Here is a 56708-nt window from a genome sequence, read left to right on the forward strand (position 1 = left end):
ACTCCCCGCAAGCCGGAACTCGATTCCCAGTCCAACTCCCGGGGAGCAGTTCAGTCCCTCAGGGTTCCCCTCACGTACCACTACCCGGCTTCCGCTCCCGGGTCCGGGGCCTACGGCGACGTGCGCTCAGCGGCCGGGAACCCGCGCCGTCGCGCGAGCAGGACGACCGCCAGCACCGGCGCCATCAGCACCAGCACGGTCCACGGGAACGAACCGCTGCCGGCGACGTCGAGCAGCACCCCACCGACGACGCCGCCGGCCGCCATCGCCGCGTTCCACAGCGTCACGAGCATCGCTTGGACCGTGTCCGCGGACTCGCCGCCCGCGTCCCCGGCCGCGGTCTGCAGCAAGGTCGGCACCCCGCCCCAGCCGAGACCCCACAGCGCGGCGGCGGCGTAAACCAGCGCGGGTTCGGTCGCGAGCAGCGCCGCGGCGACCGCGACCAGCAGCGCGCTGAGGACCGTCAGCAACCGCAGCCGCCGGTGGATCTGCGCGCCGACGATCCAGATGCTCGCGATCGAAGCGAGGCCGAACGTCAGCAGGACCAGGTCGGTGTCGCCGCCCATGCCGAGGCCGGTGAGGAAGGTGGCGAGGTAGGCGTACAGCACGGTGTGCGCCAGCACGAACATCAGCGTGACGAACAGGACCGCCGCGACCCCGGGGATGCGCAGCGCGGGAAGCATTTTCGGACGCGCTCCCTCGGCCTGACCAGGGAAGTCGGGCACCGCCGCGCCGATCCAGGCCAGCAGCACCAGGGTGAGCACGGTCATGGCGAGGAACGCGGTACGCCAGCCGGTGAGCTGGCCGACGAACGTCCCGGCAGGCACGCCGAGGCACAGCGCGACCGGGATGCCGGCCATGGCGATCGCGATGGCACGACCCTGAAGAGCGGGCGCGACCAGGCGTCGGGCGTAACCGGCCAGCAGCGCCCACGCGAGACCAGCCGCGACGCCTGCGACGAACCGCGCGACCATCGTCAGGCTGTACTCCGACGACACGGCCGTGACGGTGTTGGCCACGGCGAATCCGCCCATCGCGGCCAGGAGCAACCGTTTGCGTCGCCAACCGGCGGTGATGGTGGACAGCGGGATCGCGGTCAGCACGGTGCCCAGCGCATAGACGGTGACGGTCTGGCCGGTCGCCGATTCGCTGACGTCGAGCGAGCCGCTCATCGCGGGCAGCAGCCCGGCGGGCAGAGTTTCGGTGAGGCTGGTGATGAACACCGCGGTGGCGAGGGACAGCAGCGCGAAAAGCGGAAGCCGCTGAGTCGGCGCGACGGCGGCTGAGGTGGGGCTCATGCGCCCACTGTGCGGACCGGGCCTTCGGGAATGCTTACGATCGACTGACGGTGACCTGCTGGCGCGACGGGAGCAAGGCGATGCGGTTCGGGGTGCTCGGCCCGCTCGCGGTGTGGGACGAGACAGGCGCGCTGGTCACCGTGCCGGAGGCGAAAGTGCGGACGCTCCTCGCGGCCCTGCTGGCCCACGACGGCGGCCCGGTCACCGCGGACCGGCTCGTCCAGGACCTCTGGGGTGACCGTCCGCCCGGCAAACCGGCCGGCGCGCTGCAGGCCAAGGTGTCGCAGCTGCGCCGGATCGTCGGCCGGGACGGCGTCGAACGGCAACCGGCGGGCTACCGGCTGCGGATCGGGCATTCCGATGCCATTCAGTTCCGCGACCTCGTCACCCAGGCTCGCGCGACGGCGAATCCCCGGGCCCGTGCGGAGCGATTCGCCGAAGCGCTGGGCCTGTGGCGCGGCGAGGCGTACGCCGACTTCGCCGACGAGGAGTTCGCGCGATCGGCCGCGCACCGGCTGGCCGAACTGCAGTTGGCCGCGGTGGAAGAGCAGGCTGCGGCGCAGGTCGAAGCAGGCGACTACTCCGCCGCGGACGATCTGACGGACGTCATCGCGCGAAATCCGCTCCGGGAAGGGTTGCGGGCGGCGCAGATGCGCGCGCTGTACCTGCGCGGACGGCAGAGCGAAGCCCTTGCCTCCTATGCGGATCTCCGCACTCGGCTCGCCGAGGAACTGGGCGTCGACCCGAGTCCGGAGCTGCGCGCGGTGTACGAATCGCTGCTCCGGCAGGATCCCGCGCTGGCTGCCGAACCGCGGGGGAATCTCCCCCGCCCGCTGACGCCGTTGATCGGTCGGGAGGAGGCGCTCAAGCAGCTCGCCGGACTGTCGGCGCGGCTGGTGACGTTGACGGGGCCGGGCGGAGTCGGCAAGTCCCGGCTGGCAGTGGGGCTTGTGAGTGCCTATGCCGGTTCCAACCGGGATAGGCACTCACGAGGCGAGTTTCCAGACGGCGTGTGGCTGGTCGAGTTCGCGGGCATCCGCGGCACCGCCGCCGACCTCGCCGAAGCAGTCGCCGCCGTGCTCGGAATCCGCGACTCGGTCGACTCCGCCTCCCCGACGCAACGACTCGCCACAGCCCTGCGCGACCGCCGGATGCTGCTCGTCCTGGACAACTGCGAGCACGTCGTCGAAGCCGCCGCCGAACTCGTCGAAGCACTCCTGCGCGGTACCCGTGACCTGCGCATACTTACCACCAGCCAGGAACCGCTCGGTCTGCCGGGCGAGTCTGTGTTCGAGGTAGCACCGCTGCCGCCCGCGGACGCCGTGCGGCTGTTCATCGAACGCGCCACCGCCTCCGCGCCGGATTTCGCGCGCGACCTCGACGCGATCACCGAAATCTGCCGCCGCCTGGACGGTCTCCCCCTCGCGCTGGAACTCGCGGCGACTCGCGTGCGCGGCCTGGGCGTGCGGGAACTGGCCGCCCGGCTCAACGACCGGTTCGCCGTCCTGACCCGAGGATCACGCGGCGCTCCGGCGCGGCAGCAAACGTTGCGCGCGGTGCTCGACTGGAGCTGGGAACTGCTCAGCGCACCCGAACGGACTGTCCTCAGCAGACTGGCCGTGCACCGGGACAGCTTCGATCTCGCCGCCGCCGAAGCCGTCTGTGCGGGAGACGTGTTCGACCTCGTGCTCCGGCTGGTCGACCGGTCGCTGGTCGCCGTCACGAACGGACCGGCCGGGGTTCGATACCGGCTGCTGGAATCCGTTGCCGCCTATGCCGTCGAACACCTGACGGACCCTGCCGCCACACGCGCACGACACCTGCGCCACTACCGGGAAATCGCCGAGAACGCGCAACTGCGGGGCGCTGGTCAACGAACTTGGCTCACCCGGCTGGACGTCGAAGCGGGCAACCTGCGCGCCGCCCTGGACGAAGCGATCTGCCGAGCGTCCGCCGAAGCGGTTCGGCTGGCGAAAGCGTTGTCCTGGTGGTGGCTGCTACGAGGCAGGCTCACCGAAGGCCGACGCATGCTGTCGGCCGTATTGCGGGTCGCCGCAACGGATCTGGAGCTAACCGTCCTCAATGGATCGTTCGCTTTGCTGACCGGCGAACAAGCCCCGCCCGATTCCCCGGACGGCGTTCGCGCGTTGTGGTTGCGTGCCTACAGTTTGTTCAGCGTCGGCGACATCACCGCCAGCTACGAGGTGAACGAGCGCGCCCTCGCCGCCGCTGGGGACGACGAGTGGGGCGTCGCCGCGGCGCTCGGCCTGCGCGCCATGCTCAGCCTGGTCCGCGGAGATCTCGCAGCACTCGGCCGGGACGGCCTGCGCAGCGCCGAACTCTTCCGCCGCCTCGGCGACCGGTGGGGCGAGATGCAGACCATCCCGCCGCTGGCCGCGCTAGCCGAAATCAAGGGCGACTACGCCGAAGCCGCCCGCCGCCAGCACGACGGACTCGCCATCGCGCGCGAACTGGACCTGCAAGCGGAAGTCTCCGCGAGACTGTCCGGTCTCGGCCGCCTGGCCCTGCTCGAACGCGACTGGCCGCGAGCCCGCGAACTGCACGAACAAGCCCTGCGCATCGCGTCCGACCACGGCTACACCTACGGCCGGATCCACGCCGAAATGGGCCTCGCGCTAGGCGCTCGCCGCTCCGGCGATCTCGACGCCGCCGAACACCGCCTGACCCGCCTCCGAGACGAATACCGCGACGTGTCCTCGGTGGCAGGGGATCACCTGCTGTACGCGGAACTCGGTTTCGTTGCCGAACTGCGAGGCGATTTGGTGCAGGCTCGGACGTACCACCTGCAGGGCTTGGAATACGCGCGGATGCTCGATGAGCCGCGTGCTTTCGCGCTGTCGCTGGAGGGTTTGGCGGGCACTTGTGCGCCGCAGTCCGCCGCGTTGCTGCTCGGCGCCGCCGATGCCGCGCGACGAACTGTCGACGCACCGCTGCCCGCCGCCGAGCGGGGTGATGTGGACCGAATTACTGAAGCGGCACAAGCGGTTCTCGGTTCCGGTTTCGTCGGTGTGTTCGAGAGTGGTGCACGGTTGTCCGTCGAGGAGGCAATGAGGATGGTGTCGTGAACGGGATGACGGTGACCGCGAGCAGCTCATCGGTACCATGGAACTGACGCGCTGATCGGCCGGGGAACCTCCCGATCAGCCAGTCTTGTCGCGACGCAGACGGCCAACAAGCTCACTAAACCTCGCTGCCGTCAGCCTGAATTCCTGTCTACATAGGACAATACGAAACGGAAGGCCCTGGCCGCCATCAGCACCAATGCCAGGAACTTATAATAAGGCTGTGATGCGGACGCGCTTCCGGCGTGTTTCCCCAGCTCAGCTGGCTCGATCCGGTTGAACGCACGTCGCTGTGGGACCCGGACCCGGGAGCCGAAGCCCGGGAGTGCTCCGTGAGGGGGCCCTTGAGGGAATCAGATTCCCTCAAGGGCCCCCTCACGGACTTCAAGACCCGGTCACATGGTGACAAATCGGGCATTCCGGTGCTATTGAAGTCCTTTGTGGACGATCGGCGGGCCGAGGTCACGCGGCTTAAGGTCCTGGCATTGGGAACCAGCATCCAGGACCTCCCGCCCACCAATCCACTACGGACGCACAGTAAGAACCAGCTTCCCCATAGCCTTCCGGTTCTCGATAGCCTCCAACGCCTCCCGCACCTCGGCCAGCGGATAGCTCCCGCCCAGCGGCGGCACGATCGCCCCGGCCGCCAGTTTCGGCAGCAGCTCCGTCCACTGCCCCTGCAAATACCCCGGCCGCGGCAGCGCATAAGCACCCCACCCGACGCCCACGACGTCCAAGTTGTTGAGCAGCAACCGGTTCACCTTCACCTCGGGGATCGACCCGCCGGTGAATCCGATGACCAGCATCCGGCCGTCCGGAGCCAGGCAGCGCAGCGAATCGGTGAACCGGTCCCCGCCGACGACGTCCGCGATCACGTCGACCCCGCGGCCGCCGGTCGACGCCTTCACCGCGTCCTTGAAACCGTCCGCCAGCACGTACTCGTCCGCCCCGGCCGCGACCGCCGCTTCGCCCTTCTCCGGCGTCGACACCACCCCGAGCACCTTGCCCGCGCCGAACGCCTTCGCGACCTGGATCACCGCCGTCCCGACCCCGCCGGCCGCGCCGTGCACCAGCACGGTCTCCCCGGCCGCCATCCGGCCGCGCCGGCACAGCGCGAAGTGCGCGGTCAGATAGTTGAACGGGATCGCCGCCGCCTGCTCGAAGCCCAGGTCGTCCGGAATCGGGAACACCGCGTCCGCCGCGCACGCGACCTGCCCGGCGAACCCGCCCAGGAACGGCAGCGCCGCGACCCGGTCCCCGGCCTTGACCGCCGCACCGTCCGGGGCCTCCGCGACGACCCCGGCGACCTCGGCGCCCGGGATGAACGGCAGCCCCGGCTTCACCTGGTACAGCCCGCGCGTCTGCAGCACGTCCGGGAACGACACCCCGGCCGCGTGCACGTCGATCAGCACCTGGTCGGCAGCACGCGCGGGCGAATCGACCTCGACTGCCGAAACCGTCGACGGGCCTTCGAGATCCTTGATGTGTACAGCTTTCATGCGTTTCTCCTGGTTCACAGCGCCGAGAGGATGTCGTTGACCCGGTCCTTGGCGTCGCCGAACAGCATCGCCGAGTTCTCCCGGAAGAACAGCGGGTTCTGCACGCCCGCGTAGCCGGAAGCCATGGAGCGCTTGAACACGATCACGTTCTCCGCTTCCCACACCGTCAGCACCGGCATGCCCGCGATCGGGCTGCCCGGGTCTTCGGCGGCCGCGGGGTTGACGGTGTCGTTGGCGCCGATCACCAGCACCACGTCGGTGTCGGAGAAATCGTCGTTGATCTCGTCCAGTTCCAGCACGATGTCGTACGGGACCTTCGCCTCGGCGAGAAGGACGTTCATGTGGCCGGGGAGGCGTCCGGCGACCGGGTGGATGCCGAAGCGGACCTCGATGCCCTTGTCCCGCAGCTTCCGGGTCAGCTCCGCCACGCCGTACTGCGCCTGCGCGACCGCCATCCCGTAGCCCGGCGTGATGATCACCCGCGACGCACCGGTGAGCAGTTCCGCCGCGCCTTCCGCGGTGATTTCCCGGTGCTCGCCGTAATCCTTGTCCCCGGACGGCCCGGCCTCGATCCCGAACCCGCCCGCGATGACGGAGATGAACGACCGGTTCATCGCCTTGCACATGATGTAGGACAGGTACGCACCGGAGGAGCCCACCAAAGCGCCGGTGATGATCAGCAGGTCGTTCTCCAGCAGGAAGCCCGACGCCGCCGCGGCCCAGCCCGAATACGAGTTCAGCATGGACACAACCACCGGCATGTCCCCGCCGCCGATCGACGCCACCAGATGCCACCCCAGCGCCAGCGCCAGCACAGTGACCACGACCAGCAGCCACAGGTGCGGGCTGACCACGAACCACGCGGTGAACGCCACGAACAGGACGAGCGCGCCGAGATTCAGGAAGTTCTTGCCGGGCAGCATCAACGGCGCGGACTTCATCTTCGCCGACAGCTTCAGGTTCGCCACGATCGACCCGGTGAACGTCACCGCGCCGATGAACACGCCGATGAACACCTCGGCGTGGTGAATCCCCAGCGTGCCCAGAGAATCCAAATGCGCCGCTTCCCCGCCGGACGGGTCCGATTCCACTTGCAGGTACCCGTTCCAGCCCACCAGCACCGCGGCTAGACCGACGAACGAATGCAGCAGGGCGATCAGCTCGGGCATCCCGGTCATCTCGACCACCGCGGCCCGGCGCAACCCAATCCCCGCCCCGATCACCATCGCGATGATCATCAACGCGATGGAGGTGCCGGTGATGTCCCCGGACACCGCTTGGGCGATGGTCGCGATCAACGCGACGATCATCCCGGCGATGCCGAAATAGTTACCGACTCGCGCGGTTTCGTGCCGGGAAAGCCCGGCCAGCGCGAGAATGAACAACAGCCCGGCCACGATGTAGGCGGCCTGGCTCGCAGTGTGCACAGTCATCTGAAGAAGGCCTCTCGGGTCAGCTGCGGGAGAACATGGCGAGCATCCGGCGCGTCACCGCGAACCCGCCGAAAATGTTGATCGTCGCCAGCAATGTCGCCACCGCCGCCAGCACGACGACCACCGTGTTTCCGCTGACCAGATTCAGCAGCGCGCCCACGACGATGATCCCGGAAATCGCGTTCGTCACCGACATCAACGGCGTGTGCAGCGCGTGATGCACATGCCCGATCACGTAATAGCCGATCACGATCGCCAGCGCGAACACCGTCAGATGCGGCAGCAACGCCGCCGGGGCCAACGCCGCCAGCAGCAGGAACACCGCCGCGATCCCCAGCACCACACCGAGCCGGCGGCCCGAGGACATCGGCTCCTTCTTCGGCTCTTCCTTCTTCTCCGCGGCCGCCGCGGGTTTCTGCGGTGCGGCAGAGACTTGCACCGGCGGTGGCGGCCACGTCAGCTCGCCGCCCTTCACCACCGTGATCGACCGGACCACCACGTCCTCGAAGTCCACGACCAGCTGGCCGTCCTTCTCCGGCGTCATCAGCTTCATCAGGTTCACCAAGTTGGTGCCGTACAGCTGCGACGCCTGCGCCGGAAGCCGACCGGCGAGATCCGTGTAGCCGAGAATCGTCACGCCGTTGTCGGTGACGATCTTCTCGCCCGCGACCGAGCCCTCGACGTTGCCGCCGTTCGCCGCGGCCATGTCCACAATGACCGAACCGGCCTTCATCGAGGCGACCATCTCGCCGCTGATGATCCGCGGCGCCGGACGGCCCGGGATCAACGCCGTCGTGACGATGATGTCTGCCTCGCGGCACTGCGTCGCGTACAGCTCAGCCTCGCGCGCCTTGTAGTCGTCGCCCATTTCCTTCGCGTAGCCCGTGGCGGAGACTTCGGCGTTCGGGTCCTCGATGGACAGGTACTCCCCGCCGAGGCTCTTCACCTGGTCGGCGACTTCCGGGCGCGGGTCCGTCGCCCGCACGATCGCCCCGAGGCTTCCGGCCGCGCCGATCGCCGCCAGCCCGGCGACCCCGGCGCCGACGACCAGGACCTTGGCCGGGTTCACCTTGCCCGCCGCGGTCACCTGACCGGTGAAGAACCGCCCGAACGTGTGCGCCGCCTCCACCACCGCGCGGTAGCCGGCGATGTTCGCCATCGAGGACAGCACGTCCAGCGACTGCGCCCGGCTGATCCGCGGCACCGCGTCCATCGCCAACGCCGTGATCGGCCGCTTCGCCAGATCCTCCACCAGCTCCGGATGCAGCGCCGGAGCCAGCAGGCTCACCACCGCCGCTCCCGGCTTCACCGCGTCCAACTGCTCGGAAGAGGGAGCGTTCACCCCGAACACGATGTCCGCGTCCGCGATCGACCCGGACGTCGCGCCCGCGTCCGCATAGGCCTCGTCGAAGAACCCGGACGCCAGCCCGGCGCCCGGCTCCACCGTCACGTCATAGCCCAGCCCGCGCAGCTTGCCCACCGTCTCCGGGGTCGCCGCGACGCGCGTCTCCCCCGGTTGTGCCTCCCTGAGCACCCCGATCAGCATGCTGTCTCCTTCCCGCTCGTTCGCGGAAGATCCGCCGGCCGGGCCTGACGGCGTTTTGGGTCGCCACCTGGTCCGACTTCGCCCGCTTCAGGTACAGATGCGCTGGATACTCCCATGCCGTCCAGCCTCCGGCAGCCAACCGGAGGCCCTTTTTCGACAGCAAGTGCGACGAGATCACGGTCATAGCCCTGGGCTGTCGCGGCACCGGTTGTCCGAGCCGCTCCCCCGCGTCGCGGCGACCTCCGGGCGCGGCCGAGCCGGAAACCGCCGACTACCCGCCTGAACCGCTCCCCGCCCCTCCCGCCGGTTCCTGCCTTCGCCGCCCGCCGCCGCGTCGCGGCCGGGATCGCGGAATCGATCGCCTGATCGATCACGACGTCCACAGTGATGTCCGCCACTTGACAACCGCCGTTTCCGGGTCGGCGACTCAATGGCGCAACCCGCTGCTCCGCTCGGAGCCAGCCGTCGCGTACCGGGTCAGCATGGCCGCCAGCTCGTCCTCGAACACGGGCAGATCGAGCGGCTCCGGCCCGGCGATCATCTTGTGCACGAGCAGTTCCACCGTGTTCACGATGATCCGCGCCGCCATGTCCACATTGGACACTTCCGGCTCGAGCAGACCGCGCACATACGCGACCCGCTCCTCCTCGTACCGCGCGACCTGCTCCAGCAACTCCGCCGAGCGCGGGGCTTGTTCGGCCAGCACGCGCAACAGCTGCGGATCGTCGAGGTGATTCTGGATCGCGACGTGCACGAGTTCGCGGAGCGCACCGTCCAGCGAGTCCGGCGGCCCAGCGGTTTCCCGGTGGCGGCGCAGGGTTTCCGCGCCGGCGTCGAGATGCTGAGACGCCAACGCGACGAGGATGGCGTCTTTGTTCGGGTAGTACTGATACAGCGACCCGATCGACACCCGCGCCCGCTCCGCGATGCGATTCGTGGTGCCCGCGGCGTACCCCATCTCAGCGAAAATCTGCGCGGCCGCCGTGAGGATCCGCTGCCGGGTCAGTTCGCCGCGCACCTGCTGCGGCTCCTTGCGCGGTTGCAGGCGCTTTCCGGGCATCGCGGGCCTCCTCCGGGGTGAGCTTTTGCTCATAATAGGCCGGTGAGCAGGGTTGATGCCGGTCTTTCCGCAGTTTCCCGAGCAATGGGACAACGAGTGCGGTGAACGCGCGGGGCGTCCCGCTGCCCACGTGAGCCCCCGCCGCGCACGGACGAACCCAGCCAGATTCCGCGGCGCGGCTCACCGACCAGATGAATCCCAGCCCGCTCGACCGGCGCGTTCCGGCGAACCAGACCCCCTGTTCAGGGAGACCTTCCGGCTCCTCCAGCCACTCCGCCCGCTTTGTCTTGTCGAATCGCCGCTCCCCGGCCCGCCCCTCGGCGAGAGACGGGCCGAGGCGCGATCAGCGGCCGAGGCCGGGCAGCGGCGCCGTCCCTTCCTCGCGCACCGCGTCCAGCGCACGCGGGTCCAGGTTCAGCAGTCGCAGGATCGTAGGCGCGATCTGGGTCGTCTCGACCGCCGCCGGAATCCGCACCCCGTGCCCGCCGCTGACCACCAGCGGAACCGCGCGGTCGTCGGCGGCCGCGCCGCCGTGTTCGGCGATTTTCGAGTGGCCGCCGGTGTACACGACGCCGTGCTGGGCGATGCCGACCAGGTCCGGCACCCGCGGGTCGCCTGGGCGCACCTGGAAGTAGCGAGCAGCGTCGGCTCCGGCGTAGGCGGTCGTCAGGCCCGCGTGCGCGAACGGTTTCGCCGCGCCGGTGCTGTCGTTTCCGGTGCCGGACTGGGCCAGCAGGTACTGCCGCGCGAACTCGGCGGCCGACGGCGAGTGGTCGGTGAACCACAGCAGCATCGCGTCGTCGTCGGTCGATTGGGCGACCAGATCGGGCGCGCCGGGGTGCGCGGACCGCCAGGCGGCGTTCAGGCCGGCGAGCAACGGGGCGTCGTCGATGCGGGTCAGCGCGTTCGGGTCGATCGGCGACTGGCCGTGTTTCGCGGAGAGGAGCACGGTCGTCGAGCGCTCGAGGTGCCGGTTTCGCAGTTCGGCGGCGAACGCGCCGACCTGCCGGTCGACGAAGTCCAAAGCGGATCGCAGCACCGGGCCCGGGGTTCCGTCCGGGCGGTATCCGCCGGGCTGGCCGCCGGAGAGCCGAAGCTTCTGCGCGGTCGAAACGGACTGGAAGTTCATGCCGAACACCCCGGGCGTGCCCGCGCGAGTCTGTCCACTGTGGTCAAAGCCGTCGATCTCGTTCAGGACGGCCTTGGCCTTGTAGCCGTCATAACGCTGAGTCGCCGAGTTGTCCTTCGTCCAGTCGCTGGCACTGGGCGCCTTGCTGTTGATCTCCGGCGTGAAGAGGTCGTCGATGCCGCTACCCGACGGACCGTTGAGCATTTCGTACGCCGGGTGCTTGTCCGACCAAGCGGTGCGCAACCCGGCCTGCCGCGCGACCTCGAACACAGTGTTCACTCGAAGATATTGGTGCGGGTAAACAGGTTTGCACGTCTTCGGGTCGACGGGCAACGCGGCCGGGTTGATCAGCGAACGCGGATTTCCGGTCATCGCGAGCACGCCGTCCGGCAGGTTCGGCAGGCCTTGCCCGGCGTCGATGGCACCTTGATTGCGGTCCAGGTCCTCCGTGTAATCCACTGTGGACCCGGGTTTGACACCGGCGCAGGACGTCGTGCCCGCCGGGAGCAGAGCCCGGTTGTAGGTGGCGTCGTAGTAGATCCCGGTGCTCGCGGGGTTGCCGCCGGTCACCTGCCCGACCATGCCGGGGAACGAATCCGACGGCACCGGCGTGTTCGCGTGCGCGTATTCGGTGCCGTGCGCCGCGAGCGCGGCCAGCGCGGACCCGGGATGAGTGCGCGTGTACCAGTCCAGGTCCGACTGGTGGAGACCGTCGACCGAAAGCAGCAGCACATGCTCGGTGCGCCCCGGAGCGGCCAGCGCGGGCACGGCCGCCGCGACAGTACCGGCCGCCGCCATCGCCACCACGACACGCCAACGAATTCTCGACACAGGAGTCCTCCTAGTCCCTGCCGCCCGACACGGCGACCGGCGTATTCCAGGCCGCGCACAAAGACAAGGGAAAACCGCCGGAGAAACACAAGATGAACGCTCTCGCCCGGCGCGGAACAGATTTCCGCAGCGGGAAGAAACCCGTTCTCAGGCGCAGCGGACGCAATTCGCCTGATTCGTTCATCAGCGCGGATACCCGGCAGCCGTCCGCCGGAGTGCTTGCGTCTTGCCAGCACTTGTGGTCCACTGAAAGTGCTTGCAGATCGAAACCACTACGAAGGGACCGGTCATGATCCGTCGAGTGCTCGCCCAGTGCACCGTCTCCGACCTCGCGCGGGCCGAGGCCTGGTACGCGGCCCTGTTCGACCGCGCCCCGGACGCCCGGCCGATGCCCGGCCTGCTCGAATGGCACCTCGGCGACACTTTCGGACTGCAGGTGTGGTCCGAACCCGACCGGGCCGGACGGTCGACGGTCGTCCTCGAGGAAACGGACCTCGACGCGGCCGCCGCCCACGCGACAAAGGCCGGAGCCACCCACGACGGCCCGCAACCCGGCGGCGGCGCGCGCATCCTGCCGCTCACCGACCCGGACGGAAACCGCGTGGTTTTCACCGGGAAGTGAGCTACGACGGCGAGCAATTTCGGCGGTCTTCGCGAGAACAGGGTCATTCCGGGCCGGAACGGCACAATTCCCGGTGATACGTCCGCCGAAAGGCCCCGCGCGACACCGAGGCTCGCGCGACGAGCGGCCGCAACCGCCGCCCGCACCCCTGCGCCCAGCCGCCAAAGACCGCACAGCGTCGCGGGCCGGAAGGCTCGCTCGCCGAGCGGTCGCTCTGCCGAAGACCGTGATCCCCGGCCGGGTTGACCCGCTGCCCCGAACCGGCCTAGTCTCGCGACTAGAGCGATCACTCTAGTCGCGAGATCCGAGGGAGGGTCCGATGCCGCGCGTGGAGCTGTCCGCCGGGCCGATCGAGTACGCCGACACCGGCGGGATCGGCCCGGCGCTGGTGTTCGGGCACGGGTTTCCGATGTCCGGCACGCAATGGCGCAAGGTCGTCCCGCTGCTGACCGGCTACCGCTGCGTCCTGCCGACCCTGCCGCTCGGCGCCCACCGCGCGCCGATGCGGCCCGGCGCCGATCTCACGCAGTTCGGCGTCGCCCGGCTGCTCGGCGAATTCCTCGCCGCGCTCGACCTCCACGACGCGACAATCGTGCTCAACGACTGGGGCGGCGGCCAATTCCTCGTCGCCGACGGGATGGCGCCGGCCGAGCACGTCGCCCGGGTCGGACGGCTCGCGCTCGTCGCCTGCGAGGCCTTCGACAACTTCCCGCCCAAACCCGCGCGCCCGGCCGTCGCCCTGCTCCGGCTCCCGGGCGGGCCGTGGCTGCACGCCCAAGTCACCCGGACGTCGTTCTACCGGCACGCCAAATCCGCGTACGGCGGAATGTGCGAAAGCCGCATCCCGGACGACATTCTCGACGGCTGGTTCACCCCGGCCTTGCGGGACAAGGACATCCGCCGGGACCTGGTCAAGTTCGCCACCGGAACCCCGCCCCGGCGCGAACTGCTCGCGTGGACCGAGCGGCTGCGGACGTTCGACCGGCCCGTCCTGGTCGTCTGGGCGGGCCAGGACCGGATGATGCCTGCCGACCACGGGCGGCGGCTCGCCGAACTCTTCCCGGACGGCCGACTGGTCGAGATTCCGGACAGCGGCACGCTGATCCCGGAAGACCAGCCGGAACGATTGGCCAAGGAATTGACCGCGTTCCTCACCGAAACCGGAGCACCGCCCGAAACGACGGAATAGAGTCTCAGGCCGGAACGGTCAACGGAAACCGCACCCCAGTAAGCTCCTCGGACACCGTCCACAAGCGACGCGCGACCTCCTCGTCCCGAGCTTTCGCCGACCGCCCGACGAGTTTTGGCGCACCGCGGTTCTGCAAGAATCCGCGCGGCCCCGCGAAGCTGTTGCCGGGGACATCCGCCAACGCAGCGTAAAGCGTCGGCCGCGCCCCCTCCTCCGAAGTCTGCGCCAGCAGCCGAGTAGCGGCTTTGACCAGCGGCGACAACACCGGCGTCTCGCCCTTCAGCAGGTTCGTCGCCGCCGTCCCGGGATGCGCCGCGGTCGCCAGCACCGGCGACCCGACTTCGGCGAGCCGCCGCTGAAGCTCCGCTGTGAACAACAGGTTCGCGAGTTTCGACTGCCCGTAAGCCGCCGCCGCCCGGTACCGTTTGCGTTCCCAGTTCAGGTCGCCGAAATCGATGGAACCGACCCGGTGCCCGTTCGACGAAACCGTCACCACCCGGCCGCGGATCCGCGGCAACAGCAGGTTCGTGAGCGCGAAATGGCCGAGATGGTTGGTCCCGAACTGCGATTCGAACCCGTCCGCGGTGCGCGCCAGCGGCGGGATCATGATGCCCGCGTTGTTGATCAGCAGGTCGATCGGCTCGGTGAACTCCGCGCCGAACGCGCGGACCGACGCCAGGTCGGCGAGGTCCAGCTGCCGGACTTCGACGGCGCCGGGCAGTTCCGAAGCAGCCTCGCGGCCGCTGCGCAGGTTGCGCACCGCGAGCACCACCCGCGCGCCCTTGGCTGCCAGCGCCGCGGCTGTCGCGCGGCCTAATCCGCTGTTCGCACCGGTGATCACGGCGGTGCGGCCGGTCTGGTTTTCCGCTAGTAAGTCCATGCCCCCAAAGTAGGCACCGGCAACAATGTTGTCAACGGAAACATACTGCTAGACTGACCGGGTGCCCGACCAGTCCGACGACCGTCCCTATCACCACGGCAGCCTCCGCACCGCCTTGCTCGACGCGGCCGAACGCGGGTTGCGCGCGCACGGAGCCGATCGGCTGTCGTTGCGCGACCTCGCCAGGGAGATCGGCGTCAGCCACGCCGCGCCGCGTCGGCATTTCCCGGATCGGCAGGCGTTGCTCGACGCTCTCGCCGAAGCCGGATTCGCGCGGCTGGACAACGCGTTGCGCTCGGCGTTGAAGACCGCGGACGACTTTCCAGGGCGCGTGCGCGCGGCGGCCACGGCGTACACCCGCTTCGCCACCGAAAACTCGGCGCTGCTCGAACTGATGTACACCAGCAAGCACCGCCCCGGGGCGTCGCGGATCGTGCAGGCCGCCGAAGCGCCGTTCGGGCTGATGAACGACCTGATCGCCGAGGGCCAGGAGCAGGGCGCGCTGCAGGACGGGCCGACGCAGCGGATCGGGGTCGTGTTGTTCGCGACGCTGCAAGGAATCGCGACCCTCGGCAACGGCAACCTCGTTCCGCCGGAATTGCTCGACGGGCTCGTCGAGACCGCCGTCGAACAGTTCCTGCGCGGCGCTCGTCCATAACAAAACCGGTCGGCCACGCGAATGCGGCGCCCGATTGGATACCGTGGGCGGCATGGCTGACCAACGACCGCTCGGCTTGCGAGAACGCAAGAAGCTCGACACGCGCAAAGCGCTGAGCGACGCCGCCGTGGCGCTGATGTACGAGAGAGGTCCAGACAACGTTGTCCGCGAGGACATCGCGGAGCGCGCCGGGGTGTCCCTGCGGACCTTCAGCAACTACTTCGCCACGAAATACGACGCGGTCGCCTACCGGCAGGAGCACCGGATCCGGCTCAGCGCGGAACTGCTGCGGGAGCGTCCGGCGCACGAGCCGCTGTGGACCGCGCTCGCCGAAGCGCTCATCGAACCGCTGCGCGCCGACGGAGTGCCCTACGGCCAGCCCGCATCCGAGCAGCTCAGCGCGGTGCAAGCGTGGAGCGCGACGCCGGAGATGCGCACCGCCCTGGCACGGGTGGAGACCGGCGATCTGGTCAAGGCGATCGCTGAGCGCACCGGAACACGAGTCGGCGAACTGTATCCGCAACTGGTGTCCGACGTCGCGATCGCGGCGATGACCACCGTGCTGAACCGGTTCCTGGACGAGAGTCTGGAGATGACGGTGCCGGCGACGCTGCGACAGGCGTTCGCCTCGATTTCCCTGGGCCTCCCGCCGCGGTGATCAGCGCCGCGACGCCGCGGGCAGCGAGTTTTCCCGTCCGTGGGCGCGGAATTCCGCCCGCAACGCGTCTCGATCCGCCGCGGTGAGCGGCCGGTACGGGCTGGTCCGGCTCGGCGCGTACCAGACCCGGTCGTCCTCCCAGCCCTGCGCGCGCAACGGAGCCTTGTCGATCTTGCCGCTGCCGGTGACCGGGGCCTCGTCGATGATCCGCACGAACGTCGGTCGCCATTTCGTACCGAGATCCGGTTGTGCGGCAAGGAATTCGTCGAAGTCTTCCGGATCGAACACGGCATCCTCAGCGAGAATGACCGACGCCATCAGCAGGTCTCCGGTCTTCGGATCGGGCACGCCGTAGCAGTGCGCCACCGCGAACGCCGGGCAGCGGCCCAGAATCCGCTCGACCGGGGCGGTGCCGAAGTTCTCGCCGTCGACGCGGAGCCAGTCCGCGGCCCGGCCGGCGAAGTACAGGTAGCCGTCGCGGTCGCGGTAGCCGAGGTCGCCGGTCCAGAAGTCCTCGCCGCCGAACTTCAGCCGTTCGGCCATCGCGGCGGGATGCCGGTAGTAGCCCTCGAACGTTTTCCCGCGTCCCACCGCGACGATCTCGCCGGTCGCCTCCTCGGCGTTCAGCAGCAGGCCGTTCTCGTCGAATTCCGCGAGCGGGCATTCCCGGTTGTCCTGGTCGCGGATTTCCGCGCGCATTCCGGGCGCGGGGCGGCCCAGCGCGTTCGGCGGCGCGTCTGGTTCCGGCACGATGCGAAGCCCGCCTTCGCTGGAACCGTAGCCTTCCCGCACTTCGCAGCCGAATCGGCGGCGGAACTCGGCGGATTCGCCCGGCGCGGCTTCCGACCCGAAGGCGACCTCCAGCCGGTTGTCGGCGTCGGTCGGCTGCTCCGGCTGCGCGACGACGTAGCTGAGCACGCGGCCGACGTAGTTGAAGTAGGTCACGCCGTGCGCGCGGAGATCCGGGATGAACCGCGACGCGGAGAATTTCCGGACCAGCACGATCGTCGCGCCGACCTTCGCCGCGTCGGCGAGGTTCATCATGATCGCGTGGCCGTGGAACATCGGCAGGCACAGGTAGGTGACCGAATCGCGGTGCAGCGAGACGCGTTCGGCCAGCGCGTCGGTCAACCGGCCGAGACGTCCGTTGCTGCAGATCACCGCCTTCGGCGTGCCGGTGGAGCCGGAGCTGAACAGCAGCAGGAAGGTCGCCGCCGGGTCCGGCAGCGACGCGGGCACCTCCGCGCCCGCGTGCGCGGCCAGCAGGTCCTGGTACTCCGCCGATTCCACGTCGAGGACACGGCGGACAGTCGGCAGCTCAAGGCTCGCGACCTCCTCGCCGTACAACGGTTCGGTGACCAGCACGTCGACGTCCGTGTGGCTGATGTCCGCCGCCAGCTCCACGCCGCGTCGAGTGGAGTTGATGCCGACCAGGACGTCGCCGGTCACCGCGGCGGCGAGGATCCAGAACACGAAATCCGGCAGGTTCTGCAACAGGACCCCGACGTGCCGCTGTGTCCGGCCGGGCCCCGCCTCGAAGGTGCGCAGCAGCGAAGCCCGCACCGCGGCCTCCTGGACGACCTCACCCCACGTCCAGCTTCGGCCCTCGAACCGCAGCCCCTCGTGCGAGTCCCCGCGCCGGGACCGGACGACTTCCGCGAAGGTCTCCATCAGCGGTCCGCCGCGAGCACGATCGCGGAATGCGGCACCGGGGACCCGCCGGTGACGAGCACGTGCTCCAACGATTTCGCGGGCTGGTTGACCGAGCTGCCGCGAATCAGCCGGACGCCCTCGGCGATCCCGTTGACCCCGTGGATGTAGCCCTCCCCCAACTGGCCGCCGTGCGTGTTGACCGGCAGCCGTCCGTCGAGTTCGAGCGCTCCGCTGGCGATGAAGTCCTTCGCTTCGCCGCGGCCGCAAAATCCGTATTCCTCCAGCTGCAGCAACACCATCGGCGTGAAAGCGTCGTACAGAATCGCGGCGTCGATCCCTTCCGGACCCACGCCCGATTGCGCCCACAACTGCTCGGCGACCAGCCGCACCTCGGGCATTTCGTCGATGTCGTCCCGATAGTAGCTGCTCATCGAAATCTGTTGCGGCCCAACGCCTTGCGCCGCGCCAGCGATCACCGCGGGCGGATGCGGCAGATCGCGCGCCCGCTCCGCGCTCACGATCACCAGCGCTTGCCCGCCGTCGCTTTCCTGACAGCAGTCGAGCAACCGCAACGGATCGGCGATCATCCGCGACGACTGGTGGTCTTCGATCGTTATCGGGCGCCCGTGAAACCACGCTCGCGGGTTCACCGCCGCGTGTTTGCGGGAGAGCACCGAAACGCGGCCGAAGTCCTCGCTCGTCGCCCCGTATTTGTGCATGTACCGCCGTGCCAGAAAGGCTTCCTGCTGCGCGGGAGTGAGCAGGCCGTACGGGTTGATCCAGTTCCGGTATTCCTGATCGGTATTCGCGGTGTAGGCGAACGGCGGCGGCCCGGCCCCGAAGCGGTGCCCGGAACGCTCGTTGAAGGCCCGGTACACCACGACGACGTCCGCGACCCCGGAGCTGACGGCGAGCGCCGCCTGCTGCACCGGCGCGCACGCCCCGCCGCCGCCGTGCGGGATGCGGCTGAAGAACTTCAGCCGCGGGATCCCCAATGCCCGCGCGACCGCGATCTCCGGGTTGGTTTCCATGGTGAACAGGGCGAATCCGTCGACTTCCTCGACCGGGATCTGCGCGTCGGCGAGCGCCGCGAGGACGCATTCGCAGGCGAGTTGCCATTCGCTGCGCCCGGAATTCTTGCTGAACTCGGTCGCGCCGATCCCGGCGATCGCCGCCTGCCTGGCAAAGCTCATGCCGACACCTCCACAAGGAGTTGCACGCTAGTCGATCGGGAGGTGTCAGCATGAATATCGATGATTCGCTTGCAAGCTGCGCTCATGCCGCCACCGTCACTCGAGCCGACACATGCACACCGCGTTCGTGACTTCCGGTGACCTTGATCGTCGCCGATCCGTCCACGACTTCGATGACCTCGCCGACGAAAGCGAGCGTGTCACCCGGAAACAGCGGCAGTCCGAGCCGCAGCGAGACTTTGCGGATCCGGGTCGCCGGGCCGCAGACGTCGGTGACGTAGCGGTCGATGAATCCGTTGGTGGCGTTGATGCTGATGAAGACGTCCGGCATCCCGCGTTCGGCCGCCTTGCCCGGATCGTGGTGCACGTCCTCGAAATCCTGCGACGCGATCGCGGTCGCGACGATCGTGGTGCGGTCGAACGGGATCGCCAGCTCCGGCAGGCGGTCCCCGAGAGCCAGGGTCATCGGGTGTGCTCCTTCGGGTCTCGCGGCCGCAGCTGCGGGAGGATTTCGCCGTGCGCGTGCTCGCTGAAGCCGACCCGCAGCGGCAGGCCCACTTCGAGCCGGTCGTGGTCGACCCCGGCGATGTCGGCCACCAGCCGGATGCCCTCCTCCAGATCGGCCAGGCCGACGGCGAGCGGGTAGTCGAACGCGGGGTCCTTCGGGTGATACAGCACCGTCCAGCTGTGCAATACCGCGCGCCCGCTGGCGACGACCGTGTCCCACGCGAAGCTGCGGCACACCGGACACGCCGGGCCGGGCGGATGCCGGAGCGCGCCGCAGTCGGTGCAGCGCTGGATTTCCAGCCGTCCCTCGCGGGCGGCGGCGAAGAAGAACTGGTTGTCCTGGGTGATCGTGAGCCGCGGGACCGCGGTGTGCTCCCCCATCACGCGCTCCGCTCGGCCGGGCGGAACCGCAGGATGCGGAAGCGTTCGTCGACCAGCAGCTCGCCCGCTTCGTCCAGGTAGTGCTTGCGCAGCGTGACGAAATGGCCGTACCCGAGCGCGGTGCGTTTGCCCTCCGAGACCGCTTCGATGGTGAAATGGCAGGTCACGTGCGTGCCCGGGGTGATCTCGCGGACGTACTCCTGCTCGACGTCGGTGGCCACCACCGAGGTGTAGCCGGCCGCGTCGAGCACGCTCATCAGCCGCGAGTACGCGAAGTCCTCCACCGCGCCCTCGCGGCGCAGCTCCTGGATCTCGCGGTAGCGCCGGTACCCGGCCATGATCCAGGTCGAGCACATCGCGGGCGGCGCGATCACGCCGGGGCGGCCGGTCGCTTTCGCCGCGGCCTCGTCGACGTACACCGGGTTGCGGTCGCCGACCGCCTCGACCCAGTTGCGGATCATCGCCTCGTTCACCGCGTACCGGGCCACCCGCGGCGGCTCGGCCTGCTGGCCGGTGAACTCGGCGAAGTCCGTCCGGAGACCGGTCATCACCCCTCCTTGAACAAGCGTTTGGCAGGACGTTAGGAGCGCGCGGGAGGGCGGGCAAGCGAGAGTCCCGGTGGGCGGACGGCCCGTGAGCGTCTATGCCACAGGGGACGCCAGAAGCGACGAAATACCCGCTTCCTAACCCTGCGACTGCGTGCTGACGTCCGCGAGGGGAACCCTGGGGACTCAGAGTGCCTGAGGGACTCAGAGCCAATGCCAGGAACTCAAGCCGCGCGACCCCGGTCCGCTGACCGTCCACAAAAGACGCCAACAGCACCGGAATGCCCGCTTTTGTCACCATGCGACTGTGTCTTGAAGTACGTGAGGGGAACCCTGAGGGACTCACAGTCCCTCAGGGTTCCCCTCACGGACCACTGGCCCCGCTGAGAACCGGCGCTGCCGCTCACGAGCCCCTACTCCCACCGCACCAGCCGCCGGACCACCTTCCCCGTCGCGTTGCGCGGCAACGGATCCCGGGTCAGGAACCAAGCCGTCGGAATCTTGTACCGGGCCAGCCGGTCGGCGAGATAGCCGCGCAGGCCGTCAGCGTCCACTTCGGACTCAGCGCGAAGCACGACCTTCGCGGCGACGATCTGGCCGTAATCCGGATCCGGCTGACCCGCGACAATGCACTCGGCGACACCGGGATGTCCGGCGAGCTGCTCTTCCACCTCAGCCGGATAGATGTTCTCCGCCCCGCGCAGGATCAGGTCGCTGCGCCTGCTCAGCACGGTCAGCGCACCGTCACGCAGCTGGCCGAGATCACCGGTCCGGAACCAGCCGTCCTCGGTGAACGCGGCTGTCGTCGCGGCCGGGTCGTTGAAGTAACCGAGCATCACTTGCGGGCCGCGAAGGTAGATCTCGCCGTCGGTGCCGTCCGGGACCGGGCGGCCTTCGGTGTCGCGGATCTGCACTTCCATGTTCGGCACGGGACGGCCCGCGGTGTCCGGGTCGGCGAGGAGTTCGGCCGGAGTCGCGAGGGTGGCCGCGGTGGACGACTCGGTGAGGCCGTAGTTGGTGCTGAGCGACGAGGCCGCGCCGGGCAGCGCGTGTCGCAGCTGGTCTTTCAGTTCGGCGGTCGACGGCGCGCTGCTGACCGAGACCGTCTTGAGCGTGCTGAGGTCGTAGCCGGACAGATCGGCTTCGACCAGGCGGGAGAGCATCGTCGGGACCGCGCCCCAGTTGGTGATCCGCTCGGTCTGGACGAGGTCCAGCACCCGGTGGATGTCGAATTTCCCTTGGTGCAGCACGGCGGTGTCGCCCACGGCGAGCCGCACGACGGCGAGGTTGTGCAGGGCGGCGATGTGGAACAGCGGCGTGGCCAGCAGGAACCGCCGGTCCCGCGCCGGACGGCCGAATTCCGCCGCGAGCGCGTCGTTGAACAGGTGGAACCAGACCGCGGCGAGCACGTTGCGGTGCGAATGCGTCGCGCCCTTCGGATGCCCGGAAGTGCCGCTGGTGAAGAGGATGACGGCCGGGTCGTCCTCGTCGACCGGCTCCGGTTTCAGCTCGGCGCCTTCGTGGCGGCCGAGGAGCTCCCGGTACCGCGGGCTGCCGATTTCCAGCACCGGATACCCGTCCGCGACCAGCGGTTTCCGCGCCGCGTCGGTCAGCACGACCTTCGGCGCGGTCAGGTCGAGGCCGTGCGCGACCTCCGGCGCGGCCCACATCGAGTTCATCCCGACCGCGATCGCGCCGAGCGACACCGCCGCCCAGAATCCGACAATCCACTCCGGACAGTTCGCCGCGCACAACGCGACCCGGTCCCCGCGTCCGACGCCGTATTCGGTCCGCAGCACCGCGGCCAGCGCGGCGACCTCGTCGTAGTGCTGGGCGAAGGTGCGCCGGCTGTCCACAGTGACCAGATACTCGCGGTCGCCGAACTCGCGCGAGGCCGTCAGCAACTCGGTCAGGCTCCGATGCCGCCGCGCGAACACCCGGGCCGGGCGGCCCGCGACCGGTTCCGGCCGGATCTCAAACCTCGCGCCCGGCGCGGTCAGCCGCGCGATGATGTCGTCCCGATCGGTCATCGGTCGCCTCCCGTAGTGATCATCGGATCGTCAGCTGTCCGCCGTCGACGTTCCAGCACTGCCCGGTCACCCAGCCCGCCTCGGCACTGGCCAGGAACACCGCCGCCGCCGCGATGTCGGCCGGCTCGCCCGCCCGGCGCAACGGCACCCGCGCGCGAACGTACTCGGCCCACGAATCCGGGTCCACGTCGTCCAGCCTGCTCGTGCCGACGACGCCGGGGCACAGCGCGTTCACCCGGATCCCGTGCCCGCCCAGCTCTTTGGCCGTCGAAGAGGTCAGCGACTGCAGCGCGGCTTTCGACGCGGAGTAGGCCGCCGATCCCGCGCCGGACAGCTTCCCGCCGATCGAGGAAATGTTCACGAACACCCCGCCGTCGCCCTGTTCGACCAGCCGCCTGCCGAACGCGCGGGTCATCAGGAACGGCCCGCGCAGATTGACCTCGATGACCCGGTCCCAGGTCTCGACGTCGAGGTCGAGCACCGGCACGCGATCCGGCCCGCGCGCGGCCGCGGCGTTGTTGACGACGATGTCCACGCGGCCGAAGGCGTCCAGCACGGCGGCCAGCAGACGGTCGACCTGCGCCGGGTCGGCGACGTCGCTCACCACCGGCAACGCCTGGCCGCCGAGCTGGCGGATCTCGTCCGCCACGGACTGGATGTCCTGCCAGCCCGCCGCCCGCTCTTCCGGCGGGAACCTCTCGGGTGCGCGGCCGCTGCCGGTCACCACGACCGCACAACCGGCCCGCGCCAGCTCGACCGCGATCGACCGGCCGATCGACCGCATCCGGCCCGCACCGGTCACCACCGCGACCTTGCCGTCGAAACCGCTCAGCCGATACATCTCAGAGCCGTTCCACGATCGCCGCGGTCGCCTGGGCCCCGCCGGCACAGATCGCCACCAAACCGAGCGTCTGGTCGCGGCGCTCCAGTTCGTCCACGATCTCCGCCAGCAGCCGGATCCCGGTCGCGCCGACCGGATGGCCGATCGCGATGGCGCCGCCGTTGACGTTCAGCCGGTCCTCGTCGACGCCGAGCGTGCGGGCGAACGACAGCGGAACCGACGCGAACGCCTCGTTGACCTCGAACAGATCGATGTCCGCGACGGTCATCCCGGCCCGGCCCAGGACGCGTTCGGCGGCGCGGATCGGCCCGTCCAGCAGGTACTCCGGCTCCGCGCCGACGATGGTCTGCGCGACCAGCCGCGCGCGCGGGCGCAGTCCGAAGGTCTGGTCGGCGTCGACCAGCAGCGCCGCCGACGCGCCGTCGGAGATCTGGGAGGCCGTGCCCGCGGTGTGCAGGCCTTCTTCCTTGATGGGGGCGAGTCCGGCGAGGGCTTCGGCACTGGTTTCGCGCAGGCCCTGGTCGCGGTCGAACTGGCCGTCCTCGAGCGGGACCGGCAGGATCGACCGGCCGAATCGGCCCTCGTCCCAGGCGCGGCGGGCACGTCGCTGCGAGCGGAGGCCGAACGCGTCCAGGTCCGCGCGGGTGAGCCCGCGACGGGCGGCGATCCGGTCGGCGGCCTCGTACTGGGCGGGGAGGTCGACCTTCCAGGACTCCGGCCGCGGACGGCCCGCGTCGCCGAGGTTGCTCAGCAGCGGCACCCGGCTCATCGACTCGACCCCGCACGCCATGCCGACGTCCACCAGCCCGGCCGCGATCTGCGCGGCGATCAGGTGCACAGCCTGTTGCGCGGAGCCGCATTGCGCGTCGATGGTGGTGGTCGCGGTCTCGTCCGGGAGCCCGGCATGCAGCCAGGCGAAGCGGCCGACGTTGTTGGACTGCTCCCCGGCCTGCGTGACGCATCCGGCGACGACGTCGGTGACGAGCGCCGGATCGATGCCGGCGCGGTCGAGGATGCCGCGCTGCACGTGGCCGAGGAGTTCGACCGCGTGGATGCCGGACAGTGCGCCGCGGCGCTTTCCGAACGGGGTCCGGATCGCGTCCACGATGACGGGAGTGCCCATCACGCACCTCCTGAAGTCGTGCGGGCCCAGGCGTCGGTGAGGACTGCCGCGTCGTCGCGTTCGGGGCAGGTCACGCGTAGGGCCAGCTCATTTTCCTGTTGCCACAACGAAATCCTCAGGGTCTCACCGGGAATTACCGGGCCGGCGAAGCGTGCTCCCAGTTCGCGGAGCCTCGACGGGTGGCCGTCGAGGAGGTGGTCGACGACGGCTTTGGCGACCAGGCCGTAGGACGCCAGTCCGTGCAGGATCGGCGCGGCGAAGCCTGCTGCGGCGGCGAATTCCGGGTCGGCGTGGAGCGGGTTGAGGTCGCCGTTCAACCGGTAGAGCAGGGCCTGGTCGGCGGTGGTGGCGACGTCCAGCACGTGCGTCGGGTCGCCTTCCGGTTTCTTCGGCCCGGCAGCGGTGCCTGCGTCGCCGCCGAAACCGCCTTCGCCGCGGGCCCAGACGGACATCTTCGAGGTCCACAGTGGACCGTCGGCGTCCGCGACCTCGTGGGCCAGCACGATGACCGCCGCCCGGCCCTTGTCCTGGATTTCCGCGATCCGCGTGGTCCGTTCCGCCGAGCCGGACGTCGGCAGTCGGTCGCGGTGGAGCGTGACTACCTGTCCGGCGTGCAGCAGCTTCGCGAGATCGACGTCTACGCCCGGCAGCGTCAAACCCTCCGCCGGAATGTCTCCGGCGGAAATGCCTTGTCCGGCAACGAGAGCGAAGGTCGGGAGGACTTCCAGGTCTCGTTCGTAGCCGTACCGGAGCGTGGTGCCGGAGCCGAGGGAAAGGTGGTACAGCAGCACGTCCCGGGTGGTCCAGGCGAGCTGGCGGGTGCGCGGCGGGGCGTTGAGCGCCTTGTCGAGATCGATGGGCACGTGATCCTCCTAAGCCGGCGCGCCGATCGGGGGTGCGGACGGGAGCCGCTCCCCGAGTTCGGCGGCGAGCGCGTCGGCGGTGCCGAGGGTGAAGGCGACCTGGCGGCCCCAGAGGAAGTAGCGGTGGATCGGGTAGTCGACGTCCGCGCCGATGCCGCCGTGCAGATGCTGGGTCGCGTGCACGACCCGCAGTCCCCCGCGCGACGCCCACCATTTGGCCACCAGCGCGGCGATTTCCGCCTCGTCCTCGCGGCCCTCGTCCAGCAGCCAGGCGGCGCGTTGGGTGCAGACGCGGATCGCCTCGGTGTCGAGGTAGGCGTCCGCGGCCCGCACAGCGACAGCTTGATTTGTCGACAGTGGACGTCCGAATTGGACTCGCTCCGAAGTGTACTTCGCGGTGGTCGCCAACGCTTGGGCACACACGCCGACGCTGACCGCCGCCAGCGCGACCCGGAGTCGGCGCAGTGTCCACTGCAGAGCGTCGCCGCCGGACACCAGGATGTCCGCTGCGGCGACCCTTGTTTTGGCGAAGACGACCGACGCGTGACTTTCGCGGCTGGTGACTTCGACGGGGGTCACGCTGAGGTTGACCGTCGGGACGAGTACTAAATGGACTTGATCGTCTTCCTTGACCGGAACCAAGACCAGGTCGGCCTGCGCGCCAGCGGGAACCGACACTACTTCGCCGGTGAGTTCCAGTTCGTCGCCGCGCCGGGTCGCGGTGACCGAGACTGTGTCGTCGAACGCGCCGACCAGCAGCGTCGAACCGTCCAGCACGCGCGGCAGGATCCGGTTCCGCTGATCCGCTGAGCCGAACTGGGCGACCGGCAGCACACCGCCCGCGATCACGTTCCACAACGGAACCGGCGCGACGTGTCGGCCCGCTTCTTCGAGCAGCACGGCCAGGCCGGACATCCCCAGCCCGGCCCCGCCGTCCCTCTCGGACAGGCAGATGCCGAGAAGGTCCGCTTCGGCGAGCACCCGCCAGAGGTCGGCGTCGAAGCCGCCCTGCTTCTCGACGGCCACCACCCGGTCGACGGTCGCGCGGTCGGCGAAGATTTTGGCGGCCAGCTCGCGGACCGCGCCCAGGTCGTCGTTGAGGTCGAAATCCATGTCAGCTCCTGGCCTTTTCCGGACGGCGGCGTGCGGACAGCGTCATGCCGAGGGTTTTCGCGGCGACGATCTCGCGCAGCACCTCGTTGGTACCGCCGCCGAACGTGTTGTTCTGCGCGCGCCGGGCGAGGGTTTCGACGCGCCCGTCGACCGCCGCACCGGGCGAATCCGGCCGCAGCAGGCCGCGAGCGCCGAGCACTTCCTGGAGCCTGCTGTACGCGGTCACCACCGCTTCGGTGCCGAACACCTTGGCGGCGGCGGAATCCCCGCCGCCGAGCGTGCCCGCGGCGACATCCGCGACCAGGCGCAGGTTGATCAGGTCAGTGGCGCTGAGCAGCGCGTACACCTCGGCCAGCGTGTGCCGGACCCAGGGCAGGTCGTATACCGTTCCCGGACCTAACGGCTCCTCTTGCGCCCATTTGAGGACCGCGTCGTACATCTGGTTCGCGATGCCGCCGCGCGCGGCGAGGGCGACGCGCTCGTGGTTGAGCTGGCTGGTGATGAGCCGCCAGCCGTTGTTCAGCTCGCCGACCACATTGGACAGTGGAATCCGGACGTCCTCGTAGTACGTGGCCGACGTGCTGATCCCGCCCACCGTGTGGATTTCAGTGGCGGAGAAGCCCGGCGTGTCGGTCGGCACGAGCACGACGGAGATGCCGCGATGCGGGGGCGCGTCCGGATCGGTCCGGACGGCCAGCCAGATCCAGTCGGCGAAGATGCCAGCGCTGGTGAAGATCTTGCTGCCGTTGATGACGAGCTCGTCGCCGTCGATTTTCGCCCGCGTCTGCAGCGACGCCAGGTCGGTGCCCGCGCCGGGTTCGGTGTAGCCGATGGCGAACATCAGCTCGCCGCGCAGGATCGGCGGCAGGAAGAACTTCTTCTGCTCCTCGGTGCCGTGATGCATCAACGCGGGCGCGACCGTGTTCAAGGTGACCAGCGAGAGCGGGGCCCCGGCGCGCAATACCTCGTCGTAGAACACGAAAAGCGCTTCCGGGTCCTCGCCGCGGCCGCCGTATTCTTCCGGCCAGCCGAGGCCGAGCCAGCCGTCCGCGCCCATCCGGCGCAGGATCCGGTCGAACACCGGACCGCCCTCGGTCTGCTCGACCAGCGCGCGGCGGTCGTCCTCGTCGATGATGCGGGCGAAGTACTCGCGCAACTGCGCGCGGAGCCTTCGCGAGCGCTCCGACAGCTCCGGATGCATGCGTTTTCTCCTAGTAGTCGGGGTCAGCGGGGCAAGCCGAGGACGCGTTGGGCAATGAGATTGAGCTGAATTTCCACCGTCCCGCCGCCGAACAGCACGGCGGGCAGGCCGAGATGGTCGATGACGTGCCCGTCCTCCGCGCTCGCCGAACCGGGGCCGAGCAGGGCGATCACCTCGCGCGACCCCTCCTGCTGGGCGAGCGCGCTGAACACCTTCTGCACGCTGACCTCGGCCCCGAGATCCAGCCCCGCGAGCCGGGCCAGCACGCTGCGAAGGCCAAGCGTGGCGAGTGTCAGTTCCCGTGACACGCAGCGGCCGAGCACGGACAGCGCCTCGGGATCATCCGGATCGTCGCGGAGCAACTGGCGGACCCGGTCCGACGAACCGTGCGCGAGCGTCGCGCCCATGTTGTGCCGTTCGTTGGCCAGCGTGGTCGTCGCGAGCCGCCAGCCGTTGTTCGGCTCGCCGACGAGATCGCGGTCCGGGACGAACACGTCGTCCAGGAAGACCTCGTTGAACTCCGCGCGTCCGGTGGCCTGCCTGATCGGCCGGACCGTGACGCCTTCCGCGGCCAGGTCGACGAGGAAGTACGAGATTCCCCGGTGGCGCGGCGCGTCCGGGTCGGTCCGGGCGAGGCAGACGCCCCAGTGCGCTTCGTGGGCCAGCGACGTCCAGACCTTCTGCCCGGAGATCCGCCAGCCACCGTCCGCTTTGATCGCCCGGGTGCTGAGCGAGGCTAGGTCCGAACCAGCGCCCGGTTCGCTGAACAGCTGGCACCAGCGGATCTCGCCGCGCAGAGTCGGCAGGACAAAGCGGTCGCGTTGCTCCGGGGAACCGTGCACGAGCAGAGTCGGCAAAACCCATTCGCCGATCACCGTGGTGGGCTGGCGAATTCCACGACGGTCGAACTCTTCGGCGATGACGGCCTGTTCGAGCGGTCCGGCGTCCAGCCCGTACGGCTTCGGGTAGTGCGGTGCGGCGAGACCCGCGTCGGCGAGCACTCGGACGGACGGCTCGGCTTGGTCGAGGACGGACGCGACCTGGCTGCGCAGTTCGAGGCAGTCTTGGGGGGTGGCGAGGGTCAGGTCTCTGGTCGTGGTCTGGGCGCGTTCGCCGAGGGTGCGGGCGGCTGATCGGCCCAGGGAGCCAGACAGCGCGACCGCGCGACGCCAGTACAGGTGCGCGTCGTGCTCCCAGGTGAAGCCGATCGCGCCGAGGAGGCGTACGCAGCTGACGGACGCGTCCACCGCGGCGGGAAGCGCGGCGTGCCTGGCCTGCGCGGCCGCAAGTGCTTGCTGCGCAAGCGAATGCCGCTCGGCGCGGGCCGCGTCCCAAGCTGCGGCCGTGGCGATCTCCCGGTGCAGGAGGATGCCCGCCGCCTGATGCTGGACCGCTTGGAAAGAGCCGATCGGACGCCCGAACTGGACGCGGGTGCGGACGTGCTCGACGGCGCAGTCCAGGGCCCAGCCGCACAGCCCGGCCGCCTCGGCCGCCGCTGGGACGGCGAGGGCCAGCTCCGCGCGTTCCGGCTGGAGCTCCACGAGATCGTCCTGAGCTACCAGGAAGTTCTCCAGCTTGAGCCGGGCCGCGGATCTGGTCAGGTCAACGGCTTCGACGGGGATCAGCTGGCCGGGCTCCGGCCGGAGCACGAACCAGATTCGGTCAGCGCGGACCACGGCGATCTCCGCGTCCGCGAGTCCGAGCGCCGGACTGCTGGTGCCGTTGATCCGCCAACCGTCGGCGGTGCTGGCGGCGCTGAGGCCGTCGAGCACGACAGCTCCGGTAGCCCCTCCGGCGAACGCGGCGAGTTCTTCCGTCGGTTCGGCCGCGGCGAGGACAGCGCTGGCGGTGACCGTCGGCAGGAACGGCCCGGGTACCAGATGGCGGCCGAACTGCTCGGTCACCACGGCGAGTTCGAGCAGGCCCGCGCCTTGGCCGCCGACGGATTCCGGCAGGTGCAGGGAGTGCCAGCCTTGTTCGGTGAGGGTCTTCCAGAATTTCGGCTGCCCAGATCCACCCGTCTCGGTCTGGGATTTCCCAGAATCCGGCTGGCCGCCTATTCCAGCGCGGGTCTCGGCGATCGGCGCGTGCCGGGCGGCCCACCCGGCGGCGGAGGCGGCCAGGTCGCGGTGTTCCTCGGACAGGGCAATCGGCATGGTTCAGATCCGTTCGACGAGCACGCAGCTGGTGGCGGCCGCGGCGCAGATCGCGATCATCGCGAGGCTGGCGTCGCGGCGTTCGAGTTCCTCGACGGCCGTCGCGAGGAGGCGGATGCCGGTCGCGCCCGCCGGGTGGCCGAGCGCGATCGCGCCGCCGAGGACGTTGAGCTTGTCCTCCGGGATGTCGTGCGCCCGCGCGAAGGACAGCGGCACGGCGGCGAAGGCCTCGTTGACCTCGAAAAGGTCGATGTCGCCGATCGTCAGACCGGTGCGGTCGAGGAGTTTCCGCGCCGCGGCGACCGGACCGTCGAGGAGGTACTCGAGGTCGCCGCCGATGACGCACTGCGCGAGTAACCGCGCTCGCGGGCGGAGGCCCAGTTCGTCGGCGCGGCTTCGGGACAGGAACAGCGCGGCACTCGCGCCGTCGGAGACCTGGGACGAGGTGCCCGCGGTGTGCAGGCCGTCCGGGACCGTGGTGCGGAGCCCGGCGAGTGCTTCCGCCGAGGTTTCGCGGAGTCCTTGATCGCGGGTGACCGGTTGGCCGTCCGGCAGTTCCAGCGGGAGGACTTGGCGGTCGAAAAGCCCGGCGTCCCAAGCCTTTCGCGCGTTGTGCTGGGAGCGGAGGCCGAACGCGTCGAGGTCCGCCCGGGTCAGTCCGCGCTTCCGGGCGATGCGGTCCGCGGCGGTGTATTGGTCGGGGGTGTCGAGATGCCAGTCGGCTGGCCTCGGCGTACCAGCGCCGGTCCCCTGCTTCGGGGTGAGCGGCACGCGCGACATCAACTCGACGCCGCACGCGACGCCCGCGTCGACGGTCCCGTTCGCGATCTGTCCGGTGAGCAGGAAGGACGCCTGCATCGACGTGCTGCACTGAGCGTCGATGGTGGTGGCTCCGGTCTCGGTCGGGAGGCCGCCGTAGAGCCAGGCGGTGCGGACGATGTGCCCGTACTGCTCGCCCAGCGGCGTGACGCAGCCGCCGATCACCTGGTCGACCGTCTGCGGGTCGAGCCCGGTGCGGTCGAGGACGCCCTGCTGGACGCGGCTGAGCAACTGGACGGCGTGCAGGGCGGAAACCCAGCCGTCGCGTTTGCCGAACGGCGTGCGGACCGCGTCGACGAGGACTGGCGTCGTGTCTTTCAAGCCCGGATCTCCTTCTCGCGGGGAAGGCCGGACCGGCCCCTGGTCGTCGAGTAATCGAGCAAGCGTTTGGTTGGAGGTTAGCTTCGGCCCGGCGAGCGGGACAAGCGCGCGTACTGGTGAGCGGGAGTGGCCGGCCCGCGTGCGACGTCGGCCAGCCTGCGGCGCCTCTCCCCCGCCACGAGCCGCCGATGCCACTCACCGGGAGCAGCCGCACGTCGCGGGCCCGCCATCGGCACCATGGCGGCATCCCTTCCCGGCATTGGAGGCCCCGTGTCCCACCCCAGCACCGCCCTGTCCGGCCGCACCGCCATCGTCACCGGGGCCGGCGCCGGACTCGGCCGGGCCGAAGCGCTGGCGCTCGCCGCGGGAGGGGCGAACGTCGTCGTCAACGACGTGAGCGACGCCGGGGACAAGGTCGTCGCCGAGATTTCCGCGAACGGCGGCCGGGCGCTGGCCGTTCCGGGCGACATCGGCGATTGGCAGTACGCCGAAGACCTCGTCACCGCGGCGACCGAGCATTTCGGATCGCTCGACATCGTCGTCAACAACGCCGGCATCACCCGCGACGCGATGCTTTTCAACCTCGACGAGAAGGCCTGGGACGACGTCATCCGAGTCCACCTCAAGGGCCACGCGGCGCTGTCGCGCGCGGCGGCGCGGCACTGGCGGCAGCTCAGCAAAAGCACTGGTGAGCCCACCTATGGCCGCCTGATCAACACGTCGTCGGAAGCATTCCTCCTCGGCGGCGCGGGGCAGCCGAACTACGCGGCGGCGAAGGCGGGGATCGCGGCGCTGACGCTGTCCTGCGCGCGAGGCTTGAGCCGCTACGGCGTCCGCGCGAACGCGATCTGCCCACGCGCCCGGACGGCGATGACCGACGGGATCTTCGCCGCCGGACGCAGCGCAGGCGGATTGGACATCCTCGCGCCGGAACGGGTCGCGGCGTTCGTCGCGTACCTGGGCTCCCCGGCGGCGGACGCGGTGAACGGACAGGTTTTCGTGGTGTACGGAGACATGGTCGCGCTACTCGCCCCGCCGACGGTCGAGCATCGGTTCGTCTCCGGGCAAGGCGCGTTCGACCCGGCCGAACTGGAACGGACGATCACGCCTTACTTCGCCGAGCGCGACCCGCGGAAAACGTTCGCGGCCAGCGACATCGTGGGGCTCGACGACACCGAGACGACCGCATAGCCCAGGGCCTCGTGGGTGGCGATCCCGGTGAGAACCGTGATCGCCACCCACGACTCACCGCACCGCCGCAGCCATCTCCTCCAGCATCGCCCGCACATCCCGACGGCGATACCCCAGCAACTCCGTCTCACCGGCATCCGGTTCGTACGAGATCGTCGCGCCCCTGCCCGGGACCAGCACCCGATCCGGCAGGAACGGGTGTTCCTCGTCGCGTTCTTCCAGAGTCCGGCCGGAACCGGAGACATCGAAAACCAGCTGAAAGTAGTCCCGGAAGCTGAGGTTTTCGTCCCCGACCAGGTACGCCGCGCCGGATTCCCCGCGCAGCAACGCACCCTCGACAGCTTCAGCCAAGCTCCGCACCGACAGGTAGTTCGTCCCGCCGACCGGCGCGAAGTCCGGTACCTTCCCGACCAGCTCCCCGTCGGCCCAGGCCAGCATCTTCCCGAACTGCCGCGTCGACCGGCCCGGAGCCATTCCGACGATCGACGGCGGGTTCAGCGTGCACACCGCGAACCCGTCCCCGGCGAGGGCGCGCGCTCCTTCGTCGGCCAGGCGGCGAGCGTCGACGTACGGGTTCGTTTCCGCGAGATCCGGCCGGACCTGGTGGTAATAGCTGCCGATCTGGACGAACCGGCCGACGCCCGCTCGTTTCGCGCGCGCGGCGATCGCGGTCACGCCGTCGATTTGGTACGTCCGCCAGAATTCCTCGTCGCCCCAGCCCGATACATGCCGGATGTCTTGTCCCGCCGCGAAAACCACAGCGTCGAACGGGGCCAGCGCGGCCTCGTCGAAACCGTCGTGGGCGTAGTCTCCGAGGAGCACTGGCATGCCCGCGACCAGGGAATCGGCGTCGGGTTCGTGTCGTCCGGCAACCGTCACGGCATGACCAGCACCGCTCAAGTGCGCGGCGGTGTTCGAGCCGATCATGCCGGTGCCGCCGATGACCAAGACCTTCATGCGCAATTCCTCTATCCGAAGTGGACGCGACCGCCGTCGACGACTGGGCCGCGTTCCGACGTGATCCGCAGGCCGCCGTCCGACCAGCCTTCGACCTGCAATTGCTCGCCAGGGAACACCGGCGCGGCGAAGCGGCCTTCCAGAGACGTCAGGTCGGCCGGGTGTGCGCCGACCTGACGGGCCGCGACCAAAGCGCCCGCGCCGAGGGTCGCCAAGCCGTGCAGGATCGGGCGTGGCTGGCCGATTCCGGCGGCTGCCGCGGGGTCGACGTGGATGTGGTGCCGGTCCCCCAGCAGCCGGTAAAGCAGGGCCTGGTTGTCCGCAGTGGACAGTGGAGCAGTCCAATCCGGACTGTCCAATTCGGGCGGACGGCCGGGGCCGCGTTCGCCGCCGAAGCCGCCGATGCCGGGGCAGAACAAGGACCACGTCGCGACGAAGTAGTCCGATTCGACGGCCACGTCATAAACTGCCGCGCTGCCTTTGTCCCAGACTTCCGGAACGCGGGCCCGCATGGAAATCTCGCCCGCGCGCGGCAGCGGCTTCAGGACTTCCAGCCGTTGCGAACCGTGCACCGCGTTGCCGACCTCGAACGCCCCAGCCGAGCCGAGGACGTCCGGGGCCCACTGGGCGAGCGTCAGCGCGAAAGGCGGCAGCACCCGAAGCCGGTCCTCGAAGACCAGGTCGAGTTCGTCCGGCCGGGCGCCGATGGCGAGCGCGTAGAGGATCGGGTCGCGGTCGGTGTAGGCGACGGTGCGCTCGCCGAGGACCCGGCCCTTCCAGTCCGCGGGGCTGTTCACTGCGCGCCGTAGACCGGTTCGGGCGCGGGCGCTTCCTTCAGCAGCTCGCGCACGGCCGGACCGGCTTCGGCGGCGGTCCAGCGCCGGTCCAGTTCGCGGGAGGGGCCGTGGGTCCAGCCGTTCTCCAGGCAGATCCGGCCGCCTTCGACCTCGATCACGCGGCCGGTGACGTCCGCGGCGTCCTCGCTGGCGAGCCACGCGACGATCGGCGACACATTGCCCGGGTGCATCGCGTCAAACCCGTCGTCCGGCGCGGCCATCTGGGCGGCGAACGGGCCCTCGGTCATCCGGGTGCGCGCGGCCGGGGCCAGTGCGTTCACGGTGATGCCGTACCGTCCGAGTTCCGCGGCTCCGACCAGCGTCAACGCGGCGATCCCGGCTTTGGCGGCACTGTAGCTGCCCTGGCCGATGCTGCCCTGCAGACCCGCGCCCGAGGTGGTGTTGATGATCCGCGCCGCCCGCGTGCGCCCGGCTTTCGCCTCCTCGCGCCAGTAGCCCGCGGCGTGGTGCATCAGCGCGAAATGCCCCTTGAGGTGCACCGCGACGACCGCGTCCCACTCCTGTTCGCTGGTGGTCACGATCATCCGGTCGCGTACGAAGCCCGCGTTGTTCACGACGATGTCCAGCCCGCCGAACGTGTCAACCGCCTGCCGCACCAACGCTTCTGTCGCCGCGAAGTTCGCGACGTCGGCGCCGTTGGCCACCGCTTCACCGCCCAGCGCGCGGATCGCTTCGACCACTTCGCCGGCCGGACCGTCGGACGCCCCCTCGCCCGCACCCGACGTGCCGAGGTCGTTGACCACGACGCGCGCGCCCTGGCGGGCGAGTTCCAGTGCGTGCTCGCGGCCGAGTCCGCGACCGGCCCCGGTCACGATCGCGACCCGGCCCTCCAAGATCCCGCTCACATCATCTCCGTTCGTCTTCGGCAGGCGAGGCGGTTCCCCGTAAACCAAGCAAGTGTTAGGCTACCAAGCAATCGCTAGGTTAGGAACGCACGTGACGATTTCCACGCAGCTCCACGACAACGGCACCTTCGTGGTCACCATGGACTACCCGCCGGTGAACGCCCTGCCGGTCGCCGGATGGTTCCGCCTCGCCGAAACCGTGCGGGAGGCGGGCGAGGACCCGGCGGTGCACGTCGTCCTGCTCCGCGCCGAGGGCCGCGGCTTCAACGCAGGCGTCGACATCAAGGAAATGCAGCGCACCACCGGTTTCGACGCCCTCGTCGGCGCGAACCGCGGCTGTTACCTGGCATTCAAGGCGATCTACGAATGCGCCGTGCCGGTCATCGCCGCGGTGAACGGCTTCTGCCTCGGCGGCGGCGTCGGCCTGGTCGGCAACTGCGACACGATCATCGCCGCCGACGACGCGTACTTCGGCGTCCCCGAGGTAGACCGCGGCGCCCTCGGCGCGGCGACCCACCTCGCCCGCTTGGTCCCGCAGCACCTGATGCGCACGCTGTACTTCACCAGCCGCACCATCGCGGCGAAGGACCTGGTACAGCACGGTTCGGTACTGGAAACCGTGCCCGCCGCCGAGCTGCACGACGCCGCGCTCGCCCTGGCCGCCGAGGTAGCCGCGAAGGACCCGCGCGTCATCCGGGCCGCGAAAGCCGCGCTGAACGGCATCGACCCGATCGACGTCAACCGCAGCTACCGTTACGAACAGGGCTACACCTTCGAACTCAACCTCATCGGAGCCGCCGACGAACACCGCGACGCCTTCGTCGCCACCGGCCGCCCGATGAACGACTGACTCGAGGAGACCCGTGCCTCTCCGCACCCCGCTCACCGAGCTGACCGGCGTAACCCACCCGATCGTGCAAACCGGCATGGGCTGGGTCGCCGGCCCGCGCCTGGTGTCCGCGACCGCCAACGCCGGCGCCCTGGGCATCCTCGCCTCCGCGACGATGACCTACGACGAGCTCGACCACGCCATCAAAGAAGTCAAGCAGCGCACGGACAACCCCTTCGGCGTAAACCTGCGCGCCGACGCGGGCGACGCCACCGAACGCGCCGAGTTGCTGATACAGCACGGCGTCAAAGTGGCTTCTTTCGCTCTGGCCCCGAAAAAAGACCTGATCGCCCGGTTGAAAGACCACGGCCTGGTCGTAATGCCCACAGTCGGTGCCGCCCGTCACGCCGAGAAGGTCGCCTCGTGGGGCGCAGACCTGGTAATGATGCAAGGCGGCGAAGGCGGCGGCCACACCGGCCCGACCGCGACGACCCTGCTGCTGCCCTCCGTACTGGACGCAGTCGACATCCCGGTCGTCGCCGCCGGCGGCTTCTTCGACGGCCGCGGCCTGGCCGCCGCACTGTCCTACGGTGCGGCTGGAATCGGCATGGGCACGCGCTTTTTGCTCACCAGCGACAGCGCGGTTCCGGACGACATCAAACGCACCTACCTAGGCTTCGGCCTGGACGGCACCGTCGTCACCACCAAGGCCGATGGCATGCCGCACCGCCTGCTCCGCACGCCGTTCATCGAGGGCCTCACGAAGGAAGGCCTCGTGCAGCGGATGGCCCGAACCCTGCTCCGGACCAAGGACTTCAAGCGATTGAGCGGCCAATCCTGGCCGTCCCTAGTCGCCGACGGACTGCGCATGAAGCGCGGCAGCGACCGTTCGTGGACGCAAACGATGCTGGCCGCGAATACTCCCATGCTGCTCAAGGCCGGTCTGGTGGAAGGCGACACGCGCGCCGGCATGCTGGCGGCCGGGCAGGTAGTCGGAGTGATCGAGGACCTGCCGAGCTGTGCGGAACTGGTGACTCGGATTGTGGAGAGCGCGCAGGAACGGCTGAAGGCCACCGCCGCACTGGTGGACTGAGCCCAAGGTCGTGAGGGGAACCCTGATTGACTCTGATTCCCTCAGGGTTCCCCTCACGACCCGCCGCGCGCCGCGATGGCCTCACCCCCGCACGGACAGCCGCGCGCCGCAGTGGCCCTCACCCCCGCACGGACAGCCGATTGGCCGTGCGGGGCCCCTTCACAGCCCGCCCACTCGCTCGCGCCGCCGAGATACGCCCCAATGTGGCGTTGGGTGCATGTGACGCACCGAATGCCACATTGGGTGCATCTGACGCACCCAACGCCACATTGGGGCGCTAACCCCGCCCCCTCGCAAACCGCAGCCGATGCACCCGACCAAGGCACCCACGCCCCCCGCACCCCGATACGAAGCCAAAAACACGGCGCGGAGGTGCTTGTCAAGGCATCTTTCCCGCCTTGACAAGCACCCCCGCGCCGTAGTCACCATCAGCTTCGGGGTGCCCGACCGCACAAGCCGCGCACAGCGAAACCGCAGCCTAAAGACGCTCGAGGACGGTCACATTCGCCTGCCCGCCACCCTCGCACATCACCTGCAGCCCGTACCGCCCGCCAGTCCGCTCCAGTTCGTGCAGCAGGGTCGTCATCAACCGAGCCCCAGTAGCCCCGATCGGATGCCCCAAAGCAATCCCGCCGCCATTAACGTTGACCTTCTCATGCGGCACACCGATCTCCTGCATCCAAGCCAGCACCACCGGCGCGAACGCTTCGTTGCACTCGAACAGATCGATGTCGTCCACGGACAACCCAGTCTTCTCCAGCGCCCGCTGAGTAGCCGGAATTGGCGCGGTCAACATCCACACCGGATCCGCCCCGTACACGCTGATGTGGTGCACCCGAGCCCGCGGCGTCAACCCGTGCTCCGCCACCGCCCGTTCGGAGGCGATCAGCAAAGCCCCAGCCCCGTCACTGATCTGCGACGCCACCGCGGCCGTGATCGGACTGCCCTCCTCAAGAGGCTTGAGCCCAGCCATCTTCTCCAGAGAGGTATCCCGCCGAGGCCCCTCGTCCACCGAGAACTCGCCCACCGGCGAAATCTCCCGCGAGAACCGGCCAGCATCGATCGCGGCCGAGGCGCGACGATGGCTCTCCAGAGCGAATTCCTCAAGGGAAGACCGGGAAAGCCCCCACTTCTCGGCAATCATCCGCGCAGACCGAAACTGCGAAACCTCTTGATCCCCGTACCGGGCCACCCACCCGGGCGACTCCGCGAACGGCGTACTGAACCCGAACTGCTGCCCCACCACCATCGCCGAGGAAATCGGAATAGCAGACATATTCTGCACTCCCCCGGCGACAATCAGATCCGCGGTCCCGGACATCACGCCCTGCGCCGCGAAGTGCACCGCCTGCTGACTGGACCCGCACTGCCGGTCGATGGTCACGCCGGGCACCTGGTCCGGCAGCCCCGCCACCAACCAGGCAGTCCGAGCGACATCCCCGGCCTGCGACCCAATCGTGTCGCAACACCCGAACACGACGTCGTCGACCGCACCCGGGTCGATCCCAGTCCGCTGAACCAGCGCACTGATCGCGTGCGCTCCCAGATCAGCCGAATGCATCCCGGCGAGCGAACCACCCCGCCGCCCCACCGGAGTGCGAACCGCGTCCACCACATATGCCTCAGGCACGAAATCCTCCAGCAGGATCAGGGATGCTGACTGCTCACCGAGACAACCTCACCGGTGAGATAAGACGAATAAGCACTGGCGAGAAACACCATCACGTTGGCGACTTCCCAGGGCTCGGCAGCCCGCCCGAACGCCTCGCGTCCCTTCAACTCGGTCAACAGTTCAGCACTGGTGACCTTCTCCAGGAACGGATGCATCGCCAGACTGGGCGACACGGCATTGACCCGAATCCCCGACGGAGCCAAGTCCATCGCCGCGGATCGGGTCAACGCCATCACCCCGGCCTTAGCCGCGGCGTAATGCGCCTGACCCTCCTGCGCCCGCCAGCCGATCACCGAAGCGTTGTTGACGATCACCCCCCGGGTACCGCGAGCGATCATCCGCCGGGAAGCCGCCCGAACACACCGGAAAGTCCCGGTCAAAGTCACGTCGAGCACCAACGACCACTGCTCGTCGGTCATCTCGGTGATCGAAGCCGTACCCCCGAGCCCGGCATTGTTGACCATCACCTCAACTCCGCCGAACGGCTCGGCAGCGTCAAGCAGAGCAGCGACCTGCTCCTCCTTGGTCACATCGCACACCACCGAAACAACCCGCTCGGCACCGAACTCCGCCCCCAGCTTGGAAGCCGCCTCCGCGAGCCGCCGCTCGTGCGTGTCCCCGATAACGACTGCCCGAGCCCCCTCTTCAAGGCACCGTCGGGCCACAGCCGCACCAATCCCCGCTCCAGCAGCCGCAGTCACCACAACGACGCGCTCAGCAAGCAACCCATGTCCAGGCACGTAGTCCGGCGCGGGCTGTTCCGGTTTGACACTCACGGTCGCGGCTCCTTAGGCAAGCCAAGCACCCGCTCGGCAATAATGTTTCGCTGGATTTCGTCCGAACCGCCGTAAATCGTGTCGGCCCGGCTAAACAAGAAGAGCGTCTGCTGCGCGTCAAGATCGTAAGAACCGGCGGCAGTCAACGCAGACCCGCCGCGGACGTCCATCGCCAGCTCCCCGAGCTCCCGATGCCACCGAGCCCACAGCAGCTTCGACACCGAAGCCTCCGGCCCCTGTGACCCAGCCTCATACGCGCTCAACGTCCGCAACGCGTGCACCCGCAACACCTCAAGGCCCACAGACGCCTGCGCCAACCGGTCCCGCAGAACCGGATCGTCATAACGCCCGTTCGACTTGGCGGTAGCGACAATCCCCGCCAACTCCCGGGCGAACCCGACCTGCTGCCCGATAGTCGACACCCCGCGCTCGAACCCGAGCGTCGCCATCGCGACCCGCCACCCGTCCCCGGGCGCACCCACCACCAGGGACTCCGATGTCCGAGCCCCGTCGAAGAAGACCTCGTTGAACTCACTGGTCCCGGTCAGCTGCCGAATCGGCCGGACCTCGACCCCGGGCTGATCCATCGGCACCAGCAGATACGACAGCCCAGCGTGCCGCCGAGACCCGGCCTCGGTCCGCACCACCGCGAAGCACCACTGCGCGTGCTGAGCGAGCGACGTCCAGATCTTCTGCCCGTCGATTACCCACTCGCCGCCGTCCAGCCGCGCCCGCGTGCCCACCCCGGCCAGGTCAGACCCCGCCCCAGGCTCGGAATAGCCCTGACACCACAGCTCAGTGACCCCGACGATCCCCGGCAGGAACCGCCGCCGCTGCTCGTCAGTGCCATGCGCGATCAAGGTCGGCCCGAGCAGCTCCTCGCCAAGGTGATTGACCCGAGCAGGCGCATCCGACCGGGCGTACTCCTCGTGGAAGATCACCTGCCGCAGCAAGCTCAGCCCGCGCCCGCCGTACTCGACCGGCCAGCCAAGGCACGTCCAGCCGTGCGCAGCCAGGTGCTGGTTCCACGCCTGGCGCTCTTCCGGCGCCTCATGCTCGCGCCCGGATCCGCCGAGGCCCTTCAACGCGGCGAATTCGCCGGTGAGGTGGTCGCCGAGCCACGCGCGCACGTCGGCGCGGAACTGCTCGTCCTCGGGGGTGTAGCGAAGATCCACCCGTCCTCCTGGTCCGCCGGTGCCGGTCCCGCCACGCTACCAAACCAAGCACTTGTTTGGTAGCATCGCCGCCGAACCGAGAAGGAGTGATGCGCGTTGAGCGGAACCGAAGAAAGCACCGACGAGCAGGTCGTGACGTACGAGGTGCGCGGTCCGGTCGCGGTCGTCACGCTGAACCGGCCGCAGTACCGCAACGCCCAGAACTCGAAGATGACCTACGCGCTGGACGCCGCCTTCACCAAGGCGGTGGACGACCCGGACGTCAAGGCGATCGTGCTGGCGGGCAACGGCAAGCACTTCTGCGCCGGACACGACATCGGCACCCCGGGGCGCGACATCGACCAGAGTTTCGAGCGCAAAGCGGTCATCTGGTGGGACCACACCGACCGGGCGGGCGTCGATTCGCGGTTCGCCCGCGAGTCCGAGGTCTACCTCGGCATGTGCCGGCGCTGGCGGGAGATCCCGAAGCCGGTGATCGCGATGGTGCAGGGCGCGTGCATCGCGGGCGGACTGATGCTCGCGTGGTCGTGCGACTTCATCGTGGCCTCCGACGACGCGTTCTTCTCCGACCCGGTCGTGCGGATGGGCATCCCGGGCGTCGAGTACTTCGCGCATCCGTGGGTGATGAACCCGCGCGCGGCGAAGGAGTTCCTCTACACCGGCGACCGGTTCGGCGCGGACCGCGCGCAGGCGCTCGGCATGGTCAACCACGTCGTGCCGCGCGCCGAGCTCGAAGAGGCGACATTCGCGATCGCCGAGCGGATCGCGCAGATGCCGCAGCTGGGCCTGGCGCTCACGAAGAAGGCCGTCAACCAGGCGGAAGACCTGATGGGCATGCGGTCCGGAATGGACTCGGTGTTCGGCCTGCACCACGCCGCGCACGCGCACAACGCCGAGCTGGACACCGATTCGCTCGCCGGGCTCGACGCGCGGTCGATGGCGAAGGCCAACAAGAAGGCCGCGGGAGAATCATGAGCCCGGAATTCACCGCCGCGGAAGAGGAGTTCCGTGCGGAGGCCCGTGCCTGGTTGCAGGAAAACAGCCCCGGCCCGCTGCCGTCGATGGACACCGAAGACGGCGCCCGCGCGCACCGCGAGTGGGAAGCGAAGCTCGCCGAGGGCCGGTGGTCGGTGGTCACCTGGCCCGCCGAATACGGCGGCCGCGACGCGACGCTGACCGAGTGGGTGCTGTTCGAGGAGGAGTACTACCTCAGCGGCGCGCCGACCCGGATCGCGCAGAACGGCATCTCGCTGCTGGCCCCGATCATCTTCGAGCACGGCACCGACGATCAGCGCCAGCGACACCTGCCGCTGACCGCCAACGGCACCCGGATCTGGGCGCAAGCCTGGTCCGAGCCCGAGGCGGGCAGCGACCTCGCCGGGATCCGCAGCACCGCCGTCCGCGACGACGAGCGCGGCGGCTGGGTCCTGGGCGGGCAGAAGATCTGGAGCTCCCGCGCCCCGTTCGCCGACTGGGGTTTCGGCCTGTTCCGCTCCGACCCGGAAGCCGAACGGCACCGCGGCCTCACGTATTTCCTGTTCCCGCTCGACTCCGACGGCGTCACCGTCCGGCCGATCGCGCAGCTCGACGGCGACAGCGGGTTCGCCGAGATCTTCTTCGACGACGTCTTCGTGCCTGATCAGGACGTCCTCGGCGGCGTCGGCGACGGCTGGCGCGTCGCGATGAGCACGGCAGGCAACGAACGCGGCCTGTCGCTGCGTTCGCCGGGCCGGTTCCTCGCGGCGGCGGACCGGCTGCTCGACCTCTGGGCCGAGCGCGGCTCCGAAGCCCCGCACCTGCGCGACCGCGTGGCCGACGCCTGGATCAAGGCCGAGTCCTACCGGCTCTACACCTGGGACACCGTCGACCACGTCCAGAACGGCGGCGACGTCGGCGCGGCGGGCAGCGTCAACAAGCTCTTCTGGACCGGGCTCGACCTCGGCATCCAGGAAACGGCACTGGACCTGCTCGGCCCCGACCAGGAGCTGCTCGGCCCCGGCGCGACGGCGGACGGGCGCTGGATGGAGGACTACCTGTTCGCCCTCGGCGGCCCGATCTACGCCGGCACCAACGAAATCCAGCGCAACATCGTCGCGGAACGCCTGCTCGGCCTCCCCCGCGGCGAACGCAGGAAGGCACAAGCATGAAGTTCCGGCTGTCCGCCGAACAGCGCGCGTTCGCCGAAGCGCTGGACGCCCTGCTGGGCGCGGCCGACGTCCCCGGCGTCAACCGGTCCTGGGCGGCCAAGCGGCCGGAATCCGGGCTGAAGCTGTGGAAGCAGCTGGCCGAACTGGGCGTCACCGCGCTCGGCGTGGACGAGGAACACGGCGGCGTCGGCGGGACCACGGTCGATCTGATCGTGGCCTTCGAGCGTCTCGGGTATCACGGCGTTCCGGGTCCGGTGATCGAGTCCATCGCCGCCGCGCCCGCGCTGCTCACGGACGCTTCGTTGCTGTCCGCGCTGGCGTCCGGGGACGCGGTGGTGACCTTCGCGAGCGCGCCGCACACTCCGTACGCGCTGGATGCGGATGTCGCGACGGACGTCTTCGTGGTCGGAGATTCGCTGGCACGGGCGGAAATCGGCCGCCCGCTGCAGTCGGTCGATCCTTCCCGGCATCTGTTCGAGGTCACCGCCGGTGCCGACGCTCAGCCGCTCGCCCCGGAGAAGCGCGCAGAGGCGCTCGACCTCGCCAGCCTCGCCTGCGCGGCGGAGTTGCTGGGCTGCGGCGAGCGAATGCTGGAGGACACCGTCGCATACCTCGGCCAGCGACGCCAGTTCGGCCGCGTGATCGGCGAGTACCAAGCGCTCAAGCACGCTGCCGCAGACGTCCGAGTGGCGCTCGATTTCGCCCGCCCCCTGCTGCTCGGCGCGGCCCGCGAGCCCAGCGCCCGGGCGATCTCGGCGGCGAAGATCGCGACGTCGGACGCGGCCCAGCTCGCCGCACGCACCGGACTGCAGCTGCACGGCGCGATCGGCTACACGCTCGAATGCGACCTGAGTCTGTGGCTGTTGCGCGTCCGGGCGCTCGTGGGCTGCTGGGGCACGCCGTCCGTGCACCGCGCGCGGGTGCTGGAGAGCCTGATGAGGGGCCGCTGATGCACTTCGCGCTGACCGATGAGCAGCGGGAACTCGCCGCCGCCGTCCGCGGGCTGGTCCAGCGACGAGCCGCGAAGACCGATCTGCGAGCGGCGATCGACTCGCCGACCGGATACGACACCGAACTGTGGTCCGCACTGTGCGAGCAGATCGGCGTCGCGGCGCTGGCCATTCCCGAGGAGCACGGCGGGGCCGGGTTCAGCCTGTTCGAAACGCACGTGGTGCTGGAGGAGCTGGGCGCGAGCCTGACGCCGTCACCGCTGCTGGGGTCTGGAGTGCTTGCCGCGCAAGCATTACTGGCCGCTGACGCACCTGCGCTGCTCCCCGAGATCGCTGCGGGCGAGGTCGTCGCGCTGGCCTGGGCGGATCGCGCCGGACGGCATCGAACCGACGGTTCGGACGTGGTCGCTACGGACGGAACCCTGAACGGCACCGCGACATTGGTGCTGGACGGTGCGCAGGCGGCCCACCTGCTGGTGGTTGCGATGGCTGACGGACGCCCCGCGCTGTTCCAGACTTCCGCGACGGCTGAGGTGACCCCAGCGGTCGACCAGACGCTCAGGTTCGCCCAGGTCGAATTCCGCGACACGCCAGCGACATTGCTCGCGGAAGACTTCACCGAAGCGCTCCCCCGGCTGCACGCCATCGCCGCGATCGCCTGCACCGCATTGCAAGTCGGGGGTGCACAGTCCTGTTTGGACCGAACTGTCGCGCACCTCAAGGAACGCGAGCAGTTCGGCCGTCAGCTCGGCTCGTTCCAAGCGTTGAAACACCGGGTCGCGGACATGCTGGTGCAGGTGGAAACCGCGCGCTCGATCTCGTGGGCGGCCGGGTTCGCGGCCAGCAACGGCGACGATCTCGTCCAGCACGCGGCGTACGCGAAATCGTGGTGCAGCGAGGCTTTCACCGCGGTAGCGGCCGAAACCGTCCAGCTGCACGGCGGAATCGCGATCACCTGGGAGCACGACGCGCAGCTGTACTTCAAACGAGCGCACGCGCTGGCGCACCTCTTCGGCGACGCCCGCGAACACCGGGCACGGCTTCGGAGCGACGCATGATCCACCACGTCGGAATCACCGTGCACGACCTCGCCGCGTCGACCGAGTTCTACCGCGATCTGCTCGGCGGCAGCGTCGAAGGACCGTTCGAGCGCAGCGGTCCGCGGATCGACGAGGTCACCGGATATCCGGGAGTGATCGTGCGCCAGAGCTTCGTGTCGGCCGGCTACGGCGACACGGTGGTCGAGCTGCTGCAGTACGAAAACGGGTCGCCGACGCGAATCGACCCGGACCACGGGCAAACGGGAGCCGCGCACGTCGCGATCACCGTCGACGACCTGGACGCGACGCTGGAACGGCTGCGCGGACGCGGGGTCGCGGCGGTGTCCGAGCCGATCGTCACCAGCCATCCGATGGCGGGCTGCCGCGCGGTGTACGTGCTCGATCCGGACCGGGTCCGCGTCGAACTGGTCCAACTGCCCGCCTGAGCAAGCAAAAGATGGAGGAACGAATGGGCGGCAAGTCCATGACCCTGGACGGCGTCACCGAGTACGTCCGGTCCGGGATGACCGTCGGGATCGGCGGATGGGGGTCGCGGCGCAAGCCGATGGCGATGGTGCGCGAACTGCTGCGCAGCGACGTCGAGGACCTCACGCTGGTCACCTTCGGCGGGCCCGAGGTCGGGCTGCTGTGTGCGGCGGGCAAGGTGCGCCGGGTGATCTACGGGTTCGTCTCGCTCGACACGATCCCGCTCGACCCGCATTTCCGCGCCGCGCGCGAGGGAGGCCGAGTCGAGACGACGGAGTACGACGAGGGCATGTTCGTCGCCGCGCTGCGGGCGGGCGCCAACCGGCTGTCGTTCCTGCCGACGCGCTCCGGGCTCGAGAGCGACGTGCTGCTGATGAACCCGGAGCTGAAGACCGTCGCGTCGCCGTATGACGACGACGTCTACATCGCGGTGCCCGCGGTGCGCCCGGACGTCTCGCTGCTGCACCTCAACCGCAGCGACACCCTCGGCAACGGCCAGTTCCTCGGCCCGGACCCGTACTTCGACGACCTGTTCGCGATGGCGTCGGAGAAGACGCTGCTGAGCGTCGAGAAGATCGTGGACACCGAGGACCTCACCGCGACCGAGCGGTCGACGTCGCTGTTGATCAGCCGGATGTTCGTGAACGGCGTGATCGAGGCTCCGAACGGCGCGCACTTCACCTCGTGCGACCCGGATTACGGCCGCGACGAGGCGTTCCAGCGGCATTACGCGCAGTCCGCGCAGGACGAGGTCTCGTGGAAGCAGTTCCGCGAGACCTTCCTGACCGGCGACGAGGCCAGCTACCACGAAGCAGTGCGCGCCTTCCACCGCGCGACCGAGAAGGAGTCCGCATGACTGCCCCCGCAACCCGCGCCGAGGTCTGCATCGCCGCGTGCTCCGACGCGTGGCGCGGCTCCGGCGAGGTGCTGGCCCACGCGGTCGGCACGGTCCCGGCGATCAGCGCGCGGCTGGCGCGGCTCACCCACTCCCCCGAACTGGTGCTGTCCGACGGCGAATGCCACTTCATGGCCGACCCGCCGCCGCTGGGCAAAACCGCCGCGGCGGGCGGCACCGTCGAGGCCTGGGCCCCGTTCGGCCGGATCTTCGACATCCTCAACACCGGGCGGCGGCATTCGATGATGGGCGCGAGCCAGATCGACCGGTTCGGCAACCAGAACATCTCGCTGATCGGCGACTGGCGGAAGCCGAAACGCCAGCTCATCGGCATGCGCGGCGCGCCGGGCAACACGGTCAACCACCGCACCGACTACTGGGTGAGCCGGCATTCGAGCCGGGTGTTCGTGGACCGGGTCGACATCGTGTCCGGCGTCGGCAACGACCGGGCCCGCGCGCACACCTCGACGGCGCTGCGGTTCCACGACCTCGGCGTGGTGGTGACCGACCTGGCGGTGCTCGACTACGACGAGGACGGGCGGCTGAAGGTGCGGTCGCTGCACCCGGGCGTCACCGAGGACGAGGTCCGCGAGAACACCGGCTTCGAGCTGGACTTCAGCGGCGCCGGGGTGTCCCGGGAGCCGGACGAGCACGAATTGGACCTGATCCGCACCGTGCTCGATCCGAAGGGCGCCCGGGACCGGGAGGTCAAGGTGTCCCGGTCCTGAACCGCTCAGCCGGCGAGCAACCCGCCGTACAGCATCGCGAGGTACTGCTCCGCCACGACGTCGTGGCGGAGCTTTCCGCGCGGGTTGTACCAGCGGACCGACGACCAGACGGTGTCCCGGATGAACCGGTACACCAGGCTCACCTCGAGGTCGGCGCGGAGTTCGCCGGTCTCGCGGCCCGCCTGGAGCACGCTGAGCCACAGTTTTTCGATCTTCAGCGACGTCTTCCCGACGAATTCGAAATCGGCGAGACTGCCGACGACGGCCGATTCGTTCTGGTAGAGCGCCACCGCGAACGGCCGGTCGTGAATGGTCGCGAAGGCGGTGTACACCAGCGCGTCGAACTGCTCGCGCGGCGTGCCGTCCTTCCCGGCGATCTCGGTGAACGCGGCCAGCAGGTCGTCCATGAACTCCTTGAGGATTTCGCGGAGCATGTCCTCTTTGGACGCGAAATGGTGGTACAGGCTCCCCGAAAGGATGCCCGCCTCGTCGGCGATGTCGCGGACGGTGGTCTGGGAGTAGCCCCGGGTCGCGAACAGCTGCGCGGCGATGCCCAGCAGCTCTCCGCGCCGGGTGCCGCCGTTTTTCGCCGGAGCCCGGCCGGTTCGCGGAGTCATCGCATGGATCCCTTCCTGCCCGCTGCTTTCCCCTATGCTACCGAACAAGCACTTGTTCAGTGAGGAGACCCGCGTGTCGACGCCTCGCACGATTCCCGCTCTGCTCGACGAAGCCGCCCGCCGCCACGGCGACGCACCGGCTGTGGTCGACGGTACGACACAGCTGTCCTGGACCGGATTGCGGGAGCGGGTACGCACCGTTTCCCGCGCGCTCGCCGCGGTCGGCGTCCGCTCCGGCGACCGGGTCGCGGTGTGGTCGCCGAACCGCGTCGAGTTCATTCTGACGTTCCTGGGCGCGCAGTGCCTCGGCGCGGCCCTGGTGCCGATCAACACCCGGTACCGCGGCGAGGAAGCCCGCGTGGTGCTGGAGCGGTCCGGCGCTTCAGTGCTGGTGCTGTGCAACGGGTTTCTCGGCAATGACTATCTCGGGATGCTGACTGAGGCCGCTTCCGGTTCGGGTTCCTCTGGTGTGGTACCTGGACTTCCGCGGCTGCACACCGTGATCGACCTCGGTTCGGACGGCGTCGCGTTGCCGTGGAACGAATTCCTCGCTGGCGCGGAGTCGGTTTCGGCCGTCGATGAATCGTCGGTGACGCCTTCCACGGTGGCGGACATTCTGTACACCTCGGGCACCACCGGCGTGCCCAAGGGCGTGATGAGCACGCACGCGCAGACGATCGGCGTCGCGGACGTATGGGCGAAAGGCGCGTCGCTCACGCCTGCGGACAACTACGCGATCGTGAACCCGTTCTTTCACTCCTTCGGCTACAAGGCCGGGGTGGTCGCGGCGATCACCGCGGGGACGACGATCTACCCGGTGCTGACCTTCGACCCGGTCGCGTTGATGGAACTGGTCCAGCGAGTCGGGATCTCAGTGCTGCCCGGGGCGCCGACCATCTTCACCACGTTGATCAACCACCCTCGGCGTGGCGAATTCGACCTGTCGTCGCTGCGCTTCGCGATCGCCGGCGCGGCTTCGGTGCCGGAGAACCTGTTCTCGGACATGCTGGAGATCCTCGGCTTCGAGCAGGTCGCGCAGGCGTACGGGCTCACCGAATGCGTCGTGGCGACCCAATCGCGGCCGAATGAGGACCCGCTGCACGTCGCGCACACGACCGGACCGGCAGTGCCCGGGCTGGAGATCCGGGCGGTCGACGGCGAGGGCAAGGACGTGCCGGTCGACGCCGACGGCGAAATCCTCATCCGGGGCGAGTTCGTGATGCTCGGCTATTTCGACGACCCGGACGCGACCGCGGCGGCGATCGACGCCGAGGGATGGCTGCACACCGGCGACGTCGGACAGTTGGACGAGCACGGCTGCGTCAAGATCACCGGGCGGCTGAAGGACATGTTCACCGTCGGCGGGTTCAACGTGTACCCGGCCGAGGTGGAGAACGTGCTGAGCACGCACCCGGACGTCGTCGAGGCCGCGGTGATCGGCGTGGACGACGAGCGGATGGGCTCGGTGGGCCGCGCTTACGTGACGCTGTGGGCGGGGGTCGAGCTGGATCCGGCGGCGCTGCGGGAGTACTGCCGGGAGCGGCTGGCGAATTTCAAGGTGCCGCGCGAGTTCGTGGCGATCGAGGAGCTGCCGAGGAATGCCAGCGGGAAGATCGTGAAGCGAGAGCTGGGCGGGTGAGGTGAGCCGGACGGGGTCGTGCGTGGCGTTGCCGGTTCTCACCGGCAACGCCACACACGCTCCGCCGGTGGTCAGGCGAGCCGCTCCAGCACCATCGCCATGCCCTGTCCGCCCGCCGCGCACATCGTCTCCAGGCCGAAGGTCGCGTCCCGCTCCTGGAGGCCGTGCAGCAGCGTCGTCGCCATCCGCGCGCCCGTTGAGCCGAACGGGTGGCCCAGCGCGATCGCCCCGCCGTGCACGTTGACGCGGTCGAGGTCCAGGCCCAGCTGGTCGACGCACGGCAGCACCTGCGCGGCGAACGCTTCGTTCATCTCGACCAGGTCGATGTCCTTGACGGACAGTCCGGCCCGGCCCAGCGCCTGCCGGCTCGCTTCGACCGGCCCGAGCCCCATGATCTCGGGGCTCAACGCGGACACCCCGGTGGCGACGATCCGCGCCAGCGGCTGGATGCCCAGCTCGCGCGCCCGGACGTCGCTCATCACCACGAGCGCGGCCGCACCGTCGTTGAGCGGGCAGCAGTTTGCCGCGGTGACCGTCCCGTCCGGACGGAACACCGGCTTGAGCTGAGATACCTTCTCCAGCGTCACGCCCGCGCGCGGACCGTCGTCGGCGGACACCACCGTGCCGTCCGGCAAGGTCACCGGCGTAATGTCCTTCTGCCAGAACGCCCCCGCCGCTTCGGCGAGGTTTTGGCTGCGCACGGCGAACGCGTCCTGGTCCTCTCGGGACACTCCACAATGGTCAGCGACGTTCTCCGCGGTCTCGCCCATCGCGATGTAAACGTCCGGCAGCGCACCGTCTTTCCGCGGGTCTGTCCACTGCAGACCGCCGCCCGCGCGCTTCTCGGTCACGGCCATCGCGTCGGCGTACAACGGGTTCTTCGTGTCCGGCATGCCGTCGGCTTTCCCTTGGGAGAACCGGGAAACACACTCGACGCCCGCCGAGACGAACACGTCGCCCTCGCCCGCGCGAATAGCGTGCATCGCCATCCGCGTGGTTTGCAGCGAAGACGCGCAATACCGGTGCACAGTCGTGCCGGGCACCGCGTCGAGGCCGAGCCGCAGCGCGACCATCCGGCCCAGGTTGTACGCCTGTTCCCCGGCCGGTTGCGCGCAGCCGAGCATCAGGTCGTCGATCCGGCCGACCTCCGGGACCGCCGCCAGCGCGGCTTCGACCATCTGCGCGGCGAGGTCGTCCGGGCGCAGGTCTTTCAGCGAGCCCTTGTACGCCCGCCCGATCGGCGAGCGGGCGGCGGAGACGATCACGGCTTCGGGCACAGCAAGGTCCTCCTCAGGCGTTCGGGGTGTGCTGGAGGAAAGCGGGCCATTCGCCGCCTCCGTCCACATTGAGCACCGCTCCGCTGACATGGCTCGCGAGCGGTGAGGCAAGCAGCAGACAGGCTTGGCCGACCTCGGCCGGCGACGCGAACTGTCCGCGCGGGATTGTCCGGGCGACCGCGTCGCGCTGCGCCGGATCGCCGTAGTGGTCCTCGGAACCCGGCGTCTCGACCAATCCGCAACTGACCGCGTTGACCCGCACCCGCGGCGCCCACTCCACGGCCAGACTGGTCGTAAGACTCTCCAGCGCCGCCTTCGCCGCGCCGTAGACCGCGGTGCCCGGGCTGGGCCGCCGCGCCGAGATCGACGTGACGTTCACCGCCGACGCCCCGGGCGTCTCGCGCAGGATCGGATGTGCCGCGTGCAGCACGTATGCCGCGGCGAGGAAGTTGAGATCGTTGATCTTGCGGTGGAATCGCGGCGAGGCCTCAGCAAACTGCGCGAACGGTGCGCCACCAGCGTTGTTGACGACGACGTCAAGCCGCCCGTGCCGCTCGCCGATCTCCTCAAGCCACTTCTGGACCTGCTCCGGCTCGCGCACGTCGACCTGCGTGAACCGCGGCTGACGGCCGTCGACCTCGCGCAGCTTCGCGGGTTCGGTACGGCCGCAGATCTCGACCTCGGCACCCGCTTCGAGGAACGTCGCCACGATGCCGTCGCCGACTCCGCGCGCCCCGCCGGTGACGAGGACGACGCGATCGGTCAGGTCGAAGCTGACAGGCATGCTGCTCCTTCTCGCCGGGAGCGCTCAGCCTACCAAACAAATGCTAGGTTGAGGACGAGGAGGTTTTCCATGCCACAGGAAGCAATCCGGCGAGTCAGCATCGTCACCGGCGGCGCGCTGGGGATCGGCGGGGCGACCAGCCGCCGCCTCGCCGCGCGCGGGGACCTGGTCGTGCTGAACGACATCGATCCCGCTGCCGCCGCCGACAAGCGTGCCGCGATCGAGGCGGCTGGCGGCGTGTGCGAAACGGTCATCGGCGACATCGTCGCGGACGAGGTGGTCGAGGCGGTTACCGCTGCCGCGCTGCGCTTGGGCGACGGCCGGATCGACGTCCTGGTCAACAATGTCGGCGATTTCCGGCCCGCTTCCCGGGATTTCCTGCACAGCACGCCCGAGCAATGGGCGCGGTTGCACGAACTGAACCTGCTGCACGTCTTCAAGCTCACGCACCGGGTGCTGCCGCACATGATCTCGCACGGCGCGGGTGCCATCGTGAACAATTCGACAGTGGAAGCGTTTCGTGGCATCCCCGGGCATGCGGTGTATTCCGCTTACAACGCCGGGGTTTCGGCTTTCACGAAGAGCCTGGCCGTCGACGTGGGGCGGCATGGCGTCCGGGTGAACGCGATCGCGCCGGATCTCGCGGACAGCCAGCAGACTCCCGCTGCCGCCATGTTGCGCGACAACGATCCGTCGAAGATCGAGACGTCGGTGCCTTTGGGGCGGTTCGGGCACGTGGACGAATACGCGAAGGTGATCGAATTCCTGACGACGGACGCGGCTTCTTACGTCACCGGCCACACGATTCCGGTGGATGGCGGGACGCTCGCGGCTTCGGGGTGGTACTTGCGGAGCAATCGGAAGGGGTTCACGAACTTTCCGCGGGAAACGTGAGCAGGGCGGTGGGCTCGCTCAGCCGGGCGCGATCACGCGCTGAACGCTGTCACGAAGCAAAGCCCGGCGCTGCTCGTGCGACTCCGGCGCTTCCTGGTCACTGGCAGCGTAAACGTTGCTGACCGGCGACCATGCCATCGACATCGCGATGACCATGGCCATCAGGTCGAACGGGTCTCCTTCCCGGACGATGCCCGCGGCTTGCGCGTCGGCGATGGCGCGCAGTTTGGCGTCGTCGAGGCGGGCGCTGTCGTCGACGAGGTGTCCGGCCGGGCGGCGCTCCAGGCGCTCCCAGGTGGCCAGCCGGATGAGGTCGGGGCGGCGGAGGTACTCGTCGTAGAGGCGGACGGCCCAGCCGGCGAGGTCGGCGGCGTCGATCGGCACGACGGTCACGATCCGCTCCAGCGAGGCGGAGAAAATGGCGTCGAACAGCCCTTCCTTGCTGCCGAAGTAGCCGTAGAGCTGCGCCTTGTTGGTGCGGGCGGCGGCCACGATGCGGTCGACGCGCGCCCCGGCGATCCCGTGCTCGGCGAACTCCCCGGTCGCCACGTCCAGGATGCGCTGCCGGGTGGCGGCTCCGCGCGAGGTCAGGGGCTTGTCGGCCATGCCGGGCACGATAACAACAGACCAGTCTGTTTGCCGAATCGGCGCGCGGCCGCTACCGTGGCAATAGACCGAACAGTCTGTTTGTTTGAGGGGCGAGCATGCGGAGCACTCCGGGCTGGCAAGCCGACCGCGCCGGATTACGGCGGACCTCGTTGCGGCGTCGAGAACTACGGGCCGACGACGTCGCCGTTCGCGTGGACTACTGCGGCGTCTGCCATACCGATCTGCACGCCGTCCGCACCCACACCGGCGAAGCGCCTTTGGTGCCCGGCCACGAGTTCACCGGCGTGGTCACCGAGATCGGGCACGAGGTCACCCGATTCGCCATCGGCGACCAGGTCGCGGTCGGCAACATCGTCGACTCCTGCGGCACGTGCGCGATGTGCGAGGCAGGACAGGAAAACTTCTGTCACGAGTTCCCCACCCTGACCTACGGCGGCACGGACCGCCGCGACGGGACCACCACGCTGGGGGCCTTCTCCCGCGAGTACATCGTCCGCGACGAATTCGCCTACCCGCTCCCCGCCGGGCTCGACCCCGCGGCCGCCGCTCCCCTGCTGTGCGCGGGAATCACCGTCTGGGAACCGCTGCGAGCCCTCGGCGTCGGACCGGGCACCCGGGTCGCCGTGGCCGGGCTCGGCGGACTCGGGCACCTCGCGGTCAAACTCGCCGTCGCGCTCGGGGCCGACACCACGGTCATCAGCCGGTCCGCCGACAAAGCCGACGACGCCCGCCGGCTGGGCGGCCACGATCTGATCGTCTCGACCGACGAGCGCCAGATGGCCGCGGCTCGGGACCGGTTCGACGTCGTCATCGACACCATCGCCGTCCCGCACGACGTCGCGCCCTACCTCAAGCTCGTCGCCCTCGACGGAACCCTGAGCCACGTCGGACATCTCGGCTCGGTCACCGTGCAGGCCATCGATCTGTTGGCAGGACGCAAGAAACTCAGCTCCGCGGGCAGCGGCGGCCGTCCCGCGACCGCCGCCCTGCTGGAGTTCTGCGCCCAGCACGGCATCGCCGCCGACATCGAACTCCTCCCGTCGGCGCGCGTCAACGAAGCCCTCGACCGGTTGGAACGCAGCGACGTCCGGTACCGGTTCGTGCTGGACCTGTCGGATCTGCCGCAGAACCGCTGAGGGCTCAGCCCACGTAACCCGCGGGCTGTCCCCAATCCGCACCTCGAGTCGTGGTCCGGTCCACCAGCACACAGCGCGTCCCGGTGAAGTTCGTCGGCATGCATTTGTTGCAGTGAATGCACAACGACGGCGTCTCCGGCTCAGCCGCGATCCGGTTGACCAAATCCGGCTCGCGCAGCAAAGCCCGGCCCATCGCGACGTACTGGAATCCCTCCCGCATCGCCAACTCCATCGACGCGCGGTCGGTGATCCCGCCGAGCAGCACCATCGGCAGCTTCACCGCGGCCCGGATCTGCCGCGCGTCCTCGAGCAGAAACGCGTCCCGGTAAGGATATTCGCGGATGAAATGCTTCCCCACCGCCTGCACACCCAGCTTCAACGGCTGCGGCATCACTGCCGCGAACTCGCGGACCGGCGCGTCGCCCTTGAAGAGATACATCGGGTTCAGCAGCGACGAACCCTCGGTCATTTCGAGGGCGTCGCAGGTGCCGTCGGCTTCGAGCCATTGCGTTACCGGGATCGCCTCGTCGAGCCAAAAGCCGCCGGGCGCACCGTCGTCCATGTTCATTTTGACGATCACCGCGATGCGGTCGCCGACCGCATCACGCACCGCGCGCATCGTGTCGCGCGCGAGCCGAGCCCGGTTTTCCAGCGAGCCGCCGTATTCGTCGGTGCGGTGGTTGAGTTTGGGGCTCAGGAAGGAGCTGATCAGATAGTTGTGTCCTAAGTGGACTTCGATGGCGTCGAACCCGCATTCGATGGCGCGCAGGGCCGCGTCGGCGTGGGCGCGTTTGACGCTTTCGATGCCGGCGTGGTCGATTTCCTGCGCGAAACTGAGCGTCGTTTTGTGGAAATACCGGCTCGGCGCGAGCGCGGGCAGCCCGTTGCCCTTCGGATTCGCGACCGGTCCGCCGTGCCCGATCTGCGCCGAGATCGCCGCGCCCTCGGCGTGCACGGCGTCGGTGAGCACGCGCAGTCCGGGCAGGGCTTCGTCGGCCCAGTAAATCTGATGCCGGTCGGTGCGGCCTTCCTTCGCGACCGCACAATAGGCGACCGTCGTCATCCCGACGCCGCCCTTCGCGTAGCCGACGTGGAAATCGACCAAATCCCGAGTGACCCGGCCGTGGTGGCTGAGCCCCTCGTAAGTAGCCGCCTTGACGACGCGATTGCGCAACTGCACCGGCCCGAGCCGCGCGGGGGCCAGCGGATCGGGCGGGGTGGGGGTCGTGGAAGTCACCTTGTCACGGTAGGAAACGGAGGGGTGGGCCCGCTCCGGCGATCTCGGTGACCGGGAGCCTCGCCGATCGGCGGGGAATTCATCGGCGCGGTAACGCGACGGCCTGGCTCGACGATTCCTGTGCGTCTATCCGTGTTTAGCCGGAGGAGAAACAACTGTGCCTGAACTCAAGCCCCGTCCTCGCTATCACGCGAACGCCTTTACCAATCCCGAAGCAGTCGCCGCGCGGCTCAAAGCAGCGTCCGAGACGGACGGGCCGACGGACTACGCGAACAGGATCAACCTGGAAATCCTCGGCCAGCTCGCGGCTATCCGGCGGCACGCGTTGATCGTGACCACCGTGGTCGTGATGTGGGCGATCCTGACCTTGATCGGGGTCCTGGTCATCATGTCCAACCTGTCGGGCAGCGGATCGGCCATCGTCCGCAACTGACGAACGGTCAGTTGGCCCAGGGCGCCGCTTCCTCCACCTGCGCCGCCAGCGACAACAGCAACCCCTCCTGCCCCAGGTCCGCGGCGAACTGCACCCCCAGCGGCAGTCCGTCGTCGTCCCGGCCCAGCGGGAGCGAGATCGCGGGCATCCCGGTCACGTTGAAAACGCTGGTCCACGCCGAATACGCGCCCGCGTGCTCGTAGATCGACGCGGGATCCGTCGTGTCCAGCAAGCCCAGCGGCGGAGTCGGGAGCGGCAGGGTCGGCGTGAGCAGCACGTCATAGGAGGTGAAGACCTGCCCGACCTCCCACCCGATCTCCTGTGCCCGGCGCAGTGCGCGGTGGAGCTGGTTAGCGGTCAAACCGCGGTAGTGGTCGAGCAGCAGTTCGGTGAACGGCTCGACGTCGCCCGGCTGGAGTTCCCGGCCCAAAGCGGCCAGTTGGTCTTCGACGATCACCACCAGGTCCGCGCCCATCAGCACCCCGCCGGTCGTGCGAACGTCCGGGAAATCGAACGGGGCCACGGTTTCCTCGACATAGTGGCCGAGTTCCTCGCAGAGTTTCGCCGTCTGCTGCACCGCGGCCAGGCAGGCGGGATGCAGGTCGACGCCGGTTCGGGCTTGGGTGGCCAGGCCGATGCGGAGACGGCCGGGAGCGCGGCGGGTCGCGTCGAGGAAGGTGCCGGGCGGGGTTGGGGCGGCGAAGGCTTCACCCGGGAGTGGTCCGGCGATCGCGTCCAGCAGGGCCGCGCTGTCACGGACTGTCGTGGTGACCGCGTGGGCGACGGAGACCGGGGCGGCGAGCGTGCCGGAGTCGGGGGCGCCGGTGGTGCGGCCGCGGCTGGGTTTCAGGCCGACCAGGCCGCACATCGCCGACGGGATCCGGATCGAGCCGCCGCCGTCGGTGGCGTGTGCGGCGGGGACCAGGCCCGCGGCGACGGCGGCCGCGGAACCGCCGCTCGAGCCGCCTGGCGAGCGCGAGAGGTCGTGCGGGTTGTGCGTGGGGCCGTGCAATTGCGGCTCGGTGCTCGCGTTGAGGCCGAATTCGGGGGTGTTGGTGGTGCCCAGGATGACCAAACCGGCGCGTTTGTAGCGGCGGATCAGTTCGCTGTCCGCTGTGGACAGAGCGGAGGCGAATAGCGCGCTGCCCTGGGTGGCGGGGAGACCGGCGACCTCGGTGCCGAGATCCTTGACCAGGAACGGGACTCCGGTGAGCGGGCCGTCCGGGAGACCGGCGTCGACTTCCTCGAGAGCAGCCTCGAAGCGGCGGCCGACGACGGCGTTGAGCTGCGGATTCACTTCCTCGATGCGGGCGATCGCCTGTTCGGCGGCCTCCCGGGCGGACAGGTCGCCGCGGCGGATGGCGGCGGCGGTGTCGAGGGCGGAAAGGGTGGGCACAGCGAGGTCTCCTCAGAAGGCTCAGCCGAAGAAGGCTTGGCCGCCGTCGAGCGGCACGGTGGCTCCGGTCAGATAGCGCAGATCAGAACCGACCAGCGCGACTACGGCGCGGCCGATGTCCTCCTCGCACTCCCCGATCCGGCCCATCGGAATGGTCGAGACGAATTCGGCGGCCTCTTCGGGGTTGTGTTCGGTCCACCATTTCAAGCTCGGCGACAACGCGTGTGGCGCGATCGCGTTGACCCGGATCCCGTCGCGCGCCCACTCCACGGCGGCGGTGCGCGACAGCGAGCGCAAGGCTTGTTTCGCTGCGGCATAAGCACCGTAGGTGGTCGGATCCCAGCGCACCATCGCCGAGGTGACCAAGTTGACGATCGAACCGTCGCCGGTCGCCTTCAAATGCGGATGGGCGG

52 protein-coding genes (1 of these 52 running past the window's edge) are annotated in these 56708 nt (G+C 69.3%); 19 read left to right on the forward strand and 33 right to left on the reverse strand.

Annotated features, from left to right (window positions below):
- Positions 1 to 110: 110 nt before the first annotated feature.
- Entirely contained in the window at positions 111 to 1298 is a 1188-nt protein-coding gene (locus ACFORO_RS00740; protein ID WP_377873922.1) for an MFS transporter, read from the reverse strand.
- 50 nt (positions 1299 to 1348) lie between these two features.
- Here ACFORO_RS00740 and ACFORO_RS00745 point away from each other — a divergent pair, with 50 nt between their 5' ends.
- Complete coding sequence (locus tag ACFORO_RS00745) at positions 1349 to 4384, forward strand: BTAD domain-containing putative transcriptional regulator (protein ID WP_377873923.1); 3036 nt, start codon at positions 1349 to 1351, stop codon at positions 4382 to 4384.
- 521 nt (positions 4385 to 4905) lie between these two features.
- Here ACFORO_RS00745 and ACFORO_RS00750 read toward each other — a convergent pair.
- The 5 genes from ACFORO_RS00750 to ACFORO_RS00770 all read right to left on the reverse strand — a co-directional run bounded on the left by ACFORO_RS00750 (position 4906) and on the right by ACFORO_RS00770 (position 11846).
- Positions 4906 to 5880, reverse strand: coding sequence for an NADPH:quinone oxidoreductase family protein (locus ACFORO_RS00750; protein ID WP_377873924.1), 975 nt, complete (start codon positions 5878 to 5880; stop codon positions 4906 to 4908).
- A gap of 14 nt (positions 5881 to 5894) precedes the next feature.
- A complete protein-coding gene (gene pntB, locus ACFORO_RS00755) occupies positions 5895 to 7313 on the reverse strand; it encodes a Re/Si-specific NAD(P)(+) transhydrogenase subunit beta (RefSeq protein WP_354749599.1) in 1419 nt (472 codons plus the stop codon).
- A gap of 19 nt (positions 7314 to 7332) precedes the next feature.
- Complete coding sequence (locus ACFORO_RS00760) at positions 7333 to 8859, reverse strand: Re/Si-specific NAD(P)(+) transhydrogenase subunit alpha (RefSeq protein ID WP_377873925.1); 1527 nt, start codon at positions 8857 to 8859, stop codon at positions 7333 to 7335.
- Positions 8860 to 9286: 427 nt separating this feature from the next.
- Positions 9287 to 9919, reverse strand: a complete 633-nt coding sequence (locus ACFORO_RS00765; RefSeq protein ID WP_377873926.1) for a TetR/AcrR family transcriptional regulator — start codon at positions 9917 to 9919, stop codon at positions 9287 to 9289.
- 343 nt (positions 9920 to 10262) lie between these two features.
- Positions 10263 to 11846, reverse strand: coding sequence for an alkaline phosphatase family protein (locus ACFORO_RS00770; protein WP_377896480.1), 1584 nt, complete (start codon positions 11844 to 11846; stop codon positions 10263 to 10265).
- Positions 11847 to 12168: 322 nt separating this feature from the next.
- Between ACFORO_RS00770 and ACFORO_RS00775 the strand changes: the two genes are divergently transcribed.
- Together ACFORO_RS00775 and ACFORO_RS00780 are read left to right on the forward strand one after the other, a co-directional pair.
- A complete protein-coding gene (locus tag ACFORO_RS00775) occupies positions 12169 to 12501 on the forward strand; it encodes a VOC family protein (protein ID WP_377873927.1) in 333 nt (110 codons plus the stop codon).
- Between the two features lie 319 nt (positions 12502 to 12820).
- A complete protein-coding gene (locus ACFORO_RS00780; protein ID WP_377873928.1) occupies positions 12821 to 13690 on the forward strand; it encodes an alpha/beta fold hydrolase in 870 nt (289 codons plus the stop codon).
- 4 nt (positions 13691 to 13694) lie between these two features.
- On the opposite strand, the gene ACFORO_RS00785 is transcribed toward ACFORO_RS00780, so the two are convergent.
- On the reverse strand, positions 13695 to 14570 hold the full coding sequence (locus tag ACFORO_RS00785; RefSeq protein ID WP_377873929.1) for an oxidoreductase: 876 nt from the start codon (positions 14568 to 14570) through the stop codon (positions 13695 to 13697).
- Positions 14571 to 14631: 61 nt separating this feature from the next.
- Between ACFORO_RS00785 and ACFORO_RS00790 the strand changes: the two genes are divergently transcribed.
- A complete protein-coding gene (locus tag ACFORO_RS00790; protein WP_354749610.1) occupies positions 14632 to 15228 on the forward strand; it encodes a TetR/AcrR family transcriptional regulator in 597 nt (198 codons plus the stop codon).
- A 52-nt stretch (positions 15229 to 15280) separates the two neighbouring features.
- Entirely contained in the window at positions 15281 to 15886 is a 606-nt protein-coding gene (locus ACFORO_RS00795) for a TetR family transcriptional regulator (protein ID WP_377873930.1), read from the forward strand.
- On the opposite strand, the gene ACFORO_RS00800 is transcribed toward ACFORO_RS00795, so the two are convergent.
- From ACFORO_RS00800 to ACFORO_RS00860, 13 genes are all read right to left on the reverse strand, one after another.
- The gene (locus ACFORO_RS00800; RefSeq protein WP_377873931.1) at positions 15887 to 17557 is read right to left on the reverse strand and encodes an AMP-binding protein; all 1671 of its coding nucleotides are present in this window, start codon (positions 17555 to 17557) and stop codon (positions 15887 to 15889) included. It lies immediately after the preceding gene.
- A complete protein-coding gene (locus ACFORO_RS00805) occupies positions 17557 to 18732 on the reverse strand; it encodes a lipid-transfer protein (RefSeq protein ID WP_377873932.1) in 1176 nt (391 codons plus the stop codon). The genes ACFORO_RS00800 and ACFORO_RS00805 overlap by 1 nt, the downstream gene beginning before the upstream one ends.
- An 82-nt stretch (positions 18733 to 18814) precedes the next feature.
- Positions 18815 to 19198, reverse strand: coding sequence for an acyl dehydratase (locus tag ACFORO_RS00810; protein ID WP_377873933.1), 384 nt, complete (start codon positions 19196 to 19198; stop codon positions 18815 to 18817).
- Entirely contained in the window at positions 19195 to 19620 is a 426-nt protein-coding gene (locus ACFORO_RS00815; protein WP_377873934.1) for a Zn-ribbon domain-containing OB-fold protein, read from the reverse strand. The genes ACFORO_RS00810 and ACFORO_RS00815 overlap by 4 nt, the downstream gene beginning before the upstream one ends.
- Positions 19620 to 20168, reverse strand: coding sequence for an FAS1-like dehydratase domain-containing protein (locus tag ACFORO_RS00820; RefSeq protein WP_354749621.1), 549 nt, complete (start codon positions 20166 to 20168; stop codon positions 19620 to 19622). Before ACFORO_RS00820 ends, ACFORO_RS00815 begins: the two co-directional genes overlap by 1 nt.
- A gap of 410 nt (positions 20169 to 20578) precedes the next feature.
- Positions 20579 to 22195 (reverse strand): class I adenylate-forming enzyme family protein, encoded by a 1617-nt coding sequence (locus ACFORO_RS00825; protein WP_377873935.1) that lies wholly within the window; start codon positions 22193 to 22195, stop codon positions 20579 to 20581.
- Positions 22196 to 22214: 19 nt separating this feature from the next.
- On the reverse strand, positions 22215 to 23036 hold the full coding sequence (locus ACFORO_RS00830) for an SDR family NAD(P)-dependent oxidoreductase (RefSeq protein ID WP_377873936.1): 822 nt from the start codon (positions 23034 to 23036) through the stop codon (positions 22215 to 22217).
- A gap of 1 nt (position 23037) precedes the next feature.
- Positions 23038 to 24159, reverse strand: a complete 1122-nt coding sequence (locus ACFORO_RS00835; RefSeq protein WP_377873937.1) for a steroid 3-ketoacyl-CoA thiolase — start codon at positions 24157 to 24159, stop codon at positions 23038 to 23040.
- Entirely contained in the window at positions 24159 to 25022 is an 864-nt protein-coding gene (locus tag ACFORO_RS00840) for a MaoC family dehydratase (protein WP_377873938.1), read from the reverse strand. Before ACFORO_RS00840 ends, ACFORO_RS00835 begins: the two co-directional genes overlap by 1 nt.
- Positions 25023 to 25031: 9 nt before the next feature.
- Complete coding sequence (locus ACFORO_RS00845; RefSeq protein WP_377873939.1) at positions 25032 to 26135, reverse strand: acyl-CoA dehydrogenase family protein; 1104 nt, start codon at positions 26133 to 26135, stop codon at positions 25032 to 25034.
- 1 nt (position 26136) lies between these two features.
- Positions 26137 to 27336, reverse strand: a complete 1200-nt coding sequence (locus ACFORO_RS00850) for an acyl-CoA dehydrogenase family protein (protein ID WP_377873940.1) — start codon at positions 27334 to 27336, stop codon at positions 26137 to 26139.
- Positions 27337 to 27359: 23 nt separating this feature from the next.
- Positions 27360 to 29492 (reverse strand): acyl-CoA dehydrogenase family protein, encoded by a 2133-nt coding sequence (locus tag ACFORO_RS00855; protein ID WP_377873941.1) that lies wholly within the window; start codon positions 29490 to 29492, stop codon positions 27360 to 27362.
- A 3-nt stretch (positions 29493 to 29495) separates the two neighbouring features.
- Entirely contained in the window at positions 29496 to 30632 is a 1137-nt protein-coding gene (locus tag ACFORO_RS00860; RefSeq protein WP_377873942.1) for a steroid 3-ketoacyl-CoA thiolase, read from the reverse strand.
- A gap of 270 nt (positions 30633 to 30902) precedes the next feature.
- Between ACFORO_RS00860 and ACFORO_RS00865 the strand changes: the two genes are divergently transcribed.
- Positions 30903 to 31823 carry a 3-oxoacyl-ACP reductase gene (locus tag ACFORO_RS00865; protein WP_377873943.1) on the forward strand — a complete coding sequence of 307 codons (921 nt, stop codon included), beginning with the start codon at positions 30903 to 30905 and terminating at the stop codon, positions 31821 to 31823.
- A gap of 54 nt (positions 31824 to 31877) precedes the next feature.
- Here ACFORO_RS00865 and ACFORO_RS00870 read toward each other — a convergent pair whose 3' ends face one another.
- From ACFORO_RS00870 to ACFORO_RS00880, 3 genes are read right to left on the reverse strand one after another with little or no spacing between them, the layout of a single operon-like run.
- On the reverse strand, positions 31878 to 32780 hold the full coding sequence (locus ACFORO_RS00870) for an NAD-dependent epimerase/dehydratase family protein (RefSeq protein ID WP_377873944.1): 903 nt from the start codon (positions 32778 to 32780) through the stop codon (positions 31878 to 31880).
- An 11-nt stretch (positions 32781 to 32791) separates the two neighbouring features.
- Complete coding sequence (locus ACFORO_RS00875; protein WP_377873945.1) at positions 32792 to 33577, reverse strand: MaoC/PaaZ C-terminal domain-containing protein; 786 nt, start codon at positions 33575 to 33577, stop codon at positions 32792 to 32794.
- Positions 33574 to 34482: an SDR family oxidoreductase gene (locus ACFORO_RS00880; protein ID WP_377873946.1), complete on the reverse strand. Its 909-nt coding sequence runs from the start codon at positions 34480 to 34482 to the stop codon at positions 33574 to 33576. The genes ACFORO_RS00875 and ACFORO_RS00880 overlap by 4 nt, the downstream gene beginning before the upstream one ends.
- 91 nt (positions 34483 to 34573) lie before the next feature.
- On the opposite strand from ACFORO_RS00880, the gene ACFORO_RS00885 reads away from it, so the two are divergent.
- Entirely contained in the window at positions 34574 to 35332 is a 759-nt protein-coding gene (locus ACFORO_RS00885) for an enoyl-CoA hydratase family protein (RefSeq protein ID WP_354749651.1), read from the forward strand.
- A 13-nt stretch (positions 35333 to 35345) separates the two neighbouring features.
- Entirely contained in the window at positions 35346 to 36404 is a 1059-nt protein-coding gene (locus tag ACFORO_RS00890; protein WP_377873947.1) for an NAD(P)H-dependent flavin oxidoreductase, read from the forward strand.
- Between the two features lie 478 nt (positions 36405 to 36882).
- On the opposite strand, the gene ACFORO_RS00895 is transcribed toward ACFORO_RS00890, so the two are convergent.
- The 3 genes from ACFORO_RS00895 to ACFORO_RS00905 are packed head-to-tail and all read right to left on the reverse strand — an operon-like array spanning position 36883 to position 40027.
- Positions 36883 to 38034: an acetyl-CoA C-acetyltransferase gene (locus ACFORO_RS00895; protein WP_377873948.1), complete on the reverse strand. Its 1152-nt coding sequence runs from the start codon at positions 38032 to 38034 to the stop codon at positions 36883 to 36885.
- Between the two features lie 17 nt (positions 38035 to 38051).
- The gene (locus ACFORO_RS00900) at positions 38052 to 38852 is read right to left on the reverse strand and encodes an SDR family oxidoreductase (RefSeq protein ID WP_377873949.1); all 801 of its coding nucleotides are present in this window, start codon (positions 38850 to 38852) and stop codon (positions 38052 to 38054) included.
- Positions 38849 to 40027 carry an acyl-CoA dehydrogenase family protein gene (locus ACFORO_RS00905; protein ID WP_377873950.1) on the reverse strand — a complete coding sequence of 393 codons (1179 nt, stop codon included), beginning with the start codon at positions 40025 to 40027 and terminating at the stop codon, positions 38849 to 38851. The genes ACFORO_RS00900 and ACFORO_RS00905 overlap by 4 nt, the downstream gene beginning before the upstream one ends.
- A 96-nt stretch (positions 40028 to 40123) precedes the next feature.
- Between ACFORO_RS00905 and ACFORO_RS00910 the strand changes: the two genes are divergently transcribed.
- Genes ACFORO_RS00910 through ACFORO_RS00940 form a run of 7 tightly spaced genes read left to right on the forward strand, consistent with a single transcriptional unit; the run spans position 40124 to position 46273 of the window.
- Positions 40124 to 41002: an enoyl-CoA hydratase gene (locus ACFORO_RS00910; RefSeq protein WP_037812239.1), complete on the forward strand. Its 879-nt coding sequence runs from the start codon at positions 40124 to 40126 to the stop codon at positions 41000 to 41002.
- Positions 40999 to 42174, forward strand: a complete 1176-nt coding sequence (locus tag ACFORO_RS00915; RefSeq protein WP_377873951.1) for an acyl-CoA dehydrogenase family protein — start codon at positions 40999 to 41001, stop codon at positions 42172 to 42174. The genes ACFORO_RS00910 and ACFORO_RS00915 overlap by 4 nt, the downstream gene beginning before the upstream one ends.
- Positions 42171 to 43124: an acyl-CoA dehydrogenase family protein gene (locus ACFORO_RS00920; RefSeq protein ID WP_377873952.1), complete on the forward strand. Its 954-nt coding sequence runs from the start codon at positions 42171 to 42173 to the stop codon at positions 43122 to 43124. Before ACFORO_RS00915 ends, ACFORO_RS00920 begins: the two co-directional genes overlap by 4 nt.
- Positions 43124 to 44182 carry an acyl-CoA dehydrogenase family protein gene (locus ACFORO_RS00925; protein ID WP_377873953.1) on the forward strand — a complete coding sequence of 353 codons (1059 nt, stop codon included), beginning with the start codon at positions 43124 to 43126 and terminating at the stop codon, positions 44180 to 44182. Before ACFORO_RS00920 ends, ACFORO_RS00925 begins: the two co-directional genes overlap by 1 nt.
- A complete protein-coding gene (locus ACFORO_RS00930) occupies positions 44179 to 44610 on the forward strand; it encodes a VOC family protein (RefSeq protein WP_377873954.1) in 432 nt (143 codons plus the stop codon). The genes ACFORO_RS00925 and ACFORO_RS00930 overlap by 4 nt, the downstream gene beginning before the upstream one ends.
- A gap of 23 nt (positions 44611 to 44633) precedes the next feature.
- Positions 44634 to 45506 carry a CoA transferase subunit A gene (locus tag ACFORO_RS00935; RefSeq protein WP_377873955.1) on the forward strand — a complete coding sequence of 291 codons (873 nt, stop codon included), beginning with the start codon at positions 44634 to 44636 and terminating at the stop codon, positions 45504 to 45506.
- Positions 45503 to 46273 (forward strand): CoA-transferase subunit beta, encoded by a 771-nt coding sequence (locus tag ACFORO_RS00940; RefSeq protein WP_377873956.1) that lies wholly within the window; start codon positions 45503 to 45505, stop codon positions 46271 to 46273. Before ACFORO_RS00935 ends, ACFORO_RS00940 begins: the two co-directional genes overlap by 4 nt.
- A gap of 5 nt (positions 46274 to 46278) precedes the next feature.
- Here the strand turns inward: ACFORO_RS00940 and ACFORO_RS00945 are convergent, their stop codons facing one another.
- A complete protein-coding gene (locus ACFORO_RS00945; protein WP_354746328.1) occupies positions 46279 to 46890 on the reverse strand; it encodes a TetR/AcrR family transcriptional regulator in 612 nt (203 codons plus the stop codon).
- 73 nt (positions 46891 to 46963) lie between these two features.
- On the opposite strand from ACFORO_RS00945, the gene ACFORO_RS00950 reads away from it, so the two are divergent.
- Complete coding sequence (locus ACFORO_RS00950) at positions 46964 to 48529, forward strand: AMP-binding protein (protein WP_377873957.1); 1566 nt, start codon at positions 46964 to 46966, stop codon at positions 48527 to 48529.
- A 71-nt stretch (positions 48530 to 48600) separates the two neighbouring features.
- Here the strand turns inward: ACFORO_RS00950 and ACFORO_RS00955 are convergent, their stop codons facing one another.
- Both ACFORO_RS00955 and ACFORO_RS00960 read right to left on the reverse strand, forming a co-directional pair.
- On the reverse strand, positions 48601 to 49806 hold the full coding sequence (locus tag ACFORO_RS00955) for an acetyl-CoA C-acetyltransferase (RefSeq protein WP_377873958.1): 1206 nt from the start codon (positions 49804 to 49806) through the stop codon (positions 48601 to 48603).
- Between the two features lie 13 nt (positions 49807 to 49819).
- Entirely contained in the window at positions 49820 to 50590 is a 771-nt protein-coding gene (locus ACFORO_RS00960; protein WP_377873959.1) for an SDR family oxidoreductase, read from the reverse strand.
- 69 nt (positions 50591 to 50659) lie between these two features.
- Between ACFORO_RS00960 and ACFORO_RS00965 the strand changes: the two genes are divergently transcribed.
- Positions 50660 to 51484, forward strand: coding sequence for an SDR family NAD(P)-dependent oxidoreductase (locus tag ACFORO_RS00965; RefSeq protein WP_377873960.1), 825 nt, complete (start codon positions 50660 to 50662; stop codon positions 51482 to 51484).
- A gap of 18 nt (positions 51485 to 51502) precedes the next feature.
- On the opposite strand, the gene ACFORO_RS00970 is transcribed toward ACFORO_RS00965, so the two are convergent.
- Positions 51503 to 52090: a TetR family transcriptional regulator gene (locus ACFORO_RS00970; protein ID WP_377873961.1), complete on the reverse strand. Its 588-nt coding sequence runs from the start codon at positions 52088 to 52090 to the stop codon at positions 51503 to 51505.
- A 98-nt stretch (positions 52091 to 52188) separates the two neighbouring features.
- Between ACFORO_RS00970 and ACFORO_RS00975 the strand changes: the two genes are divergently transcribed.
- A complete protein-coding gene (locus ACFORO_RS00975; RefSeq protein WP_377873962.1) occupies positions 52189 to 53229 on the forward strand; it encodes an NAD(P)-dependent alcohol dehydrogenase in 1041 nt (346 codons plus the stop codon).
- A 4-nt stretch (positions 53230 to 53233) separates the two neighbouring features.
- Here the strand turns inward: ACFORO_RS00975 and ACFORO_RS00980 are convergent, their stop codons facing one another.
- A complete protein-coding gene (locus ACFORO_RS00980) occupies positions 53234 to 54466 on the reverse strand; it encodes an NADH:flavin oxidoreductase (protein ID WP_377873963.1) in 1233 nt (410 codons plus the stop codon).
- 157 nt (positions 54467 to 54623) lie between these two features.
- On the opposite strand from ACFORO_RS00980, the gene ACFORO_RS00985 reads away from it, so the two are divergent.
- A complete protein-coding gene (locus tag ACFORO_RS00985) occupies positions 54624 to 54899 on the forward strand; it encodes a hypothetical protein (RefSeq protein WP_377873964.1) in 276 nt (91 codons plus the stop codon).
- Positions 54900 to 54906: 7 nt separating this feature from the next.
- Here the strand turns inward: ACFORO_RS00985 and ACFORO_RS00990 are convergent, their stop codons facing one another.
- Positions 54907 to 56295, reverse strand: a complete 1389-nt coding sequence (locus ACFORO_RS00990) for an amidase (protein WP_377873965.1) — start codon at positions 56293 to 56295, stop codon at positions 54907 to 54909.
- Positions 56296 to 56316: 21 nt separating this feature from the next.
- Positions 56317 to 56708: the 3' portion of an SDR family NAD(P)-dependent oxidoreductase gene (locus ACFORO_RS00995; protein ID WP_377873966.1), read on the reverse strand. Its footprint extends 364 nt past the window's final position; 392 of the gene's 756 nt are visible here — the last part of the coding sequence; its start codon lies off the right edge, out of view — the gene reads right to left on this strand; its stop codon occupies positions 56317 to 56319.

The organism is Amycolatopsis halotolerans (assembly GCF_042647905.1).
Classification (GTDB): Bacteria; Actinomycetota; Actinomycetes; order Mycobacteriales; family Pseudonocardiaceae; genus Amycolatopsis; species Amycolatopsis halotolerans.

Bases quoted from the DNA above. Each gene is read 5' to 3' on its own strand.
- pntB (WP_354749599.1), bottom strand. From the start codon at position 7,313: ATGACTGTGCACACTGCGAGCCAGGCCGCCTACATCGTGGCCGGGCTG.
- ACFORO_RS00920 (WP_377873952.1), top strand. From the start codon at position 42,171: ATGAAGTTCCGGCTGTCCGCCGAACAGCGCGCGTTCGCCGAAGCGCTG.
- ACFORO_RS00810 (WP_377873933.1), bottom strand. From the start codon at position 19,198: ATGACCCTGGCTCTCGGGGACCGCCTGCCGGAGCTGGCGATCCCGTTC.
- ACFORO_RS00930 (WP_377873954.1), top strand. From the start codon at position 44,179: ATGATCCACCACGTCGGAATCACCGTGCACGACCTCGCCGCGTCGACC.
- ACFORO_RS00780 (WP_377873928.1), top strand. From the start codon at position 12,821: ATGCCGCGCGTGGAGCTGTCCGCCGGGCCGATCGAGTACGCCGACACC.
- ACFORO_RS00795 (WP_377873930.1), top strand. From the start codon at position 15,281: ATGGCTGACCAACGACCGCTCGGCTTGCGAGAACGCAAGAAGCTCGAC.
- ACFORO_RS00870 (WP_377873944.1), bottom strand. From the start codon at position 32,780: ATGAAGGTCTTGGTCATCGGCGGCACCGGCATGATCGGCTCGAACACC.
- ACFORO_RS00815 (WP_377873934.1), bottom strand. From the start codon at position 19,620: ATGGGGGAGCACACCGCGGTCCCGCGGCTCACGATCACCCAGGACAAC.
- ACFORO_RS00850 (WP_377873940.1), bottom strand. From the start codon at position 27,336: ATGCATCCGGAGCTGTCGGAGCGCTCGCGAAGGCTCCGCGCGCAGTTG.
- ACFORO_RS00945 (WP_354746328.1), bottom strand. From the start codon at position 46,890: ATGACTCCGCGAACCGGCCGGGCTCCGGCGAAAAACGGCGGCACCCGG.
- ACFORO_RS00740 (WP_377873922.1), bottom strand. From the start codon at position 1,298: ATGAGCCCCACCTCAGCCGCCGTCGCGCCGACTCAGCGGCTTCCGCTT.
- ACFORO_RS00835 (WP_377873937.1), bottom strand. From the start codon at position 24,159: ATGGGCACTCCCGTCATCGTGGACGCGATCCGGACCCCGTTCGGAAAG.
- ACFORO_RS00915 (WP_377873951.1), top strand. From the start codon at position 40,999: ATGAGCCCGGAATTCACCGCCGCGGAAGAGGAGTTCCGTGCGGAGGCC.
- ACFORO_RS00925 (WP_377873953.1), top strand. From the start codon at position 43,124: ATGCACTTCGCGCTGACCGATGAGCAGCGGGAACTCGCCGCCGCCGTC.
- ACFORO_RS00830 (WP_377873936.1), bottom strand. From the start codon at position 23,036: ATGTATCGGCTGAGCGGTTTCGACGGCAAGGTCGCGGTGGTGACCGGT.
- ACFORO_RS00785 (WP_377873929.1), bottom strand. From the start codon at position 14,570: ATGGACTTACTAGCGGAAAACCAGACCGGCCGCACCGCCGTGATCACC.
- ACFORO_RS00965 (WP_377873960.1), top strand. From the start codon at position 50,660: ATGCCACAGGAAGCAATCCGGCGAGTCAGCATCGTCACCGGCGGCGCG.
- ACFORO_RS00750 (WP_377873924.1), bottom strand. From the start codon at position 5,880: ATGAAAGCTGTACACATCAAGGATCTCGAAGGCCCGTCGACGGTTTCG.
- ACFORO_RS00770 (WP_377896480.1), bottom strand. From the start codon at position 11,846: ATGGCGGCGGCCGGTACTGTCGCGGCGGCCGTGCCCGCGCTGGCCGCT.
- ACFORO_RS00970 (WP_377873961.1), bottom strand. From the start codon at position 52,090: ATGGCCGACAAGCCCCTGACCTCGCGCGGAGCCGCCACCCGGCAGCGC.
- ACFORO_RS00820 (WP_354749621.1), bottom strand. From the start codon at position 20,168: ATGACCGGTCTCCGGACGGACTTCGCCGAGTTCACCGGCCAGCAGGCC.
- ACFORO_RS00960 (WP_377873959.1), bottom strand. From the start codon at position 50,590: ATGCCTGTCAGCTTCGACCTGACCGATCGCGTCGTCCTCGTCACCGGC.
- ACFORO_RS00845 (WP_377873939.1), bottom strand. From the start codon at position 26,135: ATGGATTTCGACCTCAACGACGACCTGGGCGCGGTCCGCGAGCTGGCC.
- ACFORO_RS00935 (WP_377873955.1), top strand. From the start codon at position 44,634: ATGGGCGGCAAGTCCATGACCCTGGACGGCGTCACCGAGTACGTCCGG.
- ACFORO_RS00800 (WP_377873931.1), bottom strand. From the start codon at position 17,557: ATGGAGACCTTCGCGGAAGTCGTCCGGTCCCGGCGCGGGGACTCGCAC.
- ACFORO_RS00975 (WP_377873962.1), top strand. From the start codon at position 52,189: ATGCGGAGCACTCCGGGCTGGCAAGCCGACCGCGCCGGATTACGGCGG.
- ACFORO_RS00805 (WP_377873932.1), bottom strand. From the start codon at position 18,732: ATGAGCTTTGCCAGGCAGGCGGCGATCGCCGGGATCGGCGCGACCGAG.
- ACFORO_RS00760 (WP_377873925.1), bottom strand. From the start codon at position 8,859: ATGCTGATCGGGGTGCTCAGGGAGGCACAACCGGGGGAGACGCGCGTC.
- ACFORO_RS00765 (WP_377873926.1), bottom strand. From the start codon at position 9,919: ATGCCCGGAAAGCGCCTGCAACCGCGCAAGGAGCCGCAGCAGGTGCGC.
- ACFORO_RS00855 (WP_377873941.1), bottom strand. From the start codon at position 29,492: ATGCCGATTGCCCTGTCCGAGGAACACCGCGACCTGGCCGCCTCCGCC.
- ACFORO_RS00825 (WP_377873935.1), bottom strand. From the start codon at position 22,195: ATGACCGATCGGGACGACATCATCGCGCGGCTGACCGCGCCGGGCGCG.
- ACFORO_RS00940 (WP_377873956.1), top strand. From the start codon at position 45,503: ATGACTGCCCCCGCAACCCGCGCCGAGGTCTGCATCGCCGCGTGCTCC.
- ACFORO_RS00775 (WP_377873927.1), top strand. From the start codon at position 12,169: ATGATCCGTCGAGTGCTCGCCCAGTGCACCGTCTCCGACCTCGCGCGG.